The 53810-nt window shown below is 37.0% G+C and carries 53 protein-coding genes, 1 tRNA gene and 1 pseudogene; 28 read left to right on the forward strand and 27 right to left on the reverse strand.

The annotated features are described in order from the left end of the window. Positions 1 to 740 precede the first annotated feature (740 nt). Positions 741 to 1689 (forward strand): annotated as a pseudogene (locus tag M0R16_09655) (DUF4372 domain-containing protein). A gap of 390 nt (positions 1690 to 2079) precedes the next feature. Here M0R16_09655 and wecB read toward each other — a convergent pair. After that, on the reverse strand, positions 2080 to 3228 hold the full coding sequence (gene wecB / locus M0R16_09660) for a UDP-N-acetylglucosamine 2-epimerase (non-hydrolyzing) (protein ID MCK9613147.1): 1149 nt from the start codon (positions 3226 to 3228) through the stop codon (positions 2080 to 2082). 84 nt (positions 3229 to 3312) lie between these two features. Here wecB and M0R16_09665 point away from each other — a divergent pair, with 84 nt between their 5' ends. Next, complete coding sequence (locus M0R16_09665; protein ID MCK9613148.1) at positions 3313 to 4098, forward strand: hypothetical protein; 786 nt, start codon at positions 3313 to 3315, stop codon at positions 4096 to 4098. A gap of 8 nt (positions 4099 to 4106) precedes the next feature. On the opposite strand, the gene M0R16_09670 is transcribed toward M0R16_09665, so the two are convergent. From M0R16_09670 to M0R16_09695, 6 genes are read right to left on the reverse strand one after another with little or no spacing between them, the layout of a single operon-like run. Beyond that, positions 4107 to 5411, reverse strand: coding sequence for an O-antigen ligase family protein (locus M0R16_09670; GenBank protein ID MCK9613149.1), 1305 nt, complete (start codon positions 5409 to 5411; stop codon positions 4107 to 4109). Beyond that, a complete protein-coding gene (locus M0R16_09675; protein ID MCK9613150.1) occupies positions 5408 to 6577 on the reverse strand; it encodes an aminotransferase class I/II-fold pyridoxal phosphate-dependent enzyme in 1170 nt (389 codons plus the stop codon). The genes M0R16_09670 and M0R16_09675 overlap by 4 nt, the downstream gene beginning before the upstream one ends. An 8-nt stretch (positions 6578 to 6585) precedes the next feature. After that, positions 6586 to 7695, reverse strand: a complete 1110-nt coding sequence (locus M0R16_09680) for a DegT/DnrJ/EryC1/StrS family aminotransferase (GenBank protein ID MCK9613151.1) — start codon at positions 7693 to 7695, stop codon at positions 6586 to 6588. A 5-nt stretch (positions 7696 to 7700) separates the two neighbouring features. Then, complete coding sequence (locus tag M0R16_09685; GenBank protein ID MCK9613152.1) at positions 7701 to 8684, reverse strand: pyruvate dehydrogenase complex E1 component subunit beta; 984 nt, start codon at positions 8682 to 8684, stop codon at positions 7701 to 7703. Next, positions 8671 to 9648, reverse strand: a complete 978-nt coding sequence (locus tag M0R16_09690; protein MCK9613153.1) for a thiamine pyrophosphate-dependent dehydrogenase E1 component subunit alpha — start codon at positions 9646 to 9648, stop codon at positions 8671 to 8673. Before M0R16_09690 ends, M0R16_09685 begins: the two co-directional genes overlap by 14 nt. A gap of 24 nt (positions 9649 to 9672) precedes the next feature. Further along, positions 9673 to 10263, reverse strand: a complete 591-nt coding sequence (locus M0R16_09695; protein MCK9613154.1) for a sugar transferase — start codon at positions 10261 to 10263, stop codon at positions 9673 to 9675. A 156-nt stretch (positions 10264 to 10419) separates the two neighbouring features. On the opposite strand from M0R16_09695, the gene M0R16_09700 reads away from it, so the two are divergent. Genes M0R16_09700 through nqrF form a run of 6 tightly spaced genes read left to right on the forward strand, consistent with a single transcriptional unit; the run spans position 10420 to position 16230 of the window. Beyond that, positions 10420 to 11766, forward strand: a complete 1347-nt coding sequence (locus M0R16_09700; GenBank protein MCK9613155.1) for a Na(+)-translocating NADH-quinone reductase subunit A — start codon at positions 10420 to 10422, stop codon at positions 11764 to 11766. 21 nt (positions 11767 to 11787) lie between these two features. After that, positions 11788 to 12957 (forward strand): NADH:ubiquinone reductase (Na(+)-transporting) subunit B, encoded by a 1170-nt coding sequence (locus M0R16_09705; GenBank protein MCK9613156.1) that lies wholly within the window; start codon positions 11788 to 11790, stop codon positions 12955 to 12957. A 10-nt stretch (positions 12958 to 12967) separates the two neighbouring features. Continuing rightward, positions 12968 to 13669, forward strand: coding sequence for an NADH:ubiquinone reductase (Na(+)-transporting) subunit C (gene nqrC / locus M0R16_09710; protein MCK9613157.1), 702 nt, complete (start codon positions 12968 to 12970; stop codon positions 13667 to 13669). 27 nt (positions 13670 to 13696) lie between these two features. After that, positions 13697 to 14314 (forward strand): NADH:ubiquinone reductase (Na(+)-transporting) subunit D, encoded by a 618-nt coding sequence (locus tag M0R16_09715; GenBank protein MCK9613158.1) that lies wholly within the window; start codon positions 13697 to 13699, stop codon positions 14312 to 14314. A gap of 13 nt (positions 14315 to 14327) precedes the next feature. Continuing rightward, on the forward strand, positions 14328 to 14945 hold the full coding sequence (nqrE, locus tag M0R16_09720; GenBank protein MCK9613159.1) for an NADH:ubiquinone reductase (Na(+)-transporting) subunit E: 618 nt from the start codon (positions 14328 to 14330) through the stop codon (positions 14943 to 14945). A gap of 25 nt (positions 14946 to 14970) precedes the next feature. Then, positions 14971 to 16230 (forward strand): NADH:ubiquinone reductase (Na(+)-transporting) subunit F, encoded by a 1260-nt coding sequence (gene nqrF, locus M0R16_09725; GenBank protein ID MCK9613160.1) that lies wholly within the window; start codon positions 14971 to 14973, stop codon positions 16228 to 16230. A gap of 11 nt (positions 16231 to 16241) precedes the next feature. On the opposite strand, the gene M0R16_09730 is transcribed toward nqrF, so the two are convergent. From M0R16_09730 to M0R16_09775, 10 genes are all read right to left on the reverse strand, one after another. Continuing rightward, the gene (locus tag M0R16_09730) at positions 16242 to 16562 is read right to left on the reverse strand and encodes a multidrug efflux SMR transporter (GenBank protein ID MCK9613161.1); all 321 of its coding nucleotides are present in this window, start codon (positions 16560 to 16562) and stop codon (positions 16242 to 16244) included. Between the two features lie 12 nt (positions 16563 to 16574). Next, positions 16575 to 16793 (reverse strand): hypothetical protein, encoded by a 219-nt coding sequence (locus M0R16_09735; GenBank protein ID MCK9613162.1) that lies wholly within the window; start codon positions 16791 to 16793, stop codon positions 16575 to 16577. Positions 16794 to 16825: 32 nt separating this feature from the next. After that, on the reverse strand, positions 16826 to 17887 hold the full coding sequence (locus tag M0R16_09740; protein MCK9613163.1) for a glycosyltransferase family 2 protein: 1062 nt from the start codon (positions 17885 to 17887) through the stop codon (positions 16826 to 16828). Continuing rightward, entirely contained in the window at positions 17880 to 18992 is a 1113-nt protein-coding gene (locus tag M0R16_09745) for a glycosyltransferase family 4 protein (GenBank protein ID MCK9613164.1), read from the reverse strand. The genes M0R16_09740 and M0R16_09745 overlap by 8 nt, the downstream gene beginning before the upstream one ends. Continuing rightward, positions 18992 to 20083 (reverse strand): N-acetyl sugar amidotransferase, encoded by a 1092-nt coding sequence (locus tag M0R16_09750; GenBank protein MCK9613165.1) that lies wholly within the window; start codon positions 20081 to 20083, stop codon positions 18992 to 18994. The genes M0R16_09745 and M0R16_09750 overlap by 1 nt, the downstream gene beginning before the upstream one ends. A gap of 47 nt (positions 20084 to 20130) precedes the next feature. After that, positions 20131 to 20895, reverse strand: a complete 765-nt coding sequence (locus M0R16_09755; GenBank protein MCK9613166.1) for an AglZ/HisF2 family acetamidino modification protein — start codon at positions 20893 to 20895, stop codon at positions 20131 to 20133. A gap of 36 nt (positions 20896 to 20931) precedes the next feature. Continuing rightward, on the reverse strand, positions 20932 to 21543 hold the full coding sequence (gene hisH / locus M0R16_09760) for an imidazole glycerol phosphate synthase subunit HisH (GenBank protein MCK9613167.1): 612 nt from the start codon (positions 21541 to 21543) through the stop codon (positions 20932 to 20934). Between the two features lie 36 nt (positions 21544 to 21579). Next, on the reverse strand, positions 21580 to 22890 hold the full coding sequence (locus tag M0R16_09765) for an oligosaccharide flippase family protein (GenBank protein ID MCK9613168.1): 1311 nt from the start codon (positions 22888 to 22890) through the stop codon (positions 21580 to 21582). After that, positions 22883 to 24157, reverse strand: a complete 1275-nt coding sequence (locus M0R16_09770; GenBank protein MCK9613169.1) for a hypothetical protein — start codon at positions 24155 to 24157, stop codon at positions 22883 to 22885. Before M0R16_09770 ends, M0R16_09765 begins: the two co-directional genes overlap by 8 nt. A 119-nt stretch (positions 24158 to 24276) precedes the next feature. Beyond that, positions 24277 to 25452 carry a DegT/DnrJ/EryC1/StrS family aminotransferase gene (locus M0R16_09775; protein ID MCK9613170.1) on the reverse strand — a complete coding sequence of 392 codons (1176 nt, stop codon included), beginning with the start codon at positions 25450 to 25452 and terminating at the stop codon, positions 24277 to 24279. Positions 25453 to 25521: 69 nt separating this feature from the next. Here M0R16_09775 and M0R16_09780 point away from each other — a divergent pair, with 69 nt between their 5' ends. From M0R16_09780 to M0R16_09830, 11 genes are all read left to right on the forward strand, one after another. Then, a complete protein-coding gene (locus M0R16_09780) occupies positions 25522 to 26049 on the forward strand; it encodes a shikimate kinase (GenBank protein MCK9613171.1) in 528 nt (175 codons plus the stop codon). Beyond that, positions 26039 to 26716, forward strand: a complete 678-nt coding sequence (locus M0R16_09785) for an NAD(P)H-binding protein (protein ID MCK9613172.1) — start codon at positions 26039 to 26041, stop codon at positions 26714 to 26716. The genes M0R16_09780 and M0R16_09785 overlap by 11 nt, the downstream gene beginning before the upstream one ends. 183 nt (positions 26717 to 26899) lie before the next feature. Continuing rightward, positions 26900 to 27253, forward strand: coding sequence for a hypothetical protein (locus M0R16_09790; GenBank protein MCK9613173.1), 354 nt, complete (start codon positions 26900 to 26902; stop codon positions 27251 to 27253). 21 nt (positions 27254 to 27274) lie between these two features. Further along, positions 27275 to 28708, forward strand: a complete 1434-nt coding sequence (locus M0R16_09795) for a phosphotransferase (protein ID MCK9613174.1) — start codon at positions 27275 to 27277, stop codon at positions 28706 to 28708. After that, complete coding sequence (locus tag M0R16_09800) at positions 28705 to 29424, forward strand: nucleotidyltransferase family protein (protein MCK9613175.1); 720 nt, start codon at positions 28705 to 28707, stop codon at positions 29422 to 29424. The genes M0R16_09795 and M0R16_09800 overlap by 4 nt, the downstream gene beginning before the upstream one ends. Positions 29425 to 29487: 63 nt before the next feature. Then, positions 29488 to 29805 carry a hypothetical protein gene (locus tag M0R16_09805; GenBank protein MCK9613176.1) on the forward strand — a complete coding sequence of 106 codons (318 nt, stop codon included), beginning with the start codon at positions 29488 to 29490 and terminating at the stop codon, positions 29803 to 29805. A gap of 84 nt (positions 29806 to 29889) precedes the next feature. Further along, positions 29890 to 29962 (forward strand) — tRNA-Ala (locus M0R16_09810). A 774-nt stretch (positions 29963 to 30736) separates the two neighbouring features. After that, positions 30737 to 31810, forward strand: a complete 1074-nt coding sequence (buk, locus tag M0R16_09815; protein MCK9613177.1) for a butyrate kinase — start codon at positions 30737 to 30739, stop codon at positions 31808 to 31810. Positions 31811 to 31929: 119 nt separating this feature from the next. Continuing rightward, a complete protein-coding gene (locus M0R16_09820; GenBank protein MCK9613178.1) occupies positions 31930 to 32724 on the forward strand; it encodes a thymidylate synthase in 795 nt (264 codons plus the stop codon). Between the two features lie 58 nt (positions 32725 to 32782). Continuing rightward, positions 32783 to 33283, forward strand: a complete 501-nt coding sequence (locus M0R16_09825) for a dihydrofolate reductase (GenBank protein MCK9613179.1) — start codon at positions 32783 to 32785, stop codon at positions 33281 to 33283. Between the two features lie 59 nt (positions 33284 to 33342). Continuing rightward, entirely contained in the window at positions 33343 to 34116 is a 774-nt protein-coding gene (locus M0R16_09830) for a hypothetical protein (protein ID MCK9613180.1), read from the forward strand. On the opposite strand, the gene M0R16_09835 is transcribed toward M0R16_09830, so the two are convergent. Next, positions 34113 to 35375 carry an asparagine synthetase B gene (locus M0R16_09835; protein MCK9613181.1) on the reverse strand — a complete coding sequence of 421 codons (1263 nt, stop codon included), beginning with the start codon at positions 35373 to 35375 and terminating at the stop codon, positions 34113 to 34115. The two genes, M0R16_09830 and M0R16_09835, sit on opposite strands and share 4 nt — an antisense overlap. 103 nt (positions 35376 to 35478) lie before the next feature. After that, entirely contained in the window at positions 35479 to 37029 is a 1551-nt protein-coding gene (gene dnaB, locus M0R16_09840) for a replicative DNA helicase (GenBank protein ID MCK9613182.1), read from the reverse strand. 377 nt (positions 37030 to 37406) lie between these two features. Between dnaB and M0R16_09845 the strand changes: the two genes are divergently transcribed. From M0R16_09845 to M0R16_09855, 3 genes are all read left to right on the forward strand, one after another. After that, entirely contained in the window at positions 37407 to 37640 is a 234-nt protein-coding gene (locus M0R16_09845) for a hypothetical protein (GenBank protein MCK9613183.1), read from the forward strand. Then, positions 37624 to 37782, forward strand: coding sequence for an OmpH family outer membrane protein (locus M0R16_09850; GenBank protein ID MCK9613184.1), 159 nt, complete (start codon positions 37624 to 37626; stop codon positions 37780 to 37782). The genes M0R16_09845 and M0R16_09850 overlap by 17 nt, the downstream gene beginning before the upstream one ends. A gap of 78 nt (positions 37783 to 37860) precedes the next feature. After that, positions 37861 to 40245: a TonB-dependent receptor gene (locus tag M0R16_09855; protein ID MCK9613185.1), complete on the forward strand. Its 2385-nt coding sequence runs from the start codon at positions 37861 to 37863 to the stop codon at positions 40243 to 40245. Positions 40246 to 40293: 48 nt separating this feature from the next. Here M0R16_09855 and M0R16_09860 read toward each other — a convergent pair whose 3' ends face one another. Both M0R16_09860 and M0R16_09865 read right to left on the reverse strand, forming a co-directional pair. After that, complete coding sequence (locus tag M0R16_09860; GenBank protein ID MCK9613186.1) at positions 40294 to 40452, reverse strand: AAA family ATPase; 159 nt, start codon at positions 40450 to 40452, stop codon at positions 40294 to 40296. Between the two features lie 190 nt (positions 40453 to 40642). After that, positions 40643 to 41227, reverse strand: a complete 585-nt coding sequence (locus M0R16_09865; GenBank protein MCK9613187.1) for a sigma-70 family RNA polymerase sigma factor — start codon at positions 41225 to 41227, stop codon at positions 40643 to 40645. A gap of 224 nt (positions 41228 to 41451) precedes the next feature. On the opposite strand from M0R16_09865, the gene uvrA reads away from it, so the two are divergent. Further along, positions 41452 to 44280, forward strand: a complete 2829-nt coding sequence (uvrA, locus tag M0R16_09870; GenBank protein MCK9613188.1) for an excinuclease ABC subunit UvrA — start codon at positions 41452 to 41454, stop codon at positions 44278 to 44280. Between the two features lie 99 nt (positions 44281 to 44379). Here the strand turns inward: uvrA and M0R16_09875 are convergent, their stop codons facing one another. From M0R16_09875 to rpmG, 6 genes are all read right to left on the reverse strand, one after another. Continuing rightward, the gene (locus M0R16_09875) at positions 44380 to 44592 is read right to left on the reverse strand and encodes a four helix bundle protein (GenBank protein MCK9613189.1); all 213 of its coding nucleotides are present in this window, start codon (positions 44590 to 44592) and stop codon (positions 44380 to 44382) included. 203 nt (positions 44593 to 44795) lie between these two features. Next, a complete protein-coding gene (locus M0R16_09880) occupies positions 44796 to 45284 on the reverse strand; it encodes a T9SS type A sorting domain-containing protein (protein MCK9613190.1) in 489 nt (162 codons plus the stop codon). A 134-nt stretch (positions 45285 to 45418) separates the two neighbouring features. Further along, positions 45419 to 46729 carry a 30S ribosomal protein S12 methylthiotransferase RimO gene (rimO, locus tag M0R16_09885; GenBank protein MCK9613191.1) on the reverse strand — a complete coding sequence of 437 codons (1311 nt, stop codon included), beginning with the start codon at positions 46727 to 46729 and terminating at the stop codon, positions 45419 to 45421. Next, positions 46722 to 47678 (reverse strand): signal recognition particle-docking protein FtsY, encoded by a 957-nt coding sequence (gene ftsY / locus M0R16_09890; GenBank protein MCK9613192.1) that lies wholly within the window; start codon positions 47676 to 47678, stop codon positions 46722 to 46724. The genes rimO and ftsY overlap by 8 nt, the downstream gene beginning before the upstream one ends. A 76-nt stretch (positions 47679 to 47754) precedes the next feature. Then, positions 47755 to 47910 (reverse strand): DUF4295 domain-containing protein, encoded by a 156-nt coding sequence (locus M0R16_09895; protein MCK9613193.1) that lies wholly within the window; start codon positions 47908 to 47910, stop codon positions 47755 to 47757. 12 nt (positions 47911 to 47922) lie between these two features. Further along, positions 47923 to 48111, reverse strand: coding sequence for a 50S ribosomal protein L33 (gene rpmG, locus M0R16_09900; protein MCK9613194.1), 189 nt, complete (start codon positions 48109 to 48111; stop codon positions 47923 to 47925). A gap of 311 nt (positions 48112 to 48422) precedes the next feature. On the opposite strand from rpmG, the gene M0R16_09905 reads away from it, so the two are divergent. The 5 genes from M0R16_09905 (at position 48423) to M0R16_09925 (ending at position 53353) form a co-directional block, all read left to right on the forward strand. After that, positions 48423 to 48785, forward strand: coding sequence for a type II toxin-antitoxin system HigB family toxin (locus tag M0R16_09905; GenBank protein ID MCK9613195.1), 363 nt, complete (start codon positions 48423 to 48425; stop codon positions 48783 to 48785). Positions 48786 to 48800: 15 nt separating this feature from the next. Next, on the forward strand, positions 48801 to 49328 hold the full coding sequence (locus M0R16_09910) for a hypothetical protein (GenBank protein ID MCK9613196.1): 528 nt from the start codon (positions 48801 to 48803) through the stop codon (positions 49326 to 49328). A 3-nt stretch (positions 49329 to 49331) separates the two neighbouring features. Continuing rightward, positions 49332 to 51023: an AAA family ATPase gene (locus M0R16_09915; protein MCK9613197.1), complete on the forward strand. Its 1692-nt coding sequence runs from the start codon at positions 49332 to 49334 to the stop codon at positions 51021 to 51023. 227 nt (positions 51024 to 51250) lie between these two features. Beyond that, on the forward strand, positions 51251 to 52387 hold the full coding sequence (locus M0R16_09920; protein MCK9613198.1) for a saccharopine dehydrogenase NADP-binding domain-containing protein: 1137 nt from the start codon (positions 51251 to 51253) through the stop codon (positions 52385 to 52387). Positions 52388 to 52390: 3 nt separating this feature from the next. Beyond that, positions 52391 to 53353, forward strand: a complete 963-nt coding sequence (locus M0R16_09925) for a TIGR01212 family radical SAM protein (protein ID MCK9613199.1) — start codon at positions 52391 to 52393, stop codon at positions 53351 to 53353. Positions 53354 to 53810: the final 457 nt, after the last annotated feature.

Raw genomic sequence — 53810 nt, forward strand, 5'->3', positions numbered from 1 at the left:
AGTTGTGCATAGAATAATTTTGAAATATTAATTTAATATACTGTATATCAGTATATTGCATAACCTTTTTTGATTTATTTATGAACAATTTATTTAACATTTTTAATAGCACAACGGGTTATTAATATGTATTTTATATTCTTAGTAATTATATCTTAGTTGACTCAGTAAAACATTTAACTAAAATATTGATTATCATGTTATTACAAATTATTTTATACATATTTAAGTAATTAAATATCTAATAACTTTAATTTTTTATTAATTCAACCCTTGATTTGCATACCACATCAATTAATCAAAATGTGGGTCGTCGCCTTTTGAAGGTACCTTTGATTTGTCCTGAAAAATCTTGTCTAAAGTAGGTTTGAAAATAACCCAGTCAATAGATTGGTTTAATCTATCATACGTTTAGCAAAGTTTTGTTAGTTTTTCAAGTAATAAATTATCATAAAGTAAACCAAGTAGTTTGATATTTGCTATGTTTTCTTTTTATCTTTAAAATAATACTTTTTGATGTAAAAACAAGCTTATATTATTAATTATCAATTGTTTATATCATAAATTTGTTTTTAGGATGCAAAATTAATAAAAAATTATACTTTAAAGTATTACAAGTAATATTTAACAAATAAATAACTAATAATATCAATACAAAAATAAACGCTCATAGATTTTGGATTTGAAAACTCGAACTTTGAAGCAAAAACATGAACCAAGGTAAATATGTTTTTGCATAGATGGTGTTGTTTTTGCTCAAGTATGAAGTTCAAAAATGTGTCGATAAGTATTCCGGAGATTACAAAACCCAATGGTTTACTTGTCGGATTCATTTTAGGATAATGTGCTTTGCCCAACTGACCTACAGGGAAAGTCTAAGGAATATTGAAAATAGTCTCATAGCCATTTCTGGCAGGTTATTTCATTGCGGCATTCCGCAACCAGTTCCCCGAAGTACTTTGTCTGATGCAAATGAAATGAGGGATTGAAGAATTTATGCCGACTTTGCGGGTATCTTGGCTGCTAAAGCGCGTATTCTTTATAAAACAGACAACGATTTTCTGCTGGATTTGGAAAACATGGTTTATGTATTTAATAGTATCACGATTGATCTTTGCCTGAACCTTTTTCCATGGGCAAGATTCCGGCAAAATAAAGGTGCTGTAAAAATGCACACCTTGCTTGATGTAAGAAGAAATATTCCAGGCTTTATCCACATAACTGATGGGCTATGTAATGATGTGAATGCCTCGGGTTTCCTGCCGATTGAACAAGGAGCTTTCTATCTGATGGATAAAGGATATATTGACTACGAACGTTTATATGCAATGCATCAACAACAAGCATTTTTTGTTACACGGACAAAGGATAATATGGCAGGTTGAATTGTTTTTCAAATGGATGAAGCAGCACTTACGAATAAAGGCATTTTATGGAATAAGCTTTAATGCTGTTTGTGTTCAAATTTGAATTGCAGTGTGTGTTTACCATTTAATACCTATTGTGAAAAGAAAAATGAACATGGAAAAAAACCTTTACACAATTCTACAAACTTTAAGCCTTTGATTGTTTGAGAAAACACCTTTAAATCATCTGTTTGAAAAACAAATCTACATAATCAAAGAACAAGATAACAATAACCAATTGAATCTATTTGGTTTACAACCGGACACTAATGACTGCAAATAAACTCTTATAATAATATTTAATTCAAATCAATGACTAATTTAAAATAATGTGTTTTTGTGATGAATCCATTATAAGAAAACAAATTTTCCGAGCTAATTATTTTCAGCATATCATTGCTAAATATGCAAAACTATTTACATAATTCATTCATGTGTAACCACCGCTATCCTTTTCTTAGCATCCATCCTGACAGTCAGCGGATTTTCAAATTCGATATGGCAGAAAAATTCGGCCTTTTTCAGCAACTTTTTCCTTGAGAACACATCCCAGGAAATGAAGCCTTTGCTGGCACAAGGACTTGTAAAAAAACAGCTTAATAAAAAGTTATTGCTGCAAAATTTATAACTTCGCATTATGTACATAAAAGCCGCTACTTTCGGGCGACTTTTATTATTTTATATGTTCAAGAATTTTTTTCAATATAAACTTCCCTGCATTCCCATCTCCATATATTTCAGGGAATTGCATGCTTTTTTTTCCAACTAACTCATTGAAGGATTGAACTATTTTATCTTCATTTGCCCCGCATAACTGAGCTGTGCCTAATTCAAGAAGTTCAACCCACTCTGTTTCTTCTCTTAAAATAAGGCAAGGTTTTTTAAAAAAATATGATTCTTTCTGCACCCCGCCCGAATCTGTCATTATAAGTCTTGAGCTTTTTTCGAGTGAAATAAAATCAAGATACGAGACAGCAGGAATTATTGTGATAAGGTTGTTATTATTAATAATGTTCTTAAGGGTATCATCAGGCAGCTCAGACCATTTTTTTCTCGTACGCGGATGTAATGGAATCACAAATTTAATATCCTTTTTTTCGCAGATTCTTTGGATGGCTCTGAATATTGAGTTTAAATGCTCCGGCACATCCGTATTTGAATCCCTGTGAAGTGTTACTAAAACATAATTTTCATTTTTTAGTTTCAGGCCTGTAATCAAATTGCTTTTCTCTTCTGCCATCTTTGCAAAATAAAGTGCATTGTCATACATTATATCGCCGCAGTATAAAATTCCCGGGTTGTCAATATGATATGGCGGAATATTATTCATATTAAAACCTTCTTTAATAAGGTTTTCTATTCCTTTTTTTGTCGGAGTAAACATAAGTGTAGAAACATGGTCGGTTGCTATCCTGTTTATTTCTTCAGGCATAAGTTTATTGAAGGATCTCAGCCCTGCCTCCACGTGTATCAAAGGAATATGCATTTTTGAAGCAGCAAGAGCGCCCGCCAATGTTGAATTTGTATCTCCATAAACCAAAACAACATGAGGTGTTTCTTTTAATAAAATACTTTCAATACCCGCCATCATCTCAGCAGTCTGTTTTCCATGCTTACCCGAGCCAACCTCCAGATTATATGCCGGCTCAGGAATCTCCATCTCTCTAAAAAAAACAGAAGACATGTTGTCATCATAATGTTGTCCGGTATGCAAGATAATTTCCTGTATCTTATCAGAAAAATTTTGATGAATCACGCGGCTAATGGCAGAAGCTTTAATAAACTGTGGACGTGCGCCAACAATAGTTAATAGTTTAATCATTTATTTTTTTAATTTTGATGCAAATTTATTTCATTTTAAATCTATCAGGCTTATATTTAAAATTATTTACAAACAAAAATCATTATGAATACTGATAAAAATGAATTGACTATTGCCGAAATTATATTAAAAACACTTATTATTATGAAAAGATATCTGGTGTTAATTTTAATCTTTTTGGTTATAGGATTAGTGCTTGGATATTTATTAGTTGGAAACAAAGTTACAACGTATAAAAATGTATGCGTATTATCAACAATCGATAAAGTGCCGTTTGGTTTAATAAGAACTGTTTCTGAACCGCTCCTGAAACCTTCCGGAGAAAATGTAACTGAATTTTTTTCCTCTGAATTATCTGTTGACAAAGCTATTGCTAACAACATTATCAATATTTTTATTGATTCGTTGGTAAAGAGCGATAACAGGTATTTTAAAGTGGTATTTACCCTGAAGGACTCTTCAGAAAATAATGAATTCATTCAGGGTTATATCAAGTATCTGACACAATCTGCCGGAATTTCAAAGATAATTACAGAAAATACCGAAGCAAACAAAAAAATGCTGGATAATATCAACAAGAAATTATTTGAGCTTGAAGATTTACATAAAAAAACATCAGGCAACTCAGGTGTATTAATATCTGGAGATTCATACAAAGTATACATTGACTTGCTCGAGATGAAACAGTTGTATGCTTCTAAGCTTCAAAACGACAGCACATTTCATGTTATTGATAAAAAAGTAACATCCATGGTAAAAACACCCAGCAGAAGCTTAAGTGTAGTCAAATATGTGCTTGCATCTTTATTCACGGCTTTTATCATTATTTTTATCATTGAAATGATAAAAAGAATAAAATCAATCAAATAAAACTTGAACTACAGAGCAGGCTTCCTATGAAGGTTGACACAAAAAAGGCAGTAGAAGAATACAAAAAAAACTACGCCAACCTGGGTATTGAACATGGATTCAATAAAACAAAAAACAAAAGCATTTAATATAAAAACAAGAAAAAGAATATTTCGTTTTCTAATGCTTTTAATAATGCCCGCTATAAAAACCGCAAGCAAGCTAATAAACCCCATTACTCCCGTTCCCATAAAACTTTCAATAAACTGATTGTGAACATTTAGTTTGTTATTGTATGCATCTATCATTTTGTATTTCTGATATTCTTCCTTAAGGTTATCCATTACATCGCCTGTACCTACACCAAGCAAAATATTTTTATTAATAATTTTTACGGATGAATACCATATAGATAACCTGTCGTTTCTATTATCAGTGACATTTAGCGTATTTAAATTGAATTTTTTTATTTCATTTATTGCAATTTTAAAACGATTATTCGAAACAATTGCAACAATAATCAATGTTGAAAAGATTCCCAGTAGAAAGGCATGTATGAGTTTGTATTTTATTTTTTTTTCTTTAATTGCTTTGTACAGAAAAAAAGCTCCATAAACGATGGCAATATTCACCAAACCAACACGCGAAAAAAGCATAAACGTAAAAATGGTAAAATAAATACTCAAGAAAATTATAAAAGCTTTTTGTTTTATGCCTTGGCTGTGTTCAAGAAAAACAAACAACAAGGAAGCTAAAACAAATGTCATATACAAGCTGTAATATCCGGGATGAAGAAAAGCCGACAAACGGGAATACATAAAATAAGTGCCGCCAACTTTTATGGTTTCCCAGAACGAATACCCGGCATGAATGACATCCGCATCAAAAACCAAAATGCCTTCTTTTATAGTCAGGGAAAAATACAGGGCACGCAAAATACAAATCAGTGATGTCAGCAGGTTGGCGGCAATAAATATTTTTAACAAAAAAATGAACTTTGATTTGTAGAAATTATTAACCATCAGAAATATTAATGGAAATACTATAAATGACAGTTTAACCTGAAGATCGAACCAGCCAACTTCTTTGTTTTCGGTATATAACATACTGACAATATGAAGCAGGTAGTAAACAACCGGCAGAATTAACATGATGAGGCTTTTTGAATTCGCTCTGAATTTATTTATAAAATTCGCTTCAACAAGCCATGTAATTATCCAGAAAGCAATAAAATAAATAGAAAGCCATCGGTAAAAAGGCAACGAGAAAACCATAAGGCAGGCAGCAAAAAAATTAATTTTTTCCCGGGTAATATTTTCAAAAATCATTCTCATGTTAAATGATTAAAAAATAAATCCCTTACTTTATCAAGTGTTTCCTGTTTTTTACAAAAAGCAAACCTTACCTGCTTTGAAACAAAGTTTTTTGTTGAATAGAATGAAAAACCTGGGACTGTTGCTACACGAGTCTTTTCAATTAGCTTTCTGCTGAAATCAAAGTCGTTTTCTGCATTTAACTTTGAGAATAAACTGCTCACATCAGCTATCATATAATAGGCTCCCTTTGGTTTATAAGGTTTAAAACCTGAATTTACAAGTGTTTCATATAAATGCTTGCAGGAATCATCATATTTTTGTTGCAACTCATCGTAATATTGGTTCTCAAAAGATAAGGCTTCAGAAGCTGCGTGCTGAAAGGGTGTTGGTGCACCAACTGTAAGAAAGTCATGTACTTTTCTGATACGTGCTGTAATTTCGGGAGATGCAACAGCCCATCCCACACGCCAGCCGGTAACGGAATAGGTTTTGGAAATGGAATTAATAGTAATGGTTCGTTCAGCCATTCCGGGCAAGGATGCTAATGAAATATGCACTGAATTATCATAAAGTATGTGTTCATAAATCTCATCAGTGATGGCATAAGTATCCCACTTTTCACACAATTTTGAAATTTCCTTCATTTCTGAAAATGAAAAAACTTTCCCGGTCGGATTGTTTGGCGTATTAATAATTATCGCTTTTGTCTTATTGTTGAAAGCAGCAGAAAGTTCATCAAAGTCAATATGCCAGTCGGGTGCATACAATTTTACAAACTTGAGTGTAGCGCCGGATAAAATGCCATCAGGACCGTAATTTTCATAAAAAGGTTCAAATATGATAATCTCATCTCCGGGATTGATAATGGCTTTTAACGTAGCCAGCATGGCTTCTGTAGCACCGCAAGTAACAGTAATTTCGGTAGAAGGATTAGCAATAATGTTATTATATTTTAAAATTTTTTTGCTGATTGCCTCACGTAGTTCCGGCTCGCCAAAAGTAACCGGATATTGATTTTTGTTGGATTTAATTGCACGGATGGCAGCTTCTTTAATTAGTAAGGGGCTTTCAAAATCAGGAAAGCCCTGTGATAGGTTCAACCCATCCATGGCATCGCTGATGCGCGTCATTTCCCTGATAACAGACTCGGTGAAAGTTTCAGTGATGTATGAAAGATGTTTCATTAATATTATTATTTACCATAAAAACTTCTCACAACATGGATTACATATTCCACCTCATCATCATCAATTTCCACATTCATAGGCAGAGAACAAACTTCACGGCTGAGAGCCTCTGTTTCAGGAAAACCTTTGTCAGTTAATTTCAATCCTGCATGTTTATAATATGGCTTACGGAACTGCGTAAGCACTTCAATGCCATTTTCCTTCAGATAATCTGAAAATGCACTGCCTTGTGTTGAACGCAGGGTGTAATTCTGGTAAACATGATCAAAACCCGGCTTGTTATAGTGTGGTAAAAGCAAGTCTGGTAAATCTGACAATGCCTCCCTATAGCGGTTGGCAATCGATTGTCTTTTAGCTATCCATTCACGCATGTAACGCAACTTCACATCCAGAAAAGCTGCCTGAAGATTATCGAGCAGACAGGTAAAGCCATGGCCGTGATATTCGCCGGTATCGCGGTCTTCACCGTTAAACCTTATGCGGCGTGCAAATGTTGCAACTTCTTCGCTATTAGTGGTAATAGCTCCACCATCACCATAACCGCCTAATATTTTAAATGGATAAAAACTAAAACAACCTGTTAAGCCCCATGCTCCTGCCCCTTTCCCATTAACAGCTGAACCAAGACTTTGACAAGCATCTTCAATTACAATGAGATTGTATTTATCAGCAATTTCCATTATCCTTGGCATATCAGCCATCCAGCCGCTGAGGTGGACAGGCATGATGCCCTTTGTGCGGGGAGTAATAACTTCTTCGATTTTATCTGCATCAATATTAAAATCTTTGGCTACGTCCACCAGTACAGGTGTGGCTCCAACATTCACTATGGCAGAGCAACTGGCTACAAAGGTATGCGCAGGCACGATCACTTCATCACCGGGCCCGATACCGGCAGCTCTCATTGAGATATGCAATGAATCATAGCCACTATTTAAACCTACAGCGTATTTGGTCCCGACAAATTTTGCCAGATTCTCTTCAAAATTTCTTAGTTGTTGCCTGTTTATCAGATCACCCTTAGACATTACCTCAAAATAAGCGGCATCCAGCTCATCTTTTATCATCCGGTAAAGCTTTCCCGGCTCAACAAATCGCACTTTTCTTTTTTCCATATTTTTCAGAGAATTTTTCTTATTGCTTCAATTATGTCATCTTTGGTTTTGTAATATGCTTTTTCCAGGCTGCCTGAAGCAGGTGCTGGAACATCATTCAGGCAAACTCGTTGTACCGGAGATTTTAAAAAACCAAATGCCAATTCATTAACCCTCGTAGCAATTTCAGCCGCCACGCTTCCTGTTTTCCACGAGCCATCAGCTATAACCAGACGGCCCGTTTTCTTTACCGAATTGATTATGGTTTCTTCATCAATCGGCTTAACAGTCCGTAAATCAATAAATTCGATGCTGATACTTTTCTTCTTCAGTTCTTCTGCTGCATTTATAGATTCCTGAGCCATGTATGAAAATGAAACCAGCGTGCAATCATCGCCTTCTGTGCGGATTATTGCTTTACCAATTGGAACCTGATACATTTCAGCAGGAACGTCATCCTGAAAACGATAGAGCCACCTGTCATCTATAAAAACAACAGGGTTTTCATCAAGTACAGAAGAAATAAACAACCCCTTGGCATCATAAGGTGTTGAAGGCGCAACAACTTTTAAACCCGGGATATGTGCAAAGAGCGAATGCAATGCCTGGGAATGCTGGGCTGCCTGTTCGCCCCCCCGATTAACAATCAACCAAAATACGATCGGGGCATTAGATTTTCCTCCATTCATATAATGCCAGTTGGCTGCCTGATTGATGATAGGGTCAAAAGCATACAAAACAAAATCTACACGGGGATGCACCACAATGGCCTTCATTCCGGCAATGGCAGCCCCCACTGCAGCACCTGTCATGGCATTTTCAGAAACAGGAGTGTCTATTATACGTTCTTCTCCAAATCGTTCAACAAGTCCAGTGCATGTATTTCCAACGTACCAGGGGCTTTTCACACCCTGCCCGATTAAAAACACGGAAGAATCTGTTTCCATCAATTGGTGGATAGCTTGATTGATAGCCAGCCCAAAATTTATTTTTTTACTATTTGAACACATAACGGCAAAGTTCCTCTTCTTTTGGTAATGGACTGTTAACAGCAAATTCTTTGGCTTTTAACACTTCCGCTTCGGTTTCAATCTGAATTTTATCAAAATCATCTTGCGTTAATAAGATTTCTTTTTCGAGATAATCCCTGAACCGTTTAATCGGGTCTTTCTTAAGCCATTCTTCAATTTCCTGTTTGGGGCGAATATCGGTATGCGAGCCCTGTATGTTATCATCCGGACCAACATGTCCGCGAAAACGATAAGTGAGAAATTCTATGAAAACAGGGCCTTTATTATTACGGCATAATTCAGCGGCTTTAACCGCAGTTTCATATACTTCAATCACATTATTTCCGTCCACTCTGAAAGATTCTATTTCAAAGGGATTGGCAATCTGGTAAATATTTCGGTTTGTACGAATTTCATTGATGGGTAAATGCGTTGAATACAGGTTGTTTTCACAGGCAAAAATAATGGGTAATTTCTTTAATGCAGCAAAGTTTAATGATTCATATAATACACCTTCGCCGGTAGCTCCATCTCCAAAAAAGCTTACTGTAACCTTTCCGTCTTTTCTGATTTTTGATGCTAAAGATGCACCCGTTGCCAACGAAATAGTACCGGAAACTATAGGCACAATGCCCATCACACCATTTTCGGGAGAGATAAGGTGCATGGAGCCACCTCTGCCTCGTGAGCATCCGGTTTCCTTTCCATAAATTTCTGCAATCATAGATGCCATATCGCCGCCTTTTGCCAGGTAATGGCCATGGGAGCGATGATTGCCAAAAATATAGTCTTTGCTTTCAAGAGCGGCACAGACCCCGGTAGCAATCGCTTCCTGTCCGGAATACAAATGGCATGGGGTTTTAATTTCTCCATGTAAAATCGGCTCAACCAAACTTTCTTCGCATAAACGAATACGAAGCATAGTGCGGTAAAGATTTTCTAGAAATTCTCGGGAATAATTCATTAATAATTACTGGCTAAGTTTTAATCATTTTTTAATTATAGCCAACAAAGTTAAAAAAACAATTTTAATATCCGTCCAAAAACTACGTTCCTTCACATACTTAAGCTGCAGGCGTTTTTTTTCGGGCCATATCAGTTTCATGTATGCTTTATCTGGGTCTTGGGTACCTTCCAGAATTTTACCTTCATCAGCGTTCCAGACGGATGCAAAATCAGTAATACCGGGTTTTACGGAAAGTATCGCTTTTTCTTCTTCTGTAAACAAATCAGTAAAATATTTCACTTCAGGCCTCGGGCCAACAACACTCATATTCCCGATAAAAACATTAATCATTTGGGGTAATTCGTCAAATTTTGTTTTTCTTAAAAATTTGCCAATTTTTGTAATTCTGGAGTCTGATAAAGTTGTGGATGAAGCACCGATTTTATCCGCATTAACTACCATAGTCCGGAATTTAAACATTTTAAACAGTTTGCCGTTTTTCCCAACCCGTGGGGCCTTGTATAATACGGGGCCAAAATCGGTTAAAAAAATTAAAATCGCTATAATTAACAGAAATGGCAGTGTGCAAATCAAAATAATCAAACTAAAAAATATGTCGAAAATTCGTTTCATCATTAGTTAATTTCAGCAAAAATAAGCAAGATAGATTAATCTTTAAGTATTGTAGTATTTTTGATAAAAAAATTCAGAAAAATTTATTTTTTCTTCATCTTGACTAACTAATATTGTATTTTTACAATTGGGAATTTTCAATTAATCTAAGAACAGATGCAAGTAATTAAAATTAAAAAAGGCCTTGACATTCCGCTTAAAGGAAAAGCTATGAGTATGATAAGCGGCTCTTTCATTCCGGATACCATCGCCATCAAACCCGCTGATTTTGTCAATGTATTGCCCAAGTTGATGGTAAGCCCTGGAGAACATGTAAAAGCCGGCAGCCCGCTTTTTTATAATAAATACGATGAACAAATTATTTTCACATCTCCGGTTAGCGGTGAAGTGATGGAACCACTCCGCGGCGAAAAAAGATTAATAATGGAAATTCCTGTCAAAGTTGACAAGGAAATTGAATATGAAAAATTCGGCACACATCACCTTGCATCTCTGGATGCAGAAGCTATCAGGTCATTACTCCTGAAATCGGGATTATGGACATATATCAGGCAACGTCCTTATGACATCATTCCTTCAATAACTTCAATTCCCAGGGACATATATATTTCAACTTTCGACACATCACCACTCGCTCCTGATTATAATTTTATTTTAAAAGATAAAATGCATTACTTTCAGTCAGGAATTGATGCGTTGGCAAAGCTTACTACAGGAAAAGTGAACTTAGGGAATGATGCAAGTATTACAGACAATATATTTTCGAAAGTTAAAAATGTTGAATTAATTTATTTCAAAGGAAAGCATCCGGCAGGAAATGTAGGAGTGCATATTCATAAAACCAAACCTATTAATAAAGGAGAAACTGTATGGTATTTAAATCCTCAGGATGTCGCTATGATAGGAAAATTCTTTATCGAAGGGATTTATGATGCCACACGCACTATGGCTGTCACAGGCCATGAAGCAAAAAAACCGGCTTACTACACTACTATTATTGGAGGAAACCTTTCAACCATTATTGAAGCACAAACTTCTCAAAATAATATCCGTTGTATAAGCGGAAATGTCCTTACAGGCTCTGCAATAAATAAAGATGGATATCTGGGTTACTATCACCACCAGCTTACACTTATTCCTGAAGGAGATTATTATGAATTTATCGGATGGATGATGCCCGGATTTAAAAAATTCAGCCATTCACGCTTATTTATGAGTGGAATTTTTAAAGGGAAAGAATATGATTTCGATACAAATTTTCACGGAGGAGAACGCCCGTTTGTGATGACCGGACAGTATGAAAAAGTTTTCCCTTTTGATATATACCCGGTATATCTGCTTAAAGCTATACTTACTGAAGATATTGATAAAATGGAAGAATTGGGCATTTATGAAGTCTCTCCCGAAGATTTTGCATTATGTGATTTTGTTTGCACTTCAAAAACCGAGACACAAATGATAGTCAGGCAAGGGCTGGATATGATAAGAAAAGAAATGAGTTAATACTAAAAAATGACATACCCGATGAAAGGATTAAGAAAATATATTGATAAAATAAAACCTAAGTTTGAGAAAGGCGGGAAGTTTGAAAAACTCGGCTCTACTTTCGGGGCTTTTGAAACTTTTCTGTTTGTCCCAAAAGAAGTTACCCATACAGGGAGCCACATACGCGATGCCGCCGACCTGAAACGCACCATGATAGCCGTGGTCATTGCATTAATGCCCGCCCTTCTTTTCGGCATGTGGAATATCGGGTATCAGTTTCATAAAGCTATCGGGACTCAGGTAAGCATATTTGCTGATTTCTGGTTTGGCTTGCAAGCAGTTCTTCCTATTATAGTGGTTTCTTATGTAACGGGACTTGCCATAGAATTTATTTTTGCACAGATAAGACACCATGAAGTAAACGAAGGATTTCTGGTTACAGGAATGCTTATACCCATGATTATGCCCGTTGGGATTCCTTTATGGATTGTGGCAGTGGGAACGGCATTCTCGGTTATTTTTGTTAAAGAAGTTTTTGGCGGGACCGGAATGAATATTTTCAACCCGGCATTGATGGCGCGAGCATTTATATTTTTTGCATACCCCGCAAAAATTTCCGGTGACAGCGTTTGGGTTTACGGATTAGCAAATGGTGTAAAACCTGTTGATGGTATTACCGGGGCCACCCCTCTTTCTTCAGCAGCCCTTGATAATATCGACAATATACCATCTATGTTTGATTTATTTTTTGGTTTTATCCCGGGTTCAGTCGGGGAAACATCCAAGTTTGCCATCCTGCTTGGGGCTGCAATACTGATTATCACAGGCGTGGGAAGCCTTCGCATTATGTTATCCACCATTGCAGGCGGAGTTTTTATGTCGTTGATATTTAACCTTATTGGGGCAAATCATTATATGGAGATAGACCCGTTAACACAAATAATGATGGGAGGTTTTATGTTCGGAATGGTATTTATGGCTACCGACCCTGTTACAGGTTCTCAGACTCCGACAGGCAAAATAATCTACGGATTCCTAATAGGTGTTTTTGCAATTCTCATCAGGGTGTTTAATCCTGCCTATCCCGAAGGAATGATGCTTGCCATTTTACTGATGAACACCTTTGCACCTTTGATAGACCATATTATAGTCAGACAAAATACTAGAAAACGGCTCAAAAGAGTTCCTCAAAAAATTCAAACAAAATAACCATTGTACTATGTTTAGCAATAGATACATCATCATATATTCCGCAATAATGGTCATCATTGTTGCAATAGCACTGACATTTATTGCAGTGCTGCTTAAACCCAAACAGCAATATAATATTAAGGTCGAAAAGATGCAGAACATTCTTGCTTCTGCCAATATTGAATCTACTGTGGATAACGCGGAAGAACTCTACAAGAAACACATTAAAGAAACTTTTGTTATTAATAACAAAGGTGAAATGATAAGTAATACGGATGCTTTTGGAATAGATTTGTATATGGAGCTGAAAAAGCCCGTTGAAAAACGTAACCTTCCGGTTTTTGTGTGTGTTAAGGAAAAAGATGAGCATTTAATTATTGTTCCTATCCGCGGAAAAGGCCTCTGGGGACCGATATGGGGATATGTGGCTTTTAATAAAGATTTAAACACAATAGAAGGCGCTATATTTGACCATAAAGGGGAAACTCCGGGGCTTGGCTCAGAGATTAATACCCAGGCTTTCAGTAGTCAATTTTTTGGCAAGTCTATCTTTAATGATGAAGGCAAGTTTGTATCAATAGAAGTAATAAAAGGCGGCGCTTCGCCTGAAAACAAACACGGTGTGGATGCCATCTCGGGGGGGACTATCACCAGCAAAGGTCTGGAAAAAATGCTATACGACTGTCTGGAACCTTATGTGGCCTATTTTAAAGCAAATCATCAAAATTGATTTTTATATAAAAAACTCAAAATATAAATGAAAAACCTTAAGCTATTAAAATCACCAATTAATTTGAATAATCCGATAACTGTCCAGGTTCTCGGGATATGTTCAGCGCTGGCAGTGACTGTTCAACTCAAACCGGCATTGGTCATGGCGTTATCCGTCACAATTGTTACTGCTTTTTCAAACCTGATTATTTCATCGCTACGTAATACAATACCATCAAGAATACGAATTATTGTACAACTTATTGTTATTGCTGCACTTGTTATCATTGTTGACCAGGTTCTCAAAGCCTATGTTTATGAAACCAGTAAAAAACTTTCTGTTTTTGTCGGACTTATCATAACTAACTGTATCCTCATGGGGCGGCTTGAAGCTTTTGCTATGGCAGAAAAACCATGGAAATCATTTCTGGATGGTATTGGCAACGGGTTGGGTTATGGACTTATCCTGGTTACGGTTGCTTTTTTTAGAGAATTGCTTGGTTCTGGCACCTTGTTTGGGGCGCATGTAATACCACAGGCATTTTATAACCTAGGATATATGAATAACGGTATGATGATATTACCACCCATGGCGCTTATCACTATTGGAGTTATCATCTGGGTGCAGCGAAGCCACAGCAGAAGCCTGATTGAAAACAAATAAAAAACATTGAGCTATGGAAAATTTATTAAACTTATTTGTCCGCTCGGTATTTATTGACAACATGATTTTTGCTTTTTTCCTTGGCATGTGTTCATTCCTTGCCGTATCGAAAACTGTAAAAACTTCATTCGGGTTGGGCATTGCAGTTACTTTTGTTCTTATCATCACTGCTCCCATAAACTGGCTTATTGACACTTACATTTTAAAAGCTGGTGCTTTGAGCTGGCTGGGCAGCAATTTTGCAGATGTTGACCTGAGCTATTTAAGCTTCATAATTTTTATTGCCGTTATTGCTGCTATTGTTCAACTTGTTGAGATGGTGATTGAAAAATTCAGCCCTTCGCTTTATAATGCCCTAGGCATTTTTCTTCCGCTGATTGCTGTAAACTGTGCCATTCTCGGTGTTGCTCTTTTTGTTCAGGAAAGAGAGTACACATCCATTGCCGAAGTTTCCGTTTATTCTTTTGGTTCCGGTGTAGGGTGGTTTCTTGCCATTGTGTCCATTGCTGCCATACGTGAAAAAATTAAATACTCAAATGTTCCGGCGCCGCTCAGGGGGCTTGGAATAACTTTCATACTTACCGGCTTGATGGCCATTGCTTTTATGAGTTTTATGGGTATTAAAATATAGATATTAACGAACAAAAAATGCAGATATGATTATACTCAGTTCTGGCTTGGGATTATTACTGATACTTGGCGTTTCAACTTTCCTGTTTATTAGTATGCTATTGGTAATCATGCTGCTTTTTGCCAAAGCAAAGCTAACGCCTTCAGGCCCTGTTATGATTAAACTAAACGGAGAAAAAGAATTGCAGGTTAATTCCGGTTCATCGCTACTTTCCACATTGTCTGCAGCCAAAGTGTTTTTGCCTTCTGCTTGCGGCGGGGGTGGAACCTGCGGCATGTGTCGCTGTCAGGTTGTAAGCGGAGGTGGCAGCATACTACCCACTGAAGTTGGGTTCTTTTCACGCAGGCAGATATTTGACAACTGGCGTCTGGGATGCCAGGTAAAAGTCAGGGAAAGTCTGGAAATCCAAGTTCCACCAGAAATATTCGGCATAAAAAAATGGGAGTGTGAAGTAATCTCTAACCGTAATGTGGCAACTTTTATAAAGGAATTTGTAGTAAAACTCCCCGAAGGCGAAACATTGGATTTCCTCTCCGGGGGCTATGTACAGATAGATGTCCCCAAATGTGAGGTGGATTATAAAGATATAATTGTCGAAGAAAAATTCATCGACGATTGGAAAAAACTTAAGATGTTTGACCTTAAAATGAAAAACACCGAAGAAGTTTTCCGGGCATACTCTATGGCAAATCACCCTGCCGAAGGAAATATCGTCATGCTGAATATCCGCATCGCCACTCCACCCTGGGATAAAAAAATAAAAGGATTTATGAAAGTAAATCCCGGAATATGTTCGTCTTATATTTTTTCACGTCAACCGGGAGATAAAGTTATGGTTTCCGGTCCGTACGGAGAGTTTCATATCAAACACACCGATAAAGAAATGATATATATTGGCGGCGGTGCCGGTATGGCACCCCTGCGCTCGCACATTTTTCATCTTTTCCATTCTGAAAAAACTAAACGGAAAGTTTCATACTGGTACGGGGCACGTTCACTGCGCGAAATATTCTATGAAGAAGATTTCAGAGCTATTGAAAAAGAAAATCCCAATTTTAAATTCAACATCGCATTGTCAGAGCCTTTACCTGAAGACAACTGGAAAGGATATTCCGGTTTTATTCACCAAGTGGTTTTTGACAACTACTTAAACAAACATCCGGAACCTGAAGATATTGAATATTATCTCTGCGGCCCTCCAATGATGAACGATGCCGTATTTAAAATGCTAGACAGTCTGGGTGTACCAAAAGAAAATATTGCCTTTGACGACTTCGGCGGTTAAAAAGATAATTTTTAGTGCGCCAGTTTTAAGCCCACAATACCTATTACTATAAGCAAAACCGACATCATCCTTACGATAGTTGCTGGGTCTTTGAAGAATATGATTCCAATAAGGAATGTGCCGCAGGCGCCAATACCTGTCCAAACGGCATAAGCCGTACCAATCGGTATTGTTCGTTGTGCAAACCATAAAAACAAGCCGCTTAAACCCATAGATATCACCGACAGTAAAATCCACAACCACTTACCCTCATGATTAATCTGAGAAAGCTTAAAACCCAGAGGCCATCCTATTTCAAATATTCCGGCAATAAGTAGATAAAACCATTCCATACTAAAAAATTTTTATTGTTCTTCATCATTAAGATGATGTTTGCTGTAATTTACGCATTTCTTAGGGTCATCATCAGAACCGCCGCAAACACAATTTGTGGTTTTACCATCCTTTGTATCTGCATGAGAGCAACTCTTGCGGAATTCGCCATCTTTCTTTACAAGCATTTTGATAGCAATGCCGGCAACAGCAAAAGCAAGTATAACAATAGCAAGTAAGAACAGTTTCATCAAAATAAATTTTATTTACAGAAATATTTTTTTCATTTCTTCGGTTCAAACTTATGCTGTTTAATTTTTTTATTAAACCTTAAACGATAGAAATTCTTACTGAATAATACTCCGAACAAGGCAAACAGCGACCCCAACCCATAGGAAACATGAAGTGAGAAATAAAAAAAAGGAAGTATCAAAGTATATTTGAAACCATCCTTCAAAAAGTGTGAAGAAAAATAATATGCTGCACACAAATAAATAAATGCACCTAGCAATATTACCCATAAAAAGTAAATAGAAAAAAAAGATGCCGCAATTAATCCTATTATGCCAAGTACAAACAATAAGGGAACCAAATGCCTGAACTCAACAGGGATATAATCAATATACTTCAATGGGATTATTGCCCAGTATCCATTTCTAAAATTATTTTTCAAAAATTTTCTAAAATCATTGCGGGTATAATACGTTGCAACAACTGCCGGGTTTAAAAGAATTTTTCCGCCTGCTTTCCGAAGCCGGGTATTAAAATCCATATCCGAACTACTCGTAAGATTTTCATTAAATAATCCGATTTTATCAAAAACACTTTTTTTATAGCATCCTCCAAAAACTGTATCCACTTCACCAACTTCTTTTACTCCGGTTCTAAATAACGAGTTTCCCACGCCAAACCTGCTTGTCAAAACATTATTTATCGCTTTTCCAATAAAATTTTTGTTAAGGCCAATGGTATTAAGAATCCCTCCGGAATTATCAGCATTATATTTCAAAGAAGTTTCTATACAAAGGGTAAAATAGTTTCTATGATATACAGCATGAGAACCCATTATAAAAATAAATTCTCCAGTAGAATTAACAATACCGATATTTACTGCAATCGGAAATGTTTTGCCAGGATTCATATATAAAAAAATGTTCTTGAATTTCAACTTATATTCTCTTATAATTTCTGGAGAATTGTCTGTACTCATGCCATCCACTAAAATAATTTCCATTTTATTATGAGGATAATTATTATCAAGAATGGAATCCAAGCATCCTCTCAGGTAAATTTCTTCGTTTCTGAAAGGGATAATTACAGATATAAAAGGTAGTTCATTAAACATTGTTTATTAGCTTTTCGTAAAGCCCCAGCAACTTTTTCTTTTCCGATTCCCAGTTATATTTATTTATCACCGCTTTTTGCCCGTTTTTTCCCATTTCTTCTGCTTTATCGAGATTTATAAGTAAATAATTAATAGCATCAGCAATAGCTTTCGGGTTCATGGGGTCAACACAAATTCCACAACGATTTCCTTCGATGATTTCTTTCCAAAGAGGAAAGTTGGAAGCAACCACAGGTATTCCGGCGGACATATATTCAAACATTTTATTAGGCTGAGAATGAATATGGTTGGGTTCAGGTAAGAAAGTTGCAACACCAACAGAAGATGTCATCAACTCTTCATAAAGTTCTTTTCTGGATATCTGCCCAAGATATTCAACCTTATGCCAGTTTAAATGTTGCATGACATTAATCTTAAGTTTATCATTTTCAAAAATACCTGCAAGTTTTAATTTATAATTTCCGTTTGACAATGCTTCGAGTAAAGGGAAAATCCCACGGGCTTCTGAAATCTGTCCGATATATATTACTCCACCGTCACGTTTTTTTTCCTGCAAACTTTTATTTATTTCATCATAAAGCGGATAATTATTAATATCAATACTATTGGCGTTTAGTTTTTCAAAACGTTGCCTTATAAAAGGCGTTGCAGTAAGTATAGCAGAAAATTTTCTTGAAGCATAATTTTCATACATCCTTATTCCAATAGCAACTATCTTTCTGAAAAACACAGGGATATATTCTTTTGACATCGTCTGTTGCGGAAGGTCTTCGTGGGCATCATAAATCACTTTCTTTCCTTTTCTGATAAGTCTTAAACCAACAGGTATCAGCTCAGGGTCATGAAAATGATAAATCTCGCAATCAATATCTTTAAGCGATTTTAAAATGCGCTTAGGGTTTTGATAAAACCTCTTTATCCTTCCGCCATAAAACTTTCCAGCATCAACAACCTTTACTCCGTAGATTTCACTGTTTCCTAACCCATCGGCTACCAGCAATGTTACATTGAACCCCACTGTTTGAAGGGAACAAGCTTCCTTCAGAAAAATTCTCACATCATTCCTTGTGTGTACAGAGGTAATATGACATATTTTGTACTGCATTATTTGTTAGTTAACTTCCTTAGGGCGTTTCTAATATTAATTCCAACGCTAAAAAGTTGTTCATTATTCGGGTAATCTTTATACGTCTTATTTTTTCCATTGGAAATAATGTTCTTTAACTCCTCAGGTGTTATGTCAAGTTTCTTGGCAATATATTGTATATCATCTTCGAGTTCCTGCGGACTGTAAATTTCCTTTTTCATTTCTTTCAGGGCTTGCTCACGTGTCATAAAACCCGAAACTATAAGGCTGGAAAGATGCGACCGGCGTTTATCATAACCGAATTTCGCTGGAAGAAAATGTGCCTGAAAAAATTTTGTAAATCTTGACTCATGATGCTTACCGCCATAATAACGCCACCCTAATTCATCACTCATAATTTTTATGGCTTTTTCTTTATCATAAGGCAGATAATTCAGCATTTTCAACACCCTCATTTTCTTAATAAAGGTAAAATAAACATATCTCTGAAAAAAAGTAACATGGGGGTATGTTTTCATTTTTTTATTTCCGAAAGCTTTATATATTCCTTTTATCTGGCGATAGTCCAGCGCATTATAACCCCATGATACGGGCAGTATGGATTCTGTTGCAAAATTACTCCCGTTCAGGACATAACTCACATTATTTTTTACAGCAAATTTATAAAGTGCAGCAAATATGGCATGGTCCTGGGGGATATCCTGATTCGCCACATTTGACCTAAAAAATGCCAGCTGAAGGTCTTTCATCTCTTCCCAGTTCACTACATAGGTGTGAAGTTCCAGATTAAGGTACTTAACAATGTTTTCAATATTTTTTACTGCCAGTTCTGAGTTCCATCCGCAATCCACGTGCACCACAAGGGGTTTCAATCCATATTGAACAGCCTTATATGCAAGAAAGGAACTGTCAACGCCACCACTGAGCCCAATAATGCAATCATAATCATTCCCTTTGCGCTGTATTTTAATTTTATCAACAATTGCTTTAAGCTTTTTTTCACCTTCTTCGTTCGGAAACCAAAGGGTGCTTTTTTCCGCCAGCGCCCTGGTACAGTGATTACAATAACCATTTTCATCAAAAGTAATGTCCGGATCTGACGTATCCATGATACATCTTGAACAAATCTGATATGCCCTCTGCATATTTTATATTATTAATTATCAAAAATTGATTTAATTTCCTTTATTGCAGGATAAGATATTAATACCGCCCGTCTTTTTCCATGAAAAACAAAAAAACTTCCTGCTGCTACAGCAGAAGCACCTCCATCATTCACAGTCTGTTTCATGTGTTCTACACTTCCCGCACCGCCTAATGCAATCAGTGGGATAGAAATACTTCCTGAAATCCTTTGAATTAGTTGTATGTCGTAACCCTGCATTGTGCCATCCATATCAATTGAGTTAACCAACAATTCCCCTGCGCCCATTTGCTCGGCAAGTCGGGCAAACTCCACAGGGTCTTTTCCCGTATTATCCTTCCCTCCATTGATATAAATACTGTATTTACCAAAAATATTCTTTTTAACATCTATCGAAACCACTATTGTAGAGCTTCCAAAAATATCAGCGGTTTTTTTAATAAACGAGGGTTCTTTTACAGCATATGAATTTATTGAAATCTTTTCTACACCACACTTGATTATCTCGCGAATATGTTCAATGCTATTGATCCCCCCCCCGAAACATAAAGGCATAAAACATTCGCTTGCAATATTTTTAATGAGTTCAAAAGGAGGATTCTCATTTTTCCGGCTGGCGTCAATATCCAGAAAAATCAATTCATCCACTTCCTTTTCGTTGAAAATCCTTACAGCATTGATAGGGTCGCCGACATAGGTGGACTCTTTAAATTTCACTGTTTTGACAAGGCCTTTGTCTCTCAGTAACAATACTGGTATCACTCTGCTGATAATCATTATCGTTTTGTGCTGATTATGCCTGTTTTCATTTTTTTAAAGGTTCGCAAAATTACGTAAAAGTCTCATACCATATTTATGACTTTTTTCAGGATGAAACTGAGTGCCAAAAATGTTTTCTTTTTCAAGCGACGAACAAAATTCAATACCATGGCTCGTCGTGGCCAGAATGTCGCTGTTGTCAACAGGCTCAATATAGTATGAATGTACAAAATAGAATTTGGGGGTTTCATACATTTCCTTAAATAATATACTCTCCTTTTGCTGATTAACATAATTCCATCCCATATGCGGCACTTTTAAATTAGAGTCTTCGGGGAATCTGAATCTTTTAGTTCTGCCTTTAATCCACGAAAAACCCTGTTCAATGCCTTCTTCGCTTGATGTGGTCAGCAGTTGCATACCAAGACATATTCCAAGCACCGGTACTTTCTGTTCAAGAACTTTGAAATTTAAAATATTTATCAGTTCCAGTTCCTGAAGGTTTTTCACTCCTGTATCATATGATCCGACACCGGGGAGTATTAGCTTGGCTGCATCTTCAATTTTCTTTCTATCAGAGCTTATCTCTGCTTTTGCTCCTATTTTACGTAACATATTGAGTATTGAACCCAGATTTCCGACTTTATAATCAACAATAATTATCATAATACCAATTAATAATATTAATGTTATACGCAACCATTAAGTGCCTGACTTAATTATTTTAGGGCCTTTTGCCAGTGAATACGATATGACTAGGTAGATTATATACATTACTGAATAAGAAACTGAATAACACCAGAGGCAAACTTTTACGCTGTTGAAATATATGCCTGCAAAAAACGAAGTCAGCGTTGTCAGAAAAAGACAAACTTGCCAAATCATGTCATAATACTGTTTTTCGGCAATAAAGAACATATAGCTCAAAGGGCTGGCAATAAGACGAAAAAAAAACAAAAGAGCCATGATTCTTGCAAATTCGCCTGCCAGTTCCCATTCTGCGCCAAAAATAATTCTGAAAAGTACGGGAGCAAAAATAAAAGTTATTAGTGTAGGTATAGATGAAGCTACGACAAGAGTTTTAAAAGTTTTTATATAAACACTTTTGCAATTTCCGTATTTTATATAGTCGCTGCTGGCTCTTTGTTTAAATACATCCAGAACTGCCTTGCCGATAAGTGTTACCGGAGCATTCATTATCCTATCCATAAAAAAATAGTTCCCCAGAATGTTCGGCACGAAATATTTCCCCAAAGCTAAGATGGGGACCTGATTTGTAAACACATTAATAAGATCACCCGGCAATGAAAACATCGGGAAGTTTTTATACCTTTTAAATTGTTTAGTAACATTCTTCCATCTGATGTTTTTAATCAGCAAAAAATCATCTTTAAAAGTCCTGAATGCAAGAATAAAAGCTGCACAAACACGCCCGGCAATTTCGCCCAGTATCAGCCCGAGTGATTTCATAAGAGCCGCGCCAAAGCCTATCTGGGCACCTGTCATTAAAGCATACTGCGAAATACGGCTGACGGCAAGAGTTTTGTAATGGGCTTTGCGATTTTGCCAATAATTAAATGAACTGTAAACTCCTATTGTAAAAACTGATAATGGAATAAGAAATAACCACGATGAGTTATCAATTTTTTTATTTGTTATGATTTCCAAAAAACTCATCCCAAAAAAAATCATGCTTAAAAACAGCAAGCAACTTATCAAAAAAGCAATTATCACACTCAATGCAACAATAGCCAGAGAATTGTTTTCATCTTTTGGCAAAATAATGGCGTACTCATAACGCAAAGTTGCGATACTCCCAAAAATAGAAATAATGGACATATACGTTGCAAAAGAAGCGAAATCATCAGGGACAAAAATACGGGAGATAACCGGTGAAAAAAATAATGGAATTAGTTGGGCAATTACTGTGCCTGTCATCAGGGTAAGAACATCCCTGATATAATCAGAGCGCGTTAGGAATGTTTTTATTTTGTTTTGTAAAGATTTAAACATCACAGCAGCTTGACTTTTTGTAATTCTTCATCATAAATTGTATCAAAAATATCAGTATAATAATACCACCATTCATCAGATTGGTAAGTATTCCAGTTGCTGAAAAGCCGTATAAAACGATGAATATAAGTCCAAAAAAACCCGGATTCATTTTTGCCTTTGTAACATAATTTAAAATTATAACAGCTATTAACAGGCTTGCCAGGACTCCGATGCTCCCATAATTCATAAAACCATCTCCAATAATGCCGCTTCCAGCATTATTTGCGGGATTTTTAAGGTATGCCCCCCCTATCACATACGAAGGCTGAATATCGTAAGGGTTATCTACAAAGTCTTTAAAAATACTGTGCGATAAATACATATGGTTGTTGTCGAAAAAGTCGAAATAAAAAATGTCCATCAATGGCGGATCCAAAATAGTCCTTCTGATAAGCATGTCTGCAATAAATGTATGTTCCGAATAAAAAAACAGATACAAACCAGTAATCATTAATAAAACAACTGCTGCCAAAAACATAAAAACTTTCTTGTAATAACTTTTAAATAAATAAAAAAACAAGATTACAAACAATGAAAAAAACAAAGATTTATGTGCCCCAGAGATCATAAATATAAATAACAGAGCAACGATATTGATTGCAACAAGAGCGACATTTTTTCTGATTAACCCATATATAAGCAACACCGGAATAATAACTTTGCACAACCAGAACACTGAATACCCGGAAAGAATATTATCAACAGCCCTTGCTTTCATACGACTTTCATAAATGTTTTCCATGAACAGGAGATTATAATCAAGGGAAGTTCCAAAAGTGCGTATGATGGGTATCAGTAAAATAAGCAGCAAAATTAATAGTATAACAATGCCTTGTTTTGTACTAATTTTTATTGTTTTCACATTGGTTCGATAAAAAGAAAGAAATAGAAAACCTAAATCAAATACAACAACAGAAATCAAAATCCTGATATCCGCATCCATTTTTGAAAATAAAACCAATGCAGGTATAAGAAACATGAATTTGATAATCGAAGATGTGGCAAATACTATGGGTTTTAATGGTAGCAAAAGCATGACAACAATTAAAAAAACAAATACTACCAGGGAAAGATAAACATTAACAGGAGCACCAACCAATCTGAAACCCATGTATTCATACCTTAAAAAAATAAATTCTTTGTAAACTGCCAGTATAAACAGAAATATTAAGGTTAATAAAATTGCGGTTCCGTATTTATATACCATGTTGGAGGTAAGTTGCATGCAATCTTTATCTTGACAGTATTAATATAATATTTGCAAAAGTATAATTTTTCATATTATTCCATATGACTAAAATATTATGAGATATCTAATGCAGTATGAATTAATTGATTAACATTTCAAGCAAATTGTAGAAGGGTTTTGTAAAGTATTTCAGCTTGTTTTTCGGCTTCTGAAATGTCCATATAGTTAGTTTTCAATTGCATAATGCGCGGCTGAAGATACCCAGCTACAGGACAGAGTTCATTGTCATACCTTTGCCAAACACCCTTATAATGCTGTACTTCTTCTTTGAAAAAAGGCTCATTAAATGCGAGTTGCCATGCTCCATAAAACCCGTTTCCTCCATTTTTAATAAATGCATCCCTGAATTGAAACCACTGCATTTCTGGCACATTGCTCTTGAATACCATTGCATAAGTCCAATAGGTATGCTCTTTTTCTACACTAACAAGTTGAGGATAAATCATATCAGAATTTTTTACAGCATCATCATAAAAGGCTGCTGTTTTTTTACGTAAATCTATCAGTTCATCCATGCGCTGAACCTGGGCTAAAGCCACAGCTGCACATAATTCAGGCATTCTGTAATTAAAACCATAACTAAAATGGCGAAAATACTGAGGTGATTGTTTAAATGTTCCGGAATCTGAAATGTTGCTACCCATTCCCGTATCAAAACCCAAATTATGAAAACGGTGTGCTTTGCCCGCAAGTTCATCGTCATTAGTTGTCAATATGCCGCCTTCTCCCGCTGTGAGTTGTTTGCTGCTTCCAAAACTGTACACAGAAAAATGACCGTAATCGCCTGAAGATTTATCTTTATATTTTGCTTTTACACATTGTGCATTGTCTTCGATGAGAAAAAGGTTATTTTTATTGCATACAGGTATAATTTCATCGTAATCGGATGGCAAACCATACAACGAAACACTAATTACAGCTTTCGTCTTTGGAGTTATTAATTTGCTGACAGAACCAGCATCTATGGTAAAAGTGTCAGGCTTAACATCAGCAAAAACAGGTATTGAGCTATTACATAAAACAGCCATGGCAGGGCTTGACATGCTCAATGCAGGAAGTACCACCTCATCGCCGGGTTCCACCCCGCAAGCAGCCAGAGCCGTATGAATTGCAGAAGTGCAGTTGCTATGGGTAATAGCATGCTTCACTCCTTTTATACTGGCAAATTCCTTTTCAAGCCTCGTGGTAAAAATACTCTTCTTTGACAATGAAAATTCATTGCTAAGAACTTCATCCACATACTTTTTTTCCAATGCCGTTATTCTTTTCATAAAAGTTTCCCGTACTTATGATTGCAAATGTAATAAATTATGATTTTCTTTGAATTCAAAAACAAAAAGATGAAAATCTTCCTTATCGGTTTTATGGGTTCGGGAAAAACTGTTACTGGCCGTCTGCTGGCAGATAAGCTTACATACAATTTTTACGACACGGATGAAATGCTGGAAAAGCAATTCCTTTGCAGCATATATGATTGCTTTGATAAATACGGAGAAGATACTTTTCGCAAAGCTGAACACAAACTGCTGCTTCAACTTATTGCAAGCAACGAAAATGCAGTTATAGCCTGCGGAGGCGGTTTGGCTTGCCACCAAAATAACATGGGGATCATGAACCGTAAAGGAATTACTGTGTATTTAAAATATAGCCAAAATATATTGTACAAACGGATTGAAAACACAAAACATATCCGCCCCCTCCTGACAAAGCAGAGTGATTTAAAAGTTTTTGTCAGTAATTTACTTTCAGAACGCAGTAAATACTACGAAAAAGCAAAATATGTAATTGAAGCAGGAGAAAATGAAACAGTAGATGAAATCGTAAAAAAAATATTGAAACGCATGAAAGGGAATTTTGATGGAGAATAAAACGAAAGCCTTACTGATTGGAGCGAGCGGGCTGACCGGAAGCCACTGCCTGAATTTGCTGCTGGAGGATAATTACTTTCAGGAAGTGGAAATATGGTGCAGGAAACCTACAGGCGTTAAACATAAAAAACTTACTGAAACCATCATAAATTTTGAAAAACTATCCGATATTAATATAAATGCTCAGCTTGTTTTCTGTTGTTTGGGTACTACAATAAAAAAGGCCGGGACTAAAGAAAATTTCTTTAAAACAGACCACGATTATGTTATTGACTTAGCAAAAAATACCCGGCAAAAAGCTGCCGAAAAATTCATTTACATTTCATCAATCGGGGCCAACGCCAAATCGTCTAACTTTTATCTCAAAACCAAAGGACAGGTTGAGAAAGACCTGAAAACGGTTTTTACTGAAGGCTTATTTATTTTACGCCCCTCTATGCTGATGGGAAAAAGAAAAGAATTCCGTTTTGGTGAATCCATCGGTAAAGCTGTGATGTCAGTTTTAAAGTATTTCATGTTGAGGGAGTTGAATAAATACCGCGGCATAAATGCAAAAAATGTCGCTGAAGCAATGTTGATACTTTCAAAAAAAGAAGCTAAAGGAATAAGCATCATGGAATCAGATGAGATAATGAAATTAGTTCATCAAAACAAAGATAAAATATGACAATATGATACCCTGTTAATCAAAACTTGTTATTAACACGATATGAAAAAAATATTTCTTTTATATGTTTCACTGTTCTTGGAAATTACTTTTATAAGCACTCATACTTTCGCATAACATCATGACGACGATAAAATCAATGCAGTAAAACAGAAGCAATGGATTAAGGGAACAGCTAAGAAAATGAAAAAATTTATACCTGACAATACAACAAAAATTATTTTGCCTGAGATTGACGAATATGAAGAATATTTCAGAATTTCGTACCGTCTAAATACAAAAGGGTGTATAAATTTCGGAGATAACTCATGGATTTTCATGGAATCTAATTCAAGCCATATCAATACGTCTTTTGGTGATAATACTCTGGCAATGGATAATCAAAAAATAAATTTTACTAACAAAGGCCATGTATGCGGAGGTATCATATATTTTCAATGTCTGAAAAAAAAGGAAATAAAAAATACGGCTGATTTTTTTACCAATTTCACTAGCGATATTGACTCTGTCAGATGGAAAGCTGTTAAAATAAAATAGTTAAAAAGGCGCTACACACTTATGAAAGATAAACTTCGGCAAAAGATAAGGGGCTTATTCCGCAACCATTTCGGAGAAACACCTGCACAAATTATAACCTTGACGGCTTCTGGCTCAAACAGGCAATACTTCAGGGTATCTTCTTCCAAACATACAGCAATAGCTGCCTTTAACGAAGATACAAGGGAAAACAAAGCTTTTTGTGAATTTACTGCCGCCTTTAAAAAGGCAGGGCTGAATGTGCCTAAAGTGTTGCTGCGAAGTACAGAATATGATTGCTATCTTTTAAAAGATCTGGGAGATGAAACACTCTTTTCATACCTTGAAAAAAATCGCAAGCAAGGCTTTGACGAAACTGTTATTTTTATTTATCAGCAGGTTTTGAAACAATTACTCCGTTTCCAGATTGATGCTGCTGCAACACTTGATTATTCATTATGTTACCCGCGTGCCTCCTTCGACAGGCAATCCATGATGTGGGACATGAATTATTTCAAGTATTATTTTCTGAAACTCGCCAATATCCCTTTTAATGAACAAAAGCTGGAAGACGACTTTAATCTTTTTGCTGATTTCCTGTTACAAGCCCATAATGAATATTTTATGTACCGCGATTTCCAGTCGCGCAACATCATGCTTCATAAAGAGAAGCTATTTTTTATTGATTATCAGGGAGGCAGAAAAGGTGCGCTGCAGTATGATGTTGCTTCGCTGCTTTATGATGCCAAAGCAGATATCCCTCAAAAAGCTAGAGAAAATTTGCTGGATTTTTACATTGAAGAGTTGAAGAAAAAAATTAGTATAGATGAGCAAAAATTCCGTGAATATTTTTACGGATTTGTGCTGATTCGTATCATGCAGGCAATGGGAGCATACGGGTTTCGTGGATATTACGAAAAAAAAGCACATTTTCTCAAAAGCATTCCCTATGCAGTAGAAAACCTGAAATGGCTCATCAATAATAGCGAATTACCTGTCAAACTTCCGGCACTGATGAATGTGTTTACTGGCATCATCGGCTCTGAAAAACTTAATGCATACAAAGCAGGCAAAACAGATGTTCTTACCGTTCAGGTTACAAGCTTCTCATATAAATCCGGGTACCCCGCCGATATCAGCGGTAACGGCGGAGGTTTTGTGTTCGACTGCCGCGCTCTGCCTAACCCCGGAAGGTATGAAGAATTAAAAGAACTTACAGGCAATGACAAAGCTGTGATAACTTATCTGGAACAGAAGCCCGAAATTGAATCCTTCTTTGAATTTACCAGACTTGTAGTATGCCAGTCGGTGGAGAATTATCTCTCGAGGGGCTTTACATCACTTACTGTAAGTTACGGATGCACCGGCGGGCAACACCGTTCGGTTTACTTTGCCGAACGCCTTGCGAAATACCTCAAAGACAACTACCCGCTTGAAGTTGTTTTGAAACACAACGCACAAATCACAGGAACATGAAAGCAATGATATTAGCAGCCGGAATGGGAACACGCCTCGGGAAACTGACCACAGAGAAACCGAAAGCGTTGGTGGAAGTGAACGGCAAACCCATGCTTGTACATGCTTTGGAGTACCTGAAATCATCCGGGATAAAAGAAATAGTCATCAATATACATCATTTTGGCGAACAGATAATAGATTTTTTAAATCAAAAAAATAATTTCGGAATTCATATTACTGTTTCTGATGAACGAAACGAACTGCTTGACACCGGCGGCGGGCTTATGAAAGCTTCATGGTTCTTCGATGACGGGAACCCTTTTCTTGTGTATAATGTGGATATCCTTACCAAAACCGATATCACCAAGCTACTGCAACATCATAAGAAAAATAAAGCATTGGCCACACTGGTTGTAAAAAAACGGGAGACCTCCCGCTTTTTTCTGGTTGATGATAAAAACTTACTTTGCGGTTGGGTTAATAAAAGAACGGATGAAAAAATAATTACAAGGAAATCCAAATCATTTGCTGAAGTGGCATTCAGTGGCATACAGATAATAGACCCTGCCATATTTCAACTCTGTAAAAAAAATGGTAGGTTCTCCCTGCCACAAATGTACCTTGAACTGGCTTCGCATTTTAAGATTGTTGTATATTATGATGAGGCACTTTGGTATGATCTGGGAAAGCCTGAAAACATTGCTAAAGCGGAAAATAAGTTTTTTATTATTTAATAGCACAACAGGATATATTAATATTTATGCTATCTTTACATTAAAATCAAATTATTTTTTATTATGAGCGAAGAAATCAACAAAGAAAATTCCGAAAAAAAAGAAGAAGGTTTCTGGGATAAGCTTAAAGACAAAGCAGAAGATGCCTGGGAGGACGTAAAAGAAGGCGCTGAAAAAATAAGTGAAAAAGCGGAAGTTATTTTTGACAAAGCCGAAGATAAAGCTGAGGAATTATGGGATAAAACTAAGGATAAAACGGCCGACCTTCTTGATAAAACCAAAGATAAAATTGAAGGCGCGTCAGATAAGTTAAAAGGCAAAAAAAACAAACCCGAACCTCCCAAACCGGCCAGCGAAGCGGGAAAGCCACATGGAACCTAAAAATTAAGTATTCAAACTACTTCTGTTAGTATGGCCTCGCTAAATAATCGAACACTATAATTATAATGTGATTAAAACATTACAGGGGCGTTAGCTCAGCTGGAAGAGCGCCAGGTTCGCAATCTGGAGATCACGGGTTCGATCCCCGTACGCTCCACGAAGTGGAGAAGACACAGGCAACGCAAGCTGCCGTTTTTTATTAAAAAACAAAAAAAATAATTTTCCTTTTTAGAGATATGACAACGCAACTCACTTATCCTGTTTCAAAAATTATTCCCCATGTCATAAAACAAAACTTGAATTTTAGATTATTAAAATCTCAAACAATTTAGGAATATAATGAACCAACGACAAGTGCGAAAGGATGCGGGCAGAATCTGCCTGTCCCGCACACAAAGTGTCGGGGGGTAACCCAGACATAGGAAATCTTACATTTTAAACTTTATAAAATGTTAGATTTTTTTAGTCGATTCGTCATTACAATATTCTGGTTTACTTATGCTTATATGATTAATTTTCTAATAACATTCATTAGAAATAAATTTTAAATGACGAATTTGTGTTCAACAAAGCAAGATATTTCGTATCCGAAGGCCTGAAATTATCACAATCCAGAAAAGGATTAATAAAACTATAACCTCCAACACGTATTTCCATGAAACTATGATTTTCTTTTAATAACTCAAAACATACATGAAAATCGTCCCTGCCCAAAACCAACAATAATCCCTATCAAAATAAAAAAAATTTGATTTTTTTGTTATTCAATTTCTTTTGATTTTGTTTTTGTAGTGTTTTATTTTTTTCAGGTAATTTATTTTTTATAATTTTTTTTAAAATTTTACTTATTAAAATTAAATCTTTTAAGTAATTTAAATTTCTTTTGTTAATTTGCACCCATAAGTTGAACTAAATATCGATTATTATGACTATAATTAAAAACATTTTAACCATTAACCCTGGCTCAACATCAACTAAAATAGCTGTTTATGCCTCAAGCACTCAGTTATTTCTGAAAAACATTAAACATGCTACTGAAGAACTTGAAAAATTTGAAAAAATTTCGGACCAGTACGAATATAGAAAAAATATCATCGTAAAGGAGCTTAAGTTAGCCAAAATAGATTTGCAGTCTATCCATATTATTGTCGGGCGCGGAGGACTTGTAAAGCCGATTCCATCAGGAATTTACGAAGTTAATGAAACCATGAAAAATGATTTAATGGCAGGAGGTTCCCGACAACATGCCAGCAACCTGGGAGGGCTTATCGCTGATGACCTTGCCAAGATGATACCCGGTGCAAAGGCATACATCTCAGACCCTGTTGTTGTTGACGAATTAGATGACGTAGCACGTATTAGCGGACATCCTGAATTTAAAAGGATATCCATTTTTCACGCATTAAACCAAAAAGCTATTGGAAGAATGTATGCAAAAGATACAGGAATGAAATACAAAGACCTTAACCTAATTGTGGTTCATATGGGTGGTGGTATCAGCGTTGGCGCCCATAAAAAAGGCCGTGTGGTTGATGTAAACCAGGCCTTAGACGGAGAAGGCCCTTTTTCACCGGAACGTAGCGGAACCTTACCGGCAGGAGACCTAGTGAGGCTTTGTTTTAGCGGAAAATATTCTCAACCGGAAATATTGAAAATGATAACCGGCAAAGGCGGCTTTGTCGCATACCTTGGAACAAATAACGCTTATGATGTTGAGCAGCGTGTGAACGCTGGCGACCAGCAAGCCAAAGAGATACAGGAAGCTATGGCTTACCAGATTGCCAAAGAAATAGGTAGTATGGCTGTAGCACTAAACTGTGATATTGACGCTATTCTTCTGACAGGAGGCGTTGCATACAACAAAGATATAGTAGATTATATCACACAAAAAGTTAAAAAAATTGCTCCTGTTGCTGCCTATCCCGGAGAAGATGAGATGCACGCCCTGGCCATGAACGGCCTGATGCTTTCGAATGGCGATATTACCGCCATGGAATATAAATGATCATAACGACTAATCATTTTTAATAACTCTGTTGGAGAAAATCGAAAAGCCGGGCTAACAGTCCGGTTATTTTTATTGAAAAATAGTAACTTTACAAACAATTCCTTTATTTTTGATGTATGAAACAATATCATGAACTCTTAGATAAAGTATTAAAAACGGGAGTCTCCAAAGCCGACAGGACGGGCACAGGAACTTTAAGCATTTTCGGGTACCAGATGCGCTTTGATTTAGAAGAAGGCTTCCCTGTGCTTACTACAAAAAAACTGCACCTGCGTTCGATAATTCATGAACTGCTCTGGTTTTTAAAAGGCGACACCAACATTGAATATCTCCACGAAAATAAAGTTACTATCTGGGATGAGTGGGCGGATGAAAACGGCGACTTAGGCCCGGTTTACGGTAAACAATGGCGTTCGTGGCAGAATGCAGAAGGAAAAACCATTGACCAGATTTCCGAACTGATACACATGATAAAAACCAACCCCAATTCGCGCCGCTTGATTGTCAACGCGTGGAATGTGGGGGATTTGGAGAAAATGGCGCTCCCCCCCTGCCATATTTTGTTTCAGTTTTATGTTGCGGGAGGCAAACTCTCCTGCCAGCTTTACCAGCGAAGCGCAGATATTTTTCTGGGCGTCCCTTTTAACATTGCTTCCTACGCTTTATTTACCATGATGATAGCTCAGGCCTGCGGGCTGAAAGCAAAAGAATTTATTCATACCCTGGGAGACGCACACCTTTACAACAATCACCTGGAACAGGCACGGCTTCAGCTTACCCGCGACATCCGCAAATTACCTGTGATGAAAATTAATACGGAAGTAAATGATATTTTTAAATTCAGGTATGAGGATTTTGAACTGCAGGACTACGACCCTCACCCGCATATAAAAGCGGATGTAGCTGTTTAAGTGAACACATTTTTTACCACATAGGCACATAGGACACATAGAAACACAAAGAAAAAAAATGCAAGGAAAGAAACAAATATCCATTATTGTTGCAATCGACGATAATTACGGCATTGGTAAAGATAACAAACTGCTCTGCCACCTGACAAACGACCTGAAAAGATTTAAGCAGATCACATCAGGCAGTACGGTAGTGATGGGTAAAAACACATATTTCTCATTACCAAAGAGGCCTCTGCCAAATCGGAAAAACATAGTCATTTCTGATGATACCAACGACCATTTTGAAGGCTGTACCACTGTGTATTCTATTGATGAAGCTATAGAAAAAATGGATACTGACAAGGAAAATTTCATTATGGGAGGCGCAAGTATTTACAGGCAATTTTTCCCATTTGCTGATAAATTATACATAACAAAGATTCACGCTGCATTTGATGCTGACACTTTTTTCCCTAAAATATCACAAGATGAATGGGCGCTGATTGATGGAAGCGAAACATACACAGACCCTAATAACAATCGGAATTACAGTTATCTTATCTTCCACAGAAAATGAAAAAACTTTTTATTGTTTTTTTAATATTCTCAGCATTGTGCTCTTGCAAAAAAAAAGGTATGGAAGACCAGTTTGACATGAATCACGTAAACAGTTTTATTCATATTGAAAACTGTTCAAATGATATTTTTAAAACATTTTTATTTGCTTTGCAAAGCATGCAGGACAGTCTATTTCATCCCGGCGACAGTAATAATTTGCGCTTAAACGAAAACTGCCTTGAGGTTTCTTTGCAGCCCTTTGACACGAACACGTGGCCTAAAACATTAACTATCCATTTTTTCGAGAGTTTCTACCAGTGTAACGACGGTATTACCAAACATGGAACCCTTTCGGTGCTGGTGCCTGCTCCCTTGTTCCAACTTAACACAAAATATATCATTTCTTTCAGTAACTTTTACAGCAGCTGGGGGCCTGTTGACGGGACGAAAACCATCACAATCAGCATAGTAAGCAACAATAATATCAGCTTTAATGATACCACAACATTTTATATTGCTGACACACCCGGCACCATGCAATGGCTTTCATCGCGCAATATTTCATGGGTAATGGGTGTTGATACCAAAAACAATATTTACGATGATTTGTTCATATACACCGGAAAGGGAGAATATACCGCACTTGATGGAGACCATACGGCAGATATGGTTGAATTTAACGCTAATGTCATCAGTGCTTTACAATTCACAAATTGGTGTTACTGGATAGGTAGCGGAAAAGCAGAGGTTATGCCTGAAAAACTTTCTGCCAGAACAATAACATTCTTAGATAGTTGCACAAACCGGGTGAAGGTTACCCTGGATAATGTGGATGAGTATGTAAACTTTTAGGTCTTCTGCTTTTTCTTCTTAGCAGCCGGAAACAGCACATTATTCAGGATAAGCCTGTAGCCGGGAGAACTTGTATAAAGATTTAATTCTGTAGGAGGGTCATAAACGAAGTGCTGATAATCTTCAGGGTCATGGCCTCCGAGAAAAGTCCACATGCCTTTGCCATAATCACCATGTAAGTATTTTACTTCTTCAAGCGATTTGTTTTCTCCCATAATCAGCACACTGGGTTTGACATATTTTTTGCTGAAAGCTGTGCTTTGCCCCATAAAAGCCCTTATGATTTTTTCGTGGTTCTGGCAAAGCATGGTCGGCACAGGGTCCCATTTGGCAGAAAATTCAAACAAAGTGAAAAAATCGTTCTGAGATAATACTTTTCTGGTCAGGGAAACATCAATATTTGAAATTTCATATTGATAAGGGTTTGTAACTATGGTAAAATCGGTAAAAGCAAAACATCTGGAGTAATCAAGCTTCTGCTGTGCTTTCGTGTCAATAGGGTCCCCATCGAACATCACGTCGCAAATATCAACGCCTTCTGCGGCCAACGCAATATCGTAACTGTCGGGCGCCGAACACATTGAAAATAAGTAGCCTCCACCGGCTACAAAATCACGTATCTTTTTTGCCACCGCCAGCTTAAGTTGTGAAACTTTTGTGTAGCCGAGTTTTTTGGCGGTTTCTTCCTGCAGGCGTTGGTCTTCCCTGTACCAGGAGGCATTTTTGTAATTCGCCCAGAATTTCCCGTACTGCCCTGTGAAATCTTCATGATGCATGTGCAGCCAGTCATATACAGGTAAAACGCCCTGAAGGACTTCTTCATCGTAAACCACCTCATAAGGTATTTCCGAATAAGTAAGCGCCAAAGTAACTGCGTCATCCCAGGGCAGCTTGTTTTTGGGTGAATAAACGGCAATTTTTGGGGCTTTGACAAGTTTTACTTCATCCATATTTACTTCCGGGTCAGCAATTTCCATAAGAATCACCGAGGCCTGCACATCAGAAATCACCTCAAAAGAAACTCCACGAAGGTTACATTCCTTCTGAAAAGCATCAATATATTTTGTCATAAAACTACCACCGCGATAATTCAGCAGCCAGCTTACCTCAACTTCTTTCTGTACAATCCAATAAGCTATGCCATAAGCCTTCAGATGGTTTGTCTGCGACTCATCCATTGGGATAAGAATATAAGCACCGAAAGCCGGTTTAAGGGAAATGGCTATAATGCAAATAATTAAAAACTTTATGAATCTCATCCTGTGAAACTAAAACTTATTTTGTATAACGAATTTGACTTACAAGTATTATGCAATAGAGGGTTGAATTCTATATGAAATTTTAAAAAATTTTCAAAATTCTTTAAAACGGGGTTTCTTCATTATCGTTATCAACAGCTTTTTTTTCCGTTTTTTTATTCATCTTCGATTGTACGATTTTTGTGGTGCCGGGGTAAAAGTTTTCATTAGCAGGAATATCAACATCGTCATATCCTGTATGGCCTTCAAAATCTGAAAACTTCCCTATTTCACGCTTAAAGCGTAATTTTACTTCTCCAGGCTGCCCGTTGCGGTGTTTGGCAAGTATGATTTCCGCCAGGCCTCGTGTCGGAGTTTGCTCCGAATCATCAAAAATGTCAATTTTGTAATATTCGGGGCGGTAAATAAACATGACAAGGTCGGCATCCTGCTCAATGGCGCCCGATTCACGAAGGTCAGACAATATAGGCCTTTTGGAACCTGGACGTTTTTCTACTTCACGGCTGAGCTGCGACAATGCAATAATCGGGATGTTCAGTTCTTTGGCCAGCCCTTTCAAAGCCCTTGAGATGCTGCTTATTTCCTGTTCACGCATGCCTCCCCGGGTTTCTATGCTTGCCGACATCAGTTGCAGGTAGTCAACAATAATTAACTGAACATTATGCTGGGCAACCAGCCTGCGAGATTTAGCTCTTAACTCAAATACAGATAAGGCAGGGGTATCGTCAATAAATATCTGTGCATTTTCAAGCTTCTTAATGCGGTAATTCAATTGTTCCCATTCATGGTCTTCAAGATTTCCACGCCTCAGACGATCTGACGGGAGTTCTGTTTCCAGCGAAATCAGTCGCATCACCAACTGTATGGCCGACATTTCAAGCGAGAAAAAAGCTACTGGTTTTTCCCAGTCAATGGAAGCATTGCGCGCCAGGCTGAGCACAAAAGCCGTTTTACCCATGGAGGGGCGACCTGCAAGAATTATCAGGTCCGACTTTTGCCAACCTGCAGTGAGCTTGTCCAATTCATAAAAACCTGATGGGACACCTAAGGTAGAAACACTATTTTTTTCGCTGGCCTCTTTGGCAGTTTCAATTTCCTTGATAGCTTCTTTCAGAATAGAATGCATGTCGGAATATTTTCTGCGAAGATGGGTGTCGCTTACATTGAACAAATTTCTTTCGGCCTTGTCGAGCAACTCAAAAACATCTGTAGTGTCTTCAAAGGCATCGGAGCTTATTTCGGATGAAATACGTATTAATTCTCTTTGAATAAACTTTTGAAGCAAAATTCTGGAGTGGTATTCGATATTTGCTGAAGAAGCCACGCTGGAGGTAAGCTGAGCAACATAATAAGGTCCTCCGGCAACCTCAAGCAAACCTATAGTTTTAAGTTCATTGGTTACGGTAAGTATATCTACCGGTTGCGATTTGTTAAACAAATTATAAATGGCTTCAAAAATAAATTTATGAGAGTCTTTATAAAACACTTCCGGTTTTAGGATTTCTATCACATTCGCCAGGGCATCTTTTTCAAGCATCATAGCCCCAAGAACCACTTCCTCAAGCTCCACAGCCTGAGGAGGAATCTTACCATATTGCAAAAAAGATTGCTCAGAAATAACAGGTGCAACAGGTTTTTTCTTTTTTTCTACCATATTAAAAAATTACTTTCCAAAAATAAGCTAATAAGAGCCTTGATGGTTAAGATTTGTTAGAAAAATTTATTAACATAAGTTTTTTTGGTAAAAATTTTTGAAGTGACTGAAGAAAAATGATTCATCAATCAACAAATACAGGGGCAGAGCCCCAAGATATTTTTAAATCTAAAAACTACTCTGAAATTAATAGTGCAAAGCACCGTAACATAACATGTATTATATAATAAAACACCTGCACACTACCCAATGATTTAACGCAATGATATTGACGTGCTTCGCACCAAAAATTTATCACTTAAACCCGGATAAGTATTTTATAAAAAAAATTCATGGATATAGAAAACTGATTTTATTAACCAACTGCAAGTACAATTATGTCAGCACATCAAAAAAAGATATGCCTCCTCGACACCATCATTGTGAACATGCAACAGGAACTAAACACGAATTACGAAAGCTTCAATGCCAACCAGGCAAAAATGTCAGAATTGGTAAAAGAAACCAAAACCAAAGAGCTGCAGGATTTGCAGGGCAGGATACGCAGTTTTCAGACATCTGCCAGGAAGACCTTTAAAAAAATATTCAGAACTGTTGCAGCCAATCATTGACAAAGCTAGAAGCGCCATTGAAAAAGTGGCAAAAGACAATGGCTATAGCCTGATTCTTTATTCCAGAGAAGGAATATTGCTCTATGCTACCCCTTCTGAAGATATTTTACCGCTGGAAAAAAAAGAATTGGGAATCAAATAATCTTATCTTTTTACATACTTTTTTTTCTTTATCTGAGTTTTATAATTTGATTTCTATACCTATAATGTATTACCAATAATGAAACTAACGGCTTGTATTCTCTTATGGTCTCTCTGCGCTATCAATCTTTGTTGGGGGCAAGCCGTCAGTATTAACATTAAAGACAATAAAAAAAAACCGCTTCCAGGCGTTTCGGTAAAACTTACCAAAGTGGAGGATTCGGTTGCCATGCTTGGAGCTACTGATAATAAAGGCATTGCCCGGTTTGAAAATATCCAAAATGGCTTGTATGTTGTTAAGTTGAGCTACATCGGATTTGAGACACTCGAAAAATCCATAACCATAAAATCCGAGGCACGCACTTTCAGCTTTCAGTTGAAAGAAGGGGCAATAACCCTCGGAGAAGTTTCGGTAGCAGCTCAAAAACCTCTTATCCGCCAGGAAGACGATAAGATGATTGTGGACCCGCTGCCGCTGATAAATACAAGCACCAACACTCTGGAAGTACTTGAAAAAACTCCCGGCATTTACGTTGACCAAGACGGAGGCGTTTACCTGACCGGCACCTCCCCTGCCACAATTTTCATCAACGGCAGGGAACAAAAAATGAGTAATCAGGATATCGCATCCCTTTTGCGAAACCTTCCTCCCGGTAGTGTAGATAAAATTGAAGTGCTCCGCACACCTTCCACAAAATACGACGCATCAAGCTCAGGAGGCATAATAAATATCGTCCTGAAAAAAGGAGTGAAAATCGGACAGTTTGGAACGGTGAATGCAGGAATGAACCAGGGTTTTTATGGGAATCAGTTTGCAGGGTTTAATTATAATTACAGCGGTTTAAAAACAACGGCATATATAAATCTGAATTACACCCATCGCGAAAGAATGGAGCAGCTTAATAATTTTCGCCTGCTGGCATCCGACACACTTCTTTCGCAGTCGGGGCGCTCAAGGTATAATACTCATAACGCATACCTCGGTTATGGGGTGAGTTACGATATCAACGAAAAAACAAGTTTCAGCTACGACGGCAGAATAAATGGCGGGGTGCCGTATTCCTGCACAAACAACTCCAATGTCATTAATACAAGCAGTGAATTGCTGCTGGCGGAAAATGACAATAAAATTGATAACCACTCAAAAAACCTTAACATTCAACAAGATTTTGGATTGTTGTGGAAGTTAGACACTTCCGGCTCCAACCTCGATACCAAATTAACATATAGCTTCAACAACAACAGCAATGTTCAGGATTATATATCAAATTACTCCCTGCCTGTATATGCTGAAATTCTTGGGAAAGGCAATAACCTGCAGCAAAGGCATTTTATTATTTTTCAGTCAGACCTCACCTGGCAGTTTCCCTATAAAATAAAAATGGAGGCAGGCATCAAAAGTTCCTACCAGAACTACGACAGCGATGCCGATTATCTTATAAACACCGGGGGCACTTACGAACAGGATTCACGAAGAACCAACGCCTTCCTGTACCAGGAAAATATCAATGCTGCCTATATTCAGGCATCAAAAACATTCGGAAAATACTTCACCGTGAAAACTGGTGTCCGCATGGAACACACCTTTATGAAAGGCAGGCAAAGCATCCCCTCCGATACAAGTTTCTTAATCAACAGGGTCGACTGGTTCCCGTATATTTATATCAGCCGGCGCATCGTAAAAGTTCTTGGCATTGAATTGAAAGGCTATCTGATTTACCGCCGTACCATCAGCCGGCCGGATTATCAGAACCTGAACCCTTATGTTAAATATGTGGATGAATTTCTTTACGAAACAGGGAACCCTTCCCTCAAGCCACAGTTCACCGACAATTATGAAGTCAACATCAGCTTCCAGGAATTTCCTGTGCTAGCTTTCGGACAGAACTTCACCAAAGATATTTTTTCCGGCGTGGTTTACCAGGATGAAAACCAGCAGGCCATATCCGTAAGGACTTTTGACAACCTGGGAAAAAGCACTGAAACCTATTTCAGGCTGATGGTGGGAATACCGCCGGGGAAAAAATATTTCTTTGCGCTTGGCGCACAGTATAATTACAACAAATACAATGGAATATATGATAACCAGCAGATTGATTACAGCAGGGACAGCTGGAGGCTCTTCACTTTTCATTCACTCACTTTGTTCAAATATACCAAAATCACTTTAAGCGGTTTTATGATGGTACACGGGCAGATGAATTTTTACGAGTTAAAGAATTTCGGGCAATTAAACATTGGGCTCAGTCAGTCATTTCTTAACGGCAAACTCACCCTGTCGCTTAGCGCCAGAGATGTGCTTAAAACCGTGAAAACCAAGTTTGAACTTAACCAGGGTTCGATACATATATACGGTGACAGGTACACCGACAGCCAGCGCTTTGGGATAAACATCAGGTATAATTTCGGTATAAAGAAAAAGGAAGTAAGAAAAGGCTTTATGCAATTTGAGGAAGAGGAATAGTTATTTAGTATTGGTTGCTGCTAAAAAATTGAATGCTGCAAACAAAAATTAACCTAAAAAATTTACATATACCCGGAACGAAAGCCCATGCAAATTATACAAAGCTGCTCGCCGCGATAAATTCGCATTTCCTTTCGAAATAACCAAAATGGATGAGCCTGTAGCAATCACTCGTATGTCAGTATAATCATCATATATTTGTTTCATTGTTTAGGCAACATACCAGACGACACTTTTATAATTCGGCTTCACTGCGGGTAAAAAGCGCTATCTTCTGCACAAATTATATTGATGGAGTAATGGTAAAATAGCCTGTGATATTAATATCTTCAAACCTTTGATAAAACAAAAAAACCGGTGATTTCTCCCCGGTTTTTCCCAACTTAATTATGAAAAATTACGCGGTCAGTACCAATTCTTTCTGTTCAATAAGTTTGCGGAGGTTGATAAGCGCATAGCGCATCCTTCCCAGGGCCGTATTGATGCTGACATTGGTTGATTCGGCAATGTCCTTAAAACTCATATCGTAATAATGCCGCATTATCAGTACTTCTTTCTGCTCTTCGGGCAAATATTCTATAAGAGAACGGACATCGTTATGAATCTGGTCGTGGACCATTTTATCCTCGATGGAATTGTCGAGAATGCGCACAGTATCGAAAACATCGTAGGTTTCGCTGTTTTCAATGATGGGAATCCTTTTTGATTTGCGAAAGTGGTCAATAATAAGGTTGTGTGCAATACGCATCACCCATTGAAGAAACTTGCCTTCTTCTTTGTATGCACCGGTACGTATTGTATTAATCACTTTCACAAAAGTGTCCTGAAAAATATCTTCCGACAAATGAACATCCTTAACAACCATCAGGATGTAAGAATAGATTCTTTTCTTGTGTCGGTTTATCAGGACTTCAAGGCTGGCGTGATTACCGGATAAATAACTATCAATTAACGCCTGGTCGTTGGTTAATTGCAGTGTCATATTACCTCCCGTTTTATATAATAAAATCAGGGTAATTTTTTATCCGATATGAAGTCCTCCAAATTTAAGTTATACGATAATTATTTAACGATGTATTTGAAAAAAATATTGTGAAAACATCAAATAACATTGCAAAGATATAACATTTTTTTACGAACTCCAAGCTTTATTTTCTTAATTTTGAAAAAATTTAGATTTTTTAACTTTTTTGCTTTTTATAACTAATGGAAATTACTAATAATGAACACATTGAGACCAAAGGCCACATACTAATAAAAAACGCCCGTGTTCATAACCTCAAAAACTTCAGCATTACATTACCGCGAAACAAATTAATTGTCATTACAGGCTTGTCAGGTTCCGGGAAATCTTCCCTTGCTTTTGACACTTTATATGCTGAAGGCCAGCGCCGTTATGTCGAAAGCTTAAGTTCCTATGCCCGGCAGTTCCTTGGCAGGATGCCCAAACCGGAAGTGGATTTTATCAAAGGGCTACCGCCCGCCATAGCCATTGAACAAAAAGTCAAGACTCACAACCCCCGTTCTACAGTGGGCACCAGTACAGAAATATACGACTACCTGAAACTGCTTTTTGCAAGAATAGGAAAAACCATCTCACCTGTATCCGGCAGGGAAGTGAAAAAGCATAATGTTACAGATGTGGTGGATTATATCATTTCACAACCACAAGAAAGCCATATTTATATTGAATGCCCACTGGTATTAAATAACGGCCGCACCCTGCAGGAACACATACAGGTACTACTCCAGCAAGGCTACCGCCGAATCAGAATAGATAAGGAAGTATTGACTATTCATGATATTGACTTATCCGTACAAAAAATTAAAGCAAAAGAAAAAATCAATCTTATCGTTGACAGAATCATTAACAATACCGAAACTGCTGTGGGCCGCGAACGAATAGCCGACTCCGTACAAACAGCATTTTTTGAAGGCAAAGGCAGTTGTGTCATAATAACTGAGACAAACGGCAAAAGCACTTCAAGGGTTTTCTCTGAAAGGTTTGAAATGGACAACATGACTTTTGAAGACCCTTCCGTGAACTTATTTACTTTCAACAACCCTTATGGCGCCTGCAAAGTTTGTGAAGGCTTCGGCAGTGTTATAGGAATAGATGAAGATCTGGTGATACCCAACAAAAACCTTTCTGTTTACGAAGATGCTGTAGCCTGCTGGAAAGGCGAGAAAATGAGCGAATGGAAAGAAGAACTTATAAAAAAAGCTTACATATTTGATTTTCCTATCCACAAACCATATATGGAGCTTTCCGAAGCGCAAAAAAAACTCTTATGGGAAGGCAACAGCTATTTTGGCGGCATTAACGAGTTTTTCAAATACGTGGAAACACAAACCTACAAAATCCAATACCGTGTGATGCAGGCCAGGTACCGGGGAAAAACCATCTGCCCCGACTGTAAAGGCACCAGGCTGAGAAAAGATGCTTCCTATGTTATGGTAGGTGGAAAATCTATTATTGACGCTGTGTTGATGCCTGTGGAAGAACTTCTGAATTTCATGAAGAACCTCAGATTGAATGAGTACGAAAAAACTGTTTCCCGGCGCATCCTGACGGAGCTCATACAACGGCTGATGTTTCTAACAGATGTGGGCCTGGGATACCTGACACTGAACCGCGCTTCGAACACCTTGTCGGGAGGAGAATCGCAACGAATCAATCTGGCCACAGCCCTTGGCAGCAGCCTTGTAGGTTCTTTATACATTCTTGACGAACCCAGCATAGGCTTGCATCCACGCGACACCTCAAGGCTCATCAGCGTGTTGAAACGGCTGAGAAACATCGGGAACACCGTGGTTGTAGTAGAGCATGATGAAGACATCATCAGGGCATCCGACCAGATAGCCGACATAGGCCCTCTGGCAGGCATGCACGGCGGCGAACTCGTATTTCAGGGCACATACGACGAACTGCTGAAGTTTGATGGCTCTCTTACATCAAAATACCTCAGGAAAGCAACATCCATCCCGCTGCCAAAATTCCGTAGACCATGGAAACAATATATTGAAGTATGCGGCGCCCATGAACACAACCTGAAAAACATCTGCGTAAAATTTCCCCTAAATGCATTTACGGTAGTCACCGGTGTAAGCGGCTCAGGAAAAACCACACTGGTCAAAAAGACACTCTTTTCTGCATTAAAAAAAATCTATGGCGGGCATTCTGAACGTAGCGGAAAACACCTGAAAATTGAAGGAAACACAGACCGTGTTGCCAATGTGGAATATGTGGACCAGAACCCTATCGGAAAATCTTCACGCTCCAACCCTGTAACTTATGTGAAAGCTTACGACGATATAAGGGCTTTATATTGCGACCAGCCGCTTTCGAAAGTTAGGGGCTTTAAACCAGGATACTTTTCATTCAACATTCCCGGCGGGCGGTGTGAAGAATGCCAGGGCGACGGCTATGTGACGGTGGAAATGCAGTTTATGGCCGACATTCACCTGAAGTGCGAAAGTTGCGGAGGCAAACGCTTTAAAGACGAGGTGCTCGATATCGTATGGAACGGAAAAAATATTACTGATGTCCTTGACCTAACCATAGAAGAAGCGCTGAAATTTTTCGACAGCCAGGGAAAAAGAAACTCATTGGAAGCACACATAGTAAACAAACTGCAACCTCTTGCCGATGTTGGATTGGGTTATGTCAAACTCGGGCAACCATCAAGCACGCTCAGCGGTGGCGAAGCACAGCGGCTTAAGCTCGCCAGCTTCCTCACCAAAGGCAGTGTGGACAGGGCTACTCTCTTTATTTTTGACGAACCGACAACCGGGCTTCATTTTCATGACATTCACAAACTTTATGAAGCATTCAATGCACTTATTGATAACGGACATACCATCGTTGTGATAGAACACAACATGGAGCTCATCAAATGTGCCGACTGGGTTATTGATTTGGGCCCGGAAGGCGGTGATGCAGGCGGATATGTGGTGTTTGAAGGCAAACCCGAAGACCTTCTGAAAAGTAAAAAATCTTATACGGCAAAATTCCTGAAAGATAAACTCCTTTAAGATTGTTTTTAGAAAGAGCAGTTGGAGCACCACTCATAGTGGTACTCCGACTTACCAACAATTTTAAAAACCGGCAAAAAATGTTACCGGTTTTAAAAATCATAAATATAAAATTTTTTTTATTGTGCATATAATACTATTCAGCAATTTTTGGATACTTGTAAGTTGAGCAATAAGATACTTTGCTGAAGGATAATTCTTCGATTTTATGCACAATTGAAGCCAATAATTGGTTTCGTAGGCTTCTTTTGCCGCGATCTTTAATTTATGAGTAAAATCATCATTACTTTCTGCATTTTGAGCTTCATTAATATTCGCCCAAATGGAAGTGCCTGATTTTAGTAATTGGCGTGCAATTTCATATTTCTTTTTTTATTCAAGAGTTTCGCAATATTCAATAATTCTGAGTGCTAACTCAAAACTCAATTCTAAAATTTCATTTTTCTTTTCTATAATCATAATATCAATACTTCCGTTAATCGTCACATCAGCTAATTATCACATCAATACATCCATTAATTTTTGATGATTTTAAAAACTTTAATTTCCTTACTTTCTTCGGTAACTTTCAGAAAATAAACTGCTACAGGCAGGTGCCCGATAGAAATTTTTGTCTCCGTATCACTAATGCTTTTAAGCTCCAGCAACTTCCCATTAATATCAAACAACTGGCAATTTAATTTTTCCAAGTTATAATTTTCAACTTTCAGCGTCAGATGGTCACTGGCAGGGTTCGGGTAAGCCGTACAAATCAGGTTAATTTCACCAGCTTCTTCAATTTGTGTAATGATGGAAATCTCATACGGTTGCTGTACACCCTGAGCTACGGAGCCATTAGCTCCGCTATTTGTGGTATATACAATCTGCCCTATGGTGTAACTCGCAGAACCTCCCGCTCCGCTGGCATTACCGCCGGCACTTACCGTATTATTCTGGGCACAAAGCTCTGTAAAGCCGAATAATAAAGCAATACAAATGAATGTAATTTTTTTTCTTATTTTCATAAAATTGAGTTAATAAAATACCGTTAATAAATTTTGCATAAATATATTAAATATTTCAGCTAATTGCAATAAAAATTTCAAATTAAATATGACCAGCAAAAATGTTTAGTAAAGGCGAAATGGTGAGGAAAAAACTATTCTGCGTAAAGGTCATACACATCAGCACGGGTAATTTTCACAGTATAGAAACTACCGGCCTTCATTTGTGCTTTGGCAAGAGGTATCAAAACTTCGTTGTCAATCTCCGGCGAATCATATTCAGTACGGCCTACAAAGAAATCACCTTCCCGCCTGTCGATGATGACTTTCAGAGTCTTGCCCACAAGCTTTTTATTATGCGCCAACGATATTTCCTGCTGCAACGACATCAAATCTTCCATACGCTGCTTTTTTACTTTCGAAGATATACTTCCTTCGAACTGCGCAGCTTCAGTGCCGTCTTCAGGCGAATATGCAAAAACGCCCAAACGTTCAAACTGCTGCTCCCTGATAAAATCATTAAGCTCTGTAAACTGTGCCCTGGTTTCAGCAGGGTAACCCACTATAAAAGCTGTACGTAAAGCTACACCCGGAACTTTATTACGAATTTTTTTTAATAGTCCAATAGTACCTTTTTTGTCAATACCCCTGCGCATGGATAACAAGATTTCATCATTTGCATGCTGCAAAGGAATGTCAATGTATTTGCAGATATTGTTACGGCTTTGCATCACATCAAGCACATCTTCGGGAAATCCTGCAGGAAACGCATAATGCAACCTTATCCATTCAAATTGATTTATATCCGAAAGTTTCTCCAACAGCTTTGCCAGGCTTCTTTTTTTATATATATCCAGGCCGTAATACGTGATATCCTGGGCAATGATAATAAGCTCTTTTACATTTTTTTCTGCCAGCATTTCTGCTTCTTCAAGAATTCTTTCCATGGGGTAAGAAATATTCGCTCCGCGTATAGATGGAATGGCACAAAACGAACATTTGCGGTCGCAGCCTTCTGAAATTTTCAGGTAAGCATAATGAGGCGGGGTGGACAAAAAACGATGGTCTGTTAATTCACAATTTTTTTTAGAAATTTCTTTCAACAACAACCTGGTTTCATTTAACCCAAACACCCCATCAATCAATGGGATTTCTCTCAGCAAATCATTTTTATATCTCTGTGCAAGGCAGCCTGTAACAAATATTTTAAAATTATTTTTCTGTTTCAGGTCAATATAATGTAAAATAGTGTCCACGGATTCCTCTTTGGCATCATGAATAAATCCACAGGTATTAATGACTACAATATCAGACTTTTTATCCGAGTTATGAAAAATTTCAAATTTATGCTGAGGCAGACTGGCAGATATTTTCTCCGAGTCAACCATATTTTTCGGACATCCCAGTGTGACAAAATTCACTCTGGATTTTTTTTCATTCTTTTTGTCGGTTTTGTTATCAGGCATGCTGAAAAAATGAGTCCACAAATTCCCCGCTATTGAATACCTGCAGGTCTTCCATTTTTTCTCCAACACCGATATATTTCACAGGAATTTTAAACTCTTCGGAAATTCCCAGCACCACGCCACCCTTTGCAGTTCCGTCAAGTTTAGTAATAGCCAGAGCATTCACTTGGGTGGTTGCCGTAAATTGCCTGGCCTGTTCAAAAGCATTCTGCCCCGTAGATGCATCCAATACAAGAAGTACTTCATGGGGTGCTTCGGGGATGACCTTCTGCATCACCATGCGTATCTTTGACAGCTCATTCATCAGGTTTACTTTATTGTGCAGACGCCCCGCCGTATCCACAATCACTACATCGGCAAGTTTGGCTTTTGCCGACGACACGGTGTCGAAAGCAACAGAGGCAGGGTCTTTTCCCATACCATGGCTTACCAGCGGCACCCCTGCCCTCTTGGACCACACTGTAAGCTGGTCAACAGCTGCTGCGCGAAAAGTATCAGCAGCGCCTAGCATGACACTATATCCTTTATTTTTAAACTGGTATGCCAATTTTCCGATAGTAGTGGTTTTACCCACACCGTTCACACCAACAACCATGATTACGTATGGCCTGTTTCCTGAAGGTAACTCAAAGTCCTCGGCAACGTTAGCATTGTTTTCAGCCAAAAGACCGATTATTTCTTCTTTAAGAATATTATTAAGTTCCTGTGTCCCTAAATATTTATCGCGGGCTACACGGCTTTCAATCCGTTTAATGATTTTAAGTGTAGTATTTACGCCAACATCAGACGAGATAAGTATTTCCTCAAGCTCATCCAGGACATCGTCATCCACTTTTGACTTGCCAATAACGGCCTTAGAAAGCTTGCCAAAAAAACTTTCCTTGGTTTTTGACAAACCCTTATTAAGATTTTTTTTGTTTTCCTTTGAGAACCTGGTAAAAAATCCCATCTACCTTGATTTTTATATGAAAAAAAAACAAGCTTCTCCTGCTGAAAAGCTTGTTTCTAATTTAAGCTTCATATTTCTATTTTTTCGCCAGATAATCTTTTACGCTATCATTTGGTACAATCTCTTCCTTAAAAGTGTAAGCTCCTGTTTTATCAGATTTTACCATGCGGATGACTTTCGCAAAATCCTTACCGGTGGATGTTTTAAGTGATGCAATAACTTTCTTTGCCATGACGTAAAAAATTTATTTGATTTCTTTATGTACGGTTACTTTTTTGAGTATCGGATTGTATTTTTTCAGTTCGATACGTTCCGGGGTATTTTTCTTGTTTTTTGTAGTAATATAACGCGATGTACCCGGCATTCCGCTGTTCTTATGCTCGGTGCACTCTAAAATCACCTGTATGCGTGCATCCTTTGTTTTCTTTGCCATTGTGCCTGTTTTTTATTTTGAGGGTGCAAAGATATAACTTTTTGATGAAATAAAAAAATTGTTTGAAATATTTGTACGCTCTGTTTTCAATTCTCAAAGATCAATATTTTGAATTTAAAAAAAATAAAAAAGAATGTTTTGGAATAACATACATAATTTGTTATATTAATCACAACTCAGATAAACCTTGTTAAATATAGTGCTATCGTAACAACATATAAGAAATTGGCCACTTTTTATTAAATAAAAATAAAAAAGTTCGCATTTTGTGAACTTTTATTATTATCTTTGCTAAAAAATTTCGACATCTAATGGTGCATATTATTTTATATAAACATATTTATGAATTTGGATGCAAACACCCTCAGTATGCAGAAGTTTTAAAGGCGTGGGTTTCACTAGTTGAAGATTGTAATTGGGAAAAGCCTCAAGATATTAAAAACGATTTCAGTTCAACAGATATTATTACTAAAAAGGATAACAAACCAAATACAAAAATGCCTAATAGAGCTGTTTTTGATATAAAAGGAAATCATATTAGGATAATAGTTAAGTATCAATTTTTCAAAAAACAAAAAAAATGCAAGTTGTATCTAAAGTGGATTGGGACACATGCTGAATACACGAAATTATGTGAAAAAAGCTTACAATACGATATAGATTCATTTGGATAATAGGAGAAACAAGTTATGAAAATTAAGATAATTAAAACTGATAAAGATTATAAAGAAGCTCTTAAAAATTTGGAAAAAATAGGTGATGATCCGAATTTTGAAAACGATATTAATTTGATTGAAGAATTCGAGTTGATTGAAAAATTAATTATGGATTATGATAACGAACATTTTCCAATAAAAAGGGGTAATCCCATAGAAATCATCAAATTAAAAATGGATTATATGGGATTTAAACAAAAAGACCTTATTTCTGCAGTTGGGAGCAAAGGATTAGTTTCAGATGTATTGAATAAAAAAAGAAAACTTTCAAAAAAAATGATTCGAGAATTGTCTAAGGTGCTTAATTTAAGTCAGGATATTTTAAATACTGAATATGAAATTTCAAAGTCAAAATGCAAAGAAATTGCTCGAGAAAATACTGAAAAAAAAGAAGGAATTTTTAATTTTTCGAAAACGCTTTTATCAACAATAGAGAACTTTTCAAATCTTATTCTTCAAAGAGGAACAATTATGAACGTTAGCCCAATGATAAATCAATAAAAGATGAAAACAATCACATTTTATTCTTATAAAGGCGGCGTTGGAAGAACTTTAGCTCTAGCCAATATCGCAAAACGACTTTCTGAATTTGGGAAAAAAGTCTGTTTAATTGATTTTGACCTAGAAGCTCCTGGTCTTCACCATAAGTTTAAAGAAAACATCGGTATAAAAGGAATTAATCAAGGGCTTGTTGACTATATAAACTATTTCAATTGTCATAACTCTACTCCAAAGTCACTTACTAACTACATAACCCCAATTGTTTTTAAGAATAAAAAGTATAAAGACATTGATTTTATTCCCGCCGGAAATGTTTATTCTGACGAATATTGGAAAACACTCTTTTCAATAGATTGGATAAATATGTTTTATAAAAAAGGTAGTCATGGAGTAGCTTTATTTGTCGACCTTAAAGAAAGAATTAAAAAGGAGCTTAAACCTGATTATCTTTTGATTGATTCACGAACTGGTATTTCGGAAATATCAGGGATAACAATGTCTTTGATGGCAGATGAAATAGTTTTATTTGCTGCCAAAAATGGTGAAAACCTTCAAGGAATAAAACAAATTATTAAAACATTGGCTCAACCTGAGAATACACTATCCGGCAAACTTCCTAAGCTAAATTTTGTATTATGTAGAATACCTTATTTTGAAAGACCTGATGAGAAAAACATTGAACAAAGAGCAATAAACGAGGTTAATAGAGATTTAAAATCCTTTATATTAGATTCTAAACTATCCTTTAATTTCGAAAAATTATTTATAATTCATTCCGACCCAACTTTAGAAATCGAAGAAAAGTTATTGATGGCTTACCAGTATGAAAAGGAAGAAGAAAATAAACAATATGCACAAAGAAAGTTCAGAATAAAATCTCCTATAGCATCTGATTATTTAGAATTATTTGAAGAACTTACTAAAGGCAAATTATCTGATAAAGAAAAATATATTTTTAATAACATTAAAAAGGCTGAATTTCTGATAGAACGGGTTCAAAATACTCCTGATAATAATAAAAAAAATGAACTGTTAGTAGAAGCAATTAGCCTTAACCCAGAATCAAATGAAGCCTTTTATCTATTAGCAAAAAATTATTATATAAATGATAATTATTGTGACGCTTTGAAAAATATAGAAATAGCAATTGAATTAAACCCTGATTCAAATGAATATTTAGGGCTGAAAGGAAATATTTTAAAAGAAAAAAGTAAAATAAAAGAGGCAAAACAAATCTTCAATGATATTCTATTTCAAGACAAGAAAAATTTTAATGCTCTTGCAAGTTTGGGAGGTATTTATATTGATGAAAAAAAGTATAAGAAAGCACTTGAATATTATTTGAAAGTTGTTGAATATTATCCTGATTATTCAGGAGGATATAATAATGTTGGAAATACATATAGATTGCAAAAAAAATATGATAAAGCCTTTGAATATATATACAAAGCATTGGAAATTAATCCTCGTGATTCTTATAGTACAGGTACTTTAGGTGAAATATACGCTCAACAAGGAAATGTGAATGAATTTTATAAAAATTTTGAATTATCAATATCATTTGGCATGTCTAAAGCAGAAATTGAAAGAATATTTAAAATAGAAGATGTTTACAAGCCATACTTTAAAGAGCAAAAGTTTATTAATATACTTAAGAAGTATAATATTGATATTGATATTTCAAAATTCATATAAATTGATCTCCTAATAAGGTATAACGCAAAATTTTTTTGTTTGTAAAAGATTCTATTAATTTACATAAAGTCGAATATTGCAAATTAAATTTACTAGCAAGATTGCAATGAATCCGCTAATTACGCAAATGGTTATTGCAATCTTTTTATTTTTCTCCCTTTGCGAATTTGTGGTTTATTCCAGTAACTCCTTTTTGTTTAGCTTTGCAATGCATAAAATTTAAAATTATGAAAATAATCGTTCTCGGAGCAGGCCTGGTTGGCGGACCTATGGCTATTGACCTAGCCAAAGATGAGGATTTTAATGTCAGTATCGCCGACATCAATCCCGGTTCGTTCAACTATATGCAATCAATGGGTATTCACACCATACAACATGACCTTTTTGACCCAAACAGGGTGAAAATGCTGGTCGCAGATTATGAGATGGTCATAAACGCAGTTCCAGGTTTTATGGGCTATCAGACACTGAAAGCCATCATTGAATCAGGAAAAAATGTGGTGGATATAGCCTTTTTCCCTGAAGACCCTTTTACGTTGGATGAACTGGCAAAACAAAAGAATGTAGTTGCCATAATGGATTGCGGCGTGGCTCCCGGTATGATGCACATCTTAACTGGTTATGCTTATTACCAGCTTGATGAAACCGAAACCTGCCTTACATACGTTGGGGGCCTTCCTGAAATACGAGAATATCCTTATGAATACAAAGCGGTTTTTTCACCCATAGATGTCATTGAAGAATATACCCGTCCCGCCCGCTTTATTGAAAATCACAAACTCGTTATCAAAGAGGCCCTTTCGGATGCGGAACTGCTTAACTTTCCTGGCATAGGAACACTGGAAGCCTTCAACAGCGATGGCATCCGTTCACTTGGAAAAACAATAAAAGCAACCAATATCAAAGAAAAAACCCTTAGGTATCCGGGCCATATTTCAATCATGAAGGCCCTGCGTGAAACAGGATTTTTCAGCCAGAAAGAAATAGAAGTCAAAGGTGTGAAAGTCAAACCCATGGATGTTACTGCCAAACTTCTTTTTCCGATGTGGAAACTTAAACAGGGAGAACGTGATATCTCCGTGATGAAAGTTATTGTAGAAGGGAAAAAGGATGGAAAAAAGCTGCGCTATACCTTTGACTTGCTCGACCGTTATGATGAAGAAACACAAACTCATTCGATGGCAAGAACCACCGGTTATACAGCTACTGTAGCCCTCCGGATGATAGCTAACGGCCTGTACAAACAAACCGGCCTGTCCGTGCCCGAATATATTGGCAAATATCCCGAATGTGTGAAGTTTATGCTTAACGGGCTTGCCGAGCGAGATGTAAATTATATTGAAACCATCGAAGAAATATCATAAGCATTGCCAGAAAAACCGGTAAAAATATTCCCCTGGGGTAACAGCAGACGTATTCATGCTTTTTCTTCATATTGCATAAAAACATTCGGCAGCCGTCTTCAAAAACTCAGTATTGATGCAGGCTTTACATGCCCAAACCGCGATGGTACAAAAGGCAGCGGCGGGTGTACTTTTTGTGTAAATAATGCTTTTAATCCGTCTTACTGCAAACCCGAAAAAAGTATTACACAGCAAATCAATGAAGGTATCGAATTTCATAAAAACCGTTACCGTAGGGCAACCAAATATATCGCTTATTTTCAGCCATTTTCCAATACATATAAAGACCTGGGCGGCTTAAAAAAAATTTATGAAGAAGCCCTTACACACCCTTTAATCTCAGGCATTTCGATAGGTACCCGCCCCGACTGTGTGGATGATAAGAAACTGGATTATCTTCAGCAACTCGGTTCAAAATATTTTGTAGCTGTTGAATATGGCGTTGAATCATGCAACAACAAAACATTAGAAATTGTTAACAGGGGACATACTTTTGAAACTGCTGCAGAAACAATCCATAAAACTGCAAAACGGAAAATTTTTACTGCAGCACATTTTATTTTCGGGTTTCCCGGAGAAACAACTCAGGATATACTTAACCAAGCACAAGTCATTTCACAATTGCCATTGAACAGTATCAAAATTCATCAACTGCAAATATTGAAAAATACCGAAATGGCTCGTCTGTATAAAAAAAATCCATCAGCTTTTCATCTTTTCAAACTTGATGAATACATTGAACTGGTAATTGATTTTCTTGAACGTTTAAATCCTAATATTATGGTTGAGCGTCTTTCCGGAGAGGTTCCTCCGCACTTTCTTGAAACAAGCTCGTGGGGACTGATACGCAATGACCAGGTACTGCAAGGTATTGAAAAACGTATGGAAGAAAGAGAAACCTGGCAGGGGCGTTTATTTATAAAATAATACTCATTCTGCAATAAAGAGTATAACTCATTTATGGTCAGATCGCGTAAATCATAACTGTACCGACAATAACTTGTAATTGTTTTAACCTTTGGTAATGGGGACAAAAATAGTTGGTGACTTTTGATTTTTTATTTCGTATATTTCGAGCGTAAAACTAAAGAGGAAGTAGGCTCTGCTGGAGAGCAACCTGCCAGCAATAGGTTTTACGGATAGACGCAAAAGGACAGAGAATTAAATCTGTCCTTTTTTTATTATTGCGGTATCCTTTAAATGGCTAAGAAAACTCATTGATTTCTGTAAAACAGGTACCACTTAATAAAGTTCTGTCTATTCATTTTTGACAATCCTCTGTGTATGCTAATATGATTTTTAAGATGACCAAAGAATGATTCAAGTCCATTTGTGGATTTTGGTATCATGGGATTATCAAGATAGTGAAACATATTAGGCAAAG

The organism is Bacteroidales bacterium (assembly GCA_023228145.1).
In the GTDB taxonomy this organism is placed as follows: domain Bacteria; phylum Bacteroidota; class Bacteroidia; order Bacteroidales; family CAIWKO01; genus CAIWKO01.

Bases quoted from the DNA above. Each gene is read 5' to 3' on its own strand.
- wecB (MCK9613147.1), bottom strand. From the start codon at position 3,228: ATGATTAAACTATTAACTATTGTTGGCGCACGTCCACAGTTTATTAAA.
- M0R16_09665 (MCK9613148.1), top strand. From the start codon at position 3,313: ATGAATACTGATAAAAATGAATTGACTATTGCCGAAATTATATTAAAA.
- M0R16_09670 (MCK9613149.1), bottom strand. From the start codon at position 5,411: ATGAGAATGATTTTTGAAAATATTACCCGGGAAAAAATTAATTTTTTT.
- M0R16_09675 (MCK9613150.1), bottom strand. From the start codon at position 6,577: ATGAAACATCTTTCATACATCACTGAAACTTTCACCGAGTCTGTTATC.
- M0R16_09680 (MCK9613151.1), bottom strand. From the start codon at position 7,695: ATGGAAAAAAGAAAAGTGCGATTTGTTGAGCCGGGAAAGCTTTACCGG.
- M0R16_09685 (MCK9613152.1), bottom strand. From the start codon at position 8,684: ATGTGTTCAAATAGTAAAAAAATAAATTTTGGGCTGGCTATCAATCAA.
- M0R16_09690 (MCK9613153.1), bottom strand. From the start codon at position 9,648: ATGAATTATTCCCGAGAATTTCTAGAAAATCTTTACCGCACTATGCTT.
- M0R16_09695 (MCK9613154.1), bottom strand. From the start codon at position 10,263: ATGAAACGAATTTTCGACATATTTTTTAGTTTGATTATTTTGATTTGC.
- M0R16_09700 (MCK9613155.1), top strand. From the start codon at position 10,420: ATGCAAGTAATTAAAATTAAAAAAGGCCTTGACATTCCGCTTAAAGGA.
- M0R16_09705 (MCK9613156.1), top strand. From the start codon at position 11,788: ATGAAAGGATTAAGAAAATATATTGATAAAATAAAACCTAAGTTTGAG.
- nqrC (MCK9613157.1), top strand. From the start codon at position 12,968: ATGTTTAGCAATAGATACATCATCATATATTCCGCAATAATGGTCATC.
- M0R16_09715 (MCK9613158.1), top strand. From the start codon at position 13,697: ATGAAAAACCTTAAGCTATTAAAATCACCAATTAATTTGAATAATCCG.
- nqrE (MCK9613159.1), top strand. From the start codon at position 14,328: ATGGAAAATTTATTAAACTTATTTGTCCGCTCGGTATTTATTGACAAC.
- nqrF (MCK9613160.1), top strand. From the start codon at position 14,971: ATGATTATACTCAGTTCTGGCTTGGGATTATTACTGATACTTGGCGTT.
- M0R16_09730 (MCK9613161.1), bottom strand. From the start codon at position 16,562: ATGGAATGGTTTTATCTACTTATTGCCGGAATATTTGAAATAGGATGG.
- M0R16_09735 (MCK9613162.1), bottom strand. From the start codon at position 16,793: ATGAAACTGTTCTTACTTGCTATTGTTATACTTGCTTTTGCTGTTGCC.
- M0R16_09740 (MCK9613163.1), bottom strand. From the start codon at position 17,887: ATGTTTAATGAACTACCTTTTATATCTGTAATTATCCCTTTCAGAAAC.
- M0R16_09745 (MCK9613164.1), bottom strand. From the start codon at position 18,992: ATGCAGTACAAAATATGTCATATTACCTCTGTACACACAAGGAATGAT.
- M0R16_09750 (MCK9613165.1), bottom strand. From the start codon at position 20,083: ATGGATACGTCAGATCCGGACATTACTTTTGATGAAAATGGTTATTGT.
- M0R16_09755 (MCK9613166.1), bottom strand. From the start codon at position 20,895: ATGATTATCAGCAGAGTGATACCAGTATTGTTACTGAGAGACAAAGGC.
- hisH (MCK9613167.1), bottom strand. From the start codon at position 21,543: ATGATAATTATTGTTGATTATAAAGTCGGAAATCTGGGTTCAATACTC.
- M0R16_09765 (MCK9613168.1), bottom strand. From the start codon at position 22,890: ATGTTTAAATCTTTACAAAACAAAATAAAAACATTCCTAACGCGCTCT.
- M0R16_09770 (MCK9613169.1), bottom strand. From the start codon at position 24,157: ATGCAACTTACCTCCAACATGGTATATAAATACGGAACCGCAATTTTA.
- M0R16_09775 (MCK9613170.1), bottom strand. From the start codon at position 25,452: ATGAAAAGAATAACGGCATTGGAAAAAAAGTATGTGGATGAAGTTCTT.
- M0R16_09780 (MCK9613171.1), top strand. From the start codon at position 25,522: ATGAAAATCTTCCTTATCGGTTTTATGGGTTCGGGAAAAACTGTTACT.
- M0R16_09785 (MCK9613172.1), top strand. From the start codon at position 26,039: ATGGAGAATAAAACGAAAGCCTTACTGATTGGAGCGAGCGGGCTGACC.
- M0R16_09790 (MCK9613173.1), top strand. From the start codon at position 26,900: ATGAAAAAATTTATACCTGACAATACAACAAAAATTATTTTGCCTGAG.
- M0R16_09795 (MCK9613174.1), top strand. From the start codon at position 27,275: ATGAAAGATAAACTTCGGCAAAAGATAAGGGGCTTATTCCGCAACCAT.
- M0R16_09800 (MCK9613175.1), top strand. From the start codon at position 28,705: ATGAAAGCAATGATATTAGCAGCCGGAATGGGAACACGCCTCGGGAAA.
- M0R16_09805 (MCK9613176.1), top strand. From the start codon at position 29,488: ATGAGCGAAGAAATCAACAAAGAAAATTCCGAAAAAAAAGAAGAAGGT.
- M0R16_09820 (MCK9613178.1), top strand. From the start codon at position 31,930: ATGAAACAATATCATGAACTCTTAGATAAAGTATTAAAAACGGGAGTC.
- M0R16_09825 (MCK9613179.1), top strand. From the start codon at position 32,783: ATGCAAGGAAAGAAACAAATATCCATTATTGTTGCAATCGACGATAAT.
- M0R16_09830 (MCK9613180.1), top strand. From the start codon at position 33,343: ATGGAAGACCAGTTTGACATGAATCACGTAAACAGTTTTATTCATATT.
- M0R16_09835 (MCK9613181.1), bottom strand. From the start codon at position 35,375: ATGAGATTCATAAAGTTTTTAATTATTTGCATTATAGCCATTTCCCTT.
- dnaB (MCK9613182.1), bottom strand. From the start codon at position 37,029: ATGGTAGAAAAAAAGAAAAAACCTGTTGCACCTGTTATTTCTGAGCAA.
- M0R16_09845 (MCK9613183.1), top strand. From the start codon at position 37,407: ATGTCAGCACATCAAAAAAAGATATGCCTCCTCGACACCATCATTGTG.
- M0R16_09855 (MCK9613185.1), top strand. From the start codon at position 37,861: ATGAAACTAACGGCTTGTATTCTCTTATGGTCTCTCTGCGCTATCAAT.
- M0R16_09860 (MCK9613186.1), bottom strand. From the start codon at position 40,452: ATGAAACAAATATATGATGATTATACTGACATACGAGTGATTGCTACA.
- M0R16_09865 (MCK9613187.1), bottom strand. From the start codon at position 41,227: ATGACACTGCAATTAACCAACGACCAGGCGTTAATTGATAGTTATTTA.
- uvrA (MCK9613188.1), top strand. From the start codon at position 41,452: ATGGAAATTACTAATAATGAACACATTGAGACCAAAGGCCACATACTA.
- M0R16_09880 (MCK9613190.1), bottom strand. From the start codon at position 45,284: ATGAAAATAAGAAAAAAAATTACATTCATTTGTATTGCTTTATTATTC.
- rimO (MCK9613191.1), bottom strand. From the start codon at position 46,729: ATGCCTGATAACAAAACCGACAAAAAGAATGAAAAAAAATCCAGAGTG.
- ftsY (MCK9613192.1), bottom strand. From the start codon at position 47,678: ATGGGATTTTTTACCAGGTTCTCAAAGGAAAACAAAAAAAATCTTAAT.
- M0R16_09895 (MCK9613193.1), bottom strand. From the start codon at position 47,910: ATGGCAAAGAAAGTTATTGCATCACTTAAAACATCCACCGGTAAGGAT.
- rpmG (MCK9613194.1), bottom strand. From the start codon at position 48,111: ATGGCAAAGAAAACAAAGGATGCACGCATACAGGTGATTTTAGAGTGC.
- M0R16_09905 (MCK9613195.1), top strand. From the start codon at position 48,423: ATGGTGCATATTATTTTATATAAACATATTTATGAATTTGGATGCAAA.
- M0R16_09910 (MCK9613196.1), top strand. From the start codon at position 48,801: ATGAAAATTAAGATAATTAAAACTGATAAAGATTATAAAGAAGCTCTT.
- M0R16_09915 (MCK9613197.1), top strand. From the start codon at position 49,332: ATGAAAACAATCACATTTTATTCTTATAAAGGCGGCGTTGGAAGAACT.
- M0R16_09920 (MCK9613198.1), top strand. From the start codon at position 51,251: ATGAAAATAATCGTTCTCGGAGCAGGCCTGGTTGGCGGACCTATGGCT.